At 51.9% G+C, this 57,671-nt stretch carries 59 protein-coding genes and 1 tRNA gene (1 of these 60 running past the window's edge); 8 read left to right on the forward strand and 52 right to left on the reverse strand.

Translation table 11 applies throughout. The features are described 5' to 3' along the window. Positions 1–32: 32 nt before the first annotated feature. Positions 33–668, reverse strand: a complete 636-nt coding sequence (locus KGZ93_04945) for a phosphatase PAP2 family protein (GenBank protein ID MBS3908957.1) — start codon at positions 666–668, stop codon at positions 33–35. A 327-nt stretch (positions 669–995) separates the two neighbouring features. On the opposite strand from KGZ93_04945, the gene KGZ93_04950 reads away from it, so the two are divergent. Further along, on the forward strand, positions 996–1,577 hold the full coding sequence (locus tag KGZ93_04950) for a metal-dependent hydrolase (GenBank protein MBS3908958.1): 582 nt from the start codon (positions 996–998) through the stop codon (positions 1,575–1,577). Position 1,578: 1 nt separating this feature from the next. On the opposite strand, the gene KGZ93_04955 is transcribed toward KGZ93_04950, so the two are convergent. Next, the gene (locus KGZ93_04955; GenBank protein ID MBS3908959.1) at positions 1,579–2,919 is read right to left on the reverse strand and encodes an S-layer homology domain-containing protein; all 1,341 of its coding nucleotides are present in this window, start codon (positions 2,917–2,919) and stop codon (positions 1,579–1,581) included. Between the two features lie 197 nt (positions 2,920–3,116). On the opposite strand from KGZ93_04955, the gene KGZ93_04960 reads away from it, so the two are divergent. After that, a tRNA-Ala gene (locus tag KGZ93_04960) sits at positions 3,117–3,189 on the forward strand. Between the two features lie 435 nt (positions 3,190–3,624). Here the strand turns inward: KGZ93_04960 and KGZ93_04965 are convergent. The 8 genes from KGZ93_04965 to KGZ93_05000 form a co-directional block, all read right to left on the reverse strand. Then, positions 3,625–6,759 carry a hypothetical protein gene (locus KGZ93_04965; GenBank protein MBS3908960.1) on the reverse strand — a complete coding sequence of 1,045 codons (3,135 nt, stop codon included), beginning with the start codon at positions 6,757–6,759 and terminating at the stop codon, positions 3,625–3,627. Further along, on the reverse strand, positions 6,759–7,754 hold the full coding sequence (locus KGZ93_04970) for an SIR2 family protein (protein ID MBS3908961.1): 996 nt from the start codon (positions 7,752–7,754) through the stop codon (positions 6,759–6,761). The genes KGZ93_04965 and KGZ93_04970 overlap by 1 nt, the downstream gene beginning before the upstream one ends. Before the next feature lie 89 nt (positions 7,755–7,843). After that, entirely contained in the window at positions 7,844–8,806 is a 963-nt protein-coding gene (locus KGZ93_04975; GenBank protein MBS3908962.1) for a hypothetical protein, read from the reverse strand. Then, positions 8,803–9,711 (reverse strand): site-specific DNA-methyltransferase, encoded by a 909-nt coding sequence (locus KGZ93_04980; GenBank protein ID MBS3908963.1) that lies wholly within the window; start codon positions 9,709–9,711, stop codon positions 8,803–8,805. Before KGZ93_04980 ends, KGZ93_04975 begins: the two co-directional genes overlap by 4 nt. 599 nt (positions 9,712–10,310) lie before the next feature. Continuing rightward, entirely contained in the window at positions 10,311–10,739 is a 429-nt protein-coding gene (gene vsr, locus KGZ93_04985; GenBank protein ID MBS3908964.1) for a DNA mismatch endonuclease Vsr, read from the reverse strand. Positions 10,740–10,758: 19 nt separating this feature from the next. After that, positions 10,759–12,204 carry a protein kinase gene (locus KGZ93_04990; protein MBS3908965.1) on the reverse strand — a complete coding sequence of 482 codons (1,446 nt, stop codon included), beginning with the start codon at positions 12,202–12,204 and terminating at the stop codon, positions 10,759–10,761. Between the two features lie 3 nt (positions 12,205–12,207). Continuing rightward, positions 12,208–12,993, reverse strand: coding sequence for a protein phosphatase 2C domain-containing protein (locus tag KGZ93_04995; GenBank protein ID MBS3908966.1), 786 nt, complete (start codon positions 12,991–12,993; stop codon positions 12,208–12,210). 15 nt (positions 12,994–13,008) lie between these two features. Further along, positions 13,009–13,701 carry a VWA domain-containing protein gene (locus KGZ93_05000; GenBank protein ID MBS3908967.1) on the reverse strand — a complete coding sequence of 231 codons (693 nt, stop codon included), beginning with the start codon at positions 13,699–13,701 and terminating at the stop codon, positions 13,009–13,011. A gap of 306 nt (positions 13,702–14,007) precedes the next feature. On the opposite strand from KGZ93_05000, the gene KGZ93_05005 reads away from it, so the two are divergent. From KGZ93_05005 to KGZ93_05020, 4 genes are all read left to right on the forward strand, one after another. Beyond that, positions 14,008–14,241, forward strand: a complete 234-nt coding sequence (locus KGZ93_05005) for an NAD(P)H-binding protein (GenBank protein ID MBS3908968.1) — start codon at positions 14,008–14,010, stop codon at positions 14,239–14,241. 84 nt (positions 14,242–14,325) lie between these two features. Continuing rightward, complete coding sequence (locus KGZ93_05010) at positions 14,326–14,571, forward strand: type II toxin-antitoxin system Phd/YefM family antitoxin (GenBank protein ID MBS3908969.1); 246 nt, start codon at positions 14,326–14,328, stop codon at positions 14,569–14,571. Next, the gene (locus tag KGZ93_05015; GenBank protein MBS3908970.1) at positions 14,555–14,971 is read left to right on the forward strand and encodes a type II toxin-antitoxin system VapC family toxin; all 417 of its coding nucleotides are present in this window, start codon (positions 14,555–14,557) and stop codon (positions 14,969–14,971) included. Before KGZ93_05010 ends, KGZ93_05015 begins: the two co-directional genes overlap by 17 nt. A 248-nt stretch (positions 14,972–15,219) precedes the next feature. Then, complete coding sequence (locus tag KGZ93_05020) at positions 15,220–15,672, forward strand: hypothetical protein (protein MBS3908971.1); 453 nt, start codon at positions 15,220–15,222, stop codon at positions 15,670–15,672. Between the two features lie 140 nt (positions 15,673–15,812). Here KGZ93_05020 and KGZ93_05025 read toward each other — a convergent pair whose 3' ends face one another. The 5 genes from KGZ93_05025 to KGZ93_05045 form a co-directional block, all read right to left on the reverse strand. After that, positions 15,813–17,048: a DEAD/DEAH box helicase gene (locus tag KGZ93_05025; protein ID MBS3908972.1), complete on the reverse strand. Its 1,236-nt coding sequence runs from the start codon at positions 17,046–17,048 to the stop codon at positions 15,813–15,815. A 311-nt stretch (positions 17,049–17,359) separates the two neighbouring features. After that, positions 17,360–17,689, reverse strand: a complete 330-nt coding sequence (locus tag KGZ93_05030; GenBank protein ID MBS3908973.1) for an RNA-binding protein — start codon at positions 17,687–17,689, stop codon at positions 17,360–17,362. Positions 17,690–17,803: 114 nt separating this feature from the next. After that, positions 17,804–18,181 carry a cold shock domain-containing protein gene (locus KGZ93_05035; GenBank protein MBS3908974.1) on the reverse strand — a complete coding sequence of 126 codons (378 nt, stop codon included), beginning with the start codon at positions 18,179–18,181 and terminating at the stop codon, positions 17,804–17,806. 284 nt (positions 18,182–18,465) lie between these two features. Further along, entirely contained in the window at positions 18,466–18,654 is a 189-nt protein-coding gene (locus tag KGZ93_05040) for a hypothetical protein (protein ID MBS3908975.1), read from the reverse strand. 251 nt (positions 18,655–18,905) lie between these two features. Beyond that, a complete protein-coding gene (locus KGZ93_05045; protein ID MBS3908976.1) occupies positions 18,906–19,340 on the reverse strand; it encodes a universal stress protein in 435 nt (144 codons plus the stop codon). A gap of 273 nt (positions 19,341–19,613) precedes the next feature. Here KGZ93_05045 and KGZ93_05050 point away from each other — a divergent pair, with 273 nt between their 5' ends. Beyond that, positions 19,614–21,128, forward strand: a complete 1,515-nt coding sequence (locus tag KGZ93_05050; protein MBS3908977.1) for a fused MFS/spermidine synthase — start codon at positions 19,614–19,616, stop codon at positions 21,126–21,128. Positions 21,129–21,142: 14 nt separating this feature from the next. Here KGZ93_05050 and rimM read toward each other — a convergent pair whose 3' ends face one another. From rimM to KGZ93_05200, 30 genes are all read right to left on the reverse strand, one after another. After that, the gene (gene rimM / locus KGZ93_05055) at positions 21,143–21,649 is read right to left on the reverse strand and encodes a 16S rRNA processing protein RimM (GenBank protein MBS3908978.1); all 507 of its coding nucleotides are present in this window, start codon (positions 21,647–21,649) and stop codon (positions 21,143–21,145) included. 18 nt (positions 21,650–21,667) lie between these two features. Then, positions 21,668–21,898: a KH domain-containing protein gene (locus KGZ93_05060; GenBank protein MBS3908979.1), complete on the reverse strand. Its 231-nt coding sequence runs from the start codon at positions 21,896–21,898 to the stop codon at positions 21,668–21,670. 22 nt (positions 21,899–21,920) lie between these two features. Continuing rightward, positions 21,921–22,166, reverse strand: coding sequence for a 30S ribosomal protein S16 (gene rpsP / locus KGZ93_05065; protein MBS3908980.1), 246 nt, complete (start codon positions 22,164–22,166; stop codon positions 21,921–21,923). A gap of 140 nt (positions 22,167–22,306) precedes the next feature. After that, a complete protein-coding gene (gene ffh / locus KGZ93_05070; protein MBS3908981.1) occupies positions 22,307–23,641 on the reverse strand; it encodes a signal recognition particle protein in 1,335 nt (444 codons plus the stop codon). Positions 23,642–23,812: 171 nt separating this feature from the next. After that, on the reverse strand, positions 23,813–24,598 hold the full coding sequence (locus KGZ93_05075) for a hypothetical protein (GenBank protein MBS3908982.1): 786 nt from the start codon (positions 24,596–24,598) through the stop codon (positions 23,813–23,815). Positions 24,599–24,711: 113 nt separating this feature from the next. Beyond that, complete coding sequence (locus tag KGZ93_05080) at positions 24,712–25,629, reverse strand: tetratricopeptide repeat protein (GenBank protein MBS3908983.1); 918 nt, start codon at positions 25,627–25,629, stop codon at positions 24,712–24,714. Positions 25,630–25,791: 162 nt separating this feature from the next. Continuing rightward, positions 25,792–26,892, reverse strand: coding sequence for a signal recognition particle-docking protein FtsY (gene ftsY, locus KGZ93_05085; protein MBS3908984.1), 1,101 nt, complete (start codon positions 26,890–26,892; stop codon positions 25,792–25,794). Positions 26,893–27,152: 260 nt separating this feature from the next. After that, the gene (smc, locus tag KGZ93_05090) at positions 27,153–30,683 is read right to left on the reverse strand and encodes a chromosome segregation protein SMC (GenBank protein MBS3908985.1); all 3,531 of its coding nucleotides are present in this window, start codon (positions 30,681–30,683) and stop codon (positions 27,153–27,155) included. 46 nt (positions 30,684–30,729) lie between these two features. Then, the gene (rnc, locus tag KGZ93_05095) at positions 30,730–31,428 is read right to left on the reverse strand and encodes a ribonuclease III (GenBank protein ID MBS3908986.1); all 699 of its coding nucleotides are present in this window, start codon (positions 31,426–31,428) and stop codon (positions 30,730–30,732) included. A gap of 133 nt (positions 31,429–31,561) precedes the next feature. Further along, positions 31,562–32,803 (reverse strand): beta-ketoacyl-ACP synthase II, encoded by a 1,242-nt coding sequence (gene fabF, locus KGZ93_05100; protein MBS3908987.1) that lies wholly within the window; start codon positions 32,801–32,803, stop codon positions 31,562–31,564. Beyond that, the gene (locus tag KGZ93_05105; protein MBS3908988.1) at positions 32,796–33,773 is read right to left on the reverse strand and encodes a nitronate monooxygenase; all 978 of its coding nucleotides are present in this window, start codon (positions 33,771–33,773) and stop codon (positions 32,796–32,798) included. The genes fabF and KGZ93_05105 overlap by 8 nt, the downstream gene beginning before the upstream one ends. A gap of 135 nt (positions 33,774–33,908) precedes the next feature. Next, on the reverse strand, positions 33,909–34,148 hold the full coding sequence (gene acpP, locus KGZ93_05110) for an acyl carrier protein (protein ID MBS3908989.1): 240 nt from the start codon (positions 34,146–34,148) through the stop codon (positions 33,909–33,911). A 90-nt stretch (positions 34,149–34,238) separates the two neighbouring features. After that, positions 34,239–34,976, reverse strand: a complete 738-nt coding sequence (gene fabG, locus KGZ93_05115; protein ID MBS3908990.1) for a 3-oxoacyl-[acyl-carrier-protein] reductase — start codon at positions 34,974–34,976, stop codon at positions 34,239–34,241. Continuing rightward, complete coding sequence (gene fabD / locus KGZ93_05120) at positions 34,977–35,924, reverse strand: ACP S-malonyltransferase (protein ID MBS3908991.1); 948 nt, start codon at positions 35,922–35,924, stop codon at positions 34,977–34,979. 118 nt (positions 35,925–36,042) lie between these two features. Next, positions 36,043–37,005, reverse strand: coding sequence for an enoyl-[acyl-carrier-protein] reductase FabK (fabK, locus tag KGZ93_05125; protein MBS3908992.1), 963 nt, complete (start codon positions 37,003–37,005; stop codon positions 36,043–36,045). A gap of 13 nt (positions 37,006–37,018) precedes the next feature. Then, positions 37,019–38,005 (reverse strand): ketoacyl-ACP synthase III, encoded by a 987-nt coding sequence (locus KGZ93_05130; protein ID MBS3908993.1) that lies wholly within the window; start codon positions 38,003–38,005, stop codon positions 37,019–37,021. Continuing rightward, a complete protein-coding gene (gene plsX / locus KGZ93_05135; protein ID MBS3908994.1) occupies positions 37,998–39,002 on the reverse strand; it encodes a phosphate acyltransferase PlsX in 1,005 nt (334 codons plus the stop codon). Before plsX ends, KGZ93_05130 begins: the two co-directional genes overlap by 8 nt. Positions 39,003–39,158: 156 nt before the next feature. Then, complete coding sequence (locus KGZ93_05140; GenBank protein ID MBS3908995.1) at positions 39,159–41,894, reverse strand: HAD-IC family P-type ATPase; 2,736 nt, start codon at positions 41,892–41,894, stop codon at positions 39,159–39,161. A gap of 445 nt (positions 41,895–42,339) precedes the next feature. Continuing rightward, positions 42,340–42,519 (reverse strand): 50S ribosomal protein L32, encoded by a 180-nt coding sequence (rpmF, locus tag KGZ93_05145; GenBank protein MBS3908996.1) that lies wholly within the window; start codon positions 42,517–42,519, stop codon positions 42,340–42,342. A 172-nt stretch (positions 42,520–42,691) separates the two neighbouring features. Then, entirely contained in the window at positions 42,692–43,228 is a 537-nt protein-coding gene (locus KGZ93_05150) for a DUF177 domain-containing protein (protein MBS3908997.1), read from the reverse strand. A 160-nt stretch (positions 43,229–43,388) separates the two neighbouring features. Then, on the reverse strand, positions 43,389–43,841 hold the full coding sequence (locus KGZ93_05155; protein ID MBS3908998.1) for an ATPase: 453 nt from the start codon (positions 43,839–43,841) through the stop codon (positions 43,389–43,391). Positions 43,842–43,863: 22 nt separating this feature from the next. Next, positions 43,864–44,340, reverse strand: a complete 477-nt coding sequence (gene coaD, locus KGZ93_05160; protein ID MBS3908999.1) for a pantetheine-phosphate adenylyltransferase — start codon at positions 44,338–44,340, stop codon at positions 43,864–43,866. Then, entirely contained in the window at positions 44,337–44,897 is a 561-nt protein-coding gene (rsmD, locus tag KGZ93_05165) for a 16S rRNA (guanine(966)-N(2))-methyltransferase RsmD (protein ID MBS3909000.1), read from the reverse strand. Before rsmD ends, coaD begins: the two co-directional genes overlap by 4 nt. Positions 44,898–45,012: 115 nt before the next feature. Further along, on the reverse strand, positions 45,013–47,100 hold the full coding sequence (gene recG, locus KGZ93_05170) for an ATP-dependent DNA helicase RecG (GenBank protein ID MBS3909001.1): 2,088 nt from the start codon (positions 47,098–47,100) through the stop codon (positions 45,013–45,015). A 69-nt stretch (positions 47,101–47,169) separates the two neighbouring features. Further along, complete coding sequence (locus KGZ93_05175) at positions 47,170–48,009, reverse strand: DegV family protein (protein ID MBS3909002.1); 840 nt, start codon at positions 48,007–48,009, stop codon at positions 47,170–47,172. A 98-nt stretch (positions 48,010–48,107) separates the two neighbouring features. Continuing rightward, entirely contained in the window at positions 48,108–49,727 is a 1,620-nt protein-coding gene (locus KGZ93_05180) for a DAK2 domain-containing protein (GenBank protein MBS3909003.1), read from the reverse strand. Then, positions 49,717–49,920, reverse strand: a complete 204-nt coding sequence (locus KGZ93_05185) for a DUF1858 domain-containing protein (GenBank protein ID MBS3909004.1) — start codon at positions 49,918–49,920, stop codon at positions 49,717–49,719. The genes KGZ93_05180 and KGZ93_05185 overlap by 11 nt, the downstream gene beginning before the upstream one ends. Before the next feature lie 209 nt (positions 49,921–50,129). After that, positions 50,130–50,381 carry a DUF2442 domain-containing protein gene (locus KGZ93_05190; protein MBS3909005.1) on the reverse strand — a complete coding sequence of 84 codons (252 nt, stop codon included), beginning with the start codon at positions 50,379–50,381 and terminating at the stop codon, positions 50,130–50,132. A 3-nt stretch (positions 50,382–50,384) separates the two neighbouring features. Continuing rightward, on the reverse strand, positions 50,385–50,642 hold the full coding sequence (locus tag KGZ93_05195) for a DUF4160 domain-containing protein (protein MBS3909006.1): 258 nt from the start codon (positions 50,640–50,642) through the stop codon (positions 50,385–50,387). A gap of 50 nt (positions 50,643–50,692) precedes the next feature. Next, complete coding sequence (locus tag KGZ93_05200) at positions 50,693–50,899, reverse strand: hypothetical protein (GenBank protein ID MBS3909007.1); 207 nt, start codon at positions 50,897–50,899, stop codon at positions 50,693–50,695. Between the two features lie 288 nt (positions 50,900–51,187). Between KGZ93_05200 and rpmB the strand changes: the two genes are divergently transcribed. Beyond that, a complete protein-coding gene (gene rpmB / locus KGZ93_05205) occupies positions 51,188–51,379 on the forward strand; it encodes a 50S ribosomal protein L28 (GenBank protein ID MBS3909008.1) in 192 nt (63 codons plus the stop codon). Positions 51,380–51,428: 49 nt separating this feature from the next. Here the strand turns inward: rpmB and yfcE are convergent, their stop codons facing one another. From yfcE to KGZ93_05240, 7 genes are all read right to left on the reverse strand, one after another. Next, positions 51,429–51,983 (reverse strand): phosphodiesterase, encoded by a 555-nt coding sequence (gene yfcE / locus KGZ93_05210; protein ID MBS3909009.1) that lies wholly within the window; start codon positions 51,981–51,983, stop codon positions 51,429–51,431. Further along, entirely contained in the window at positions 51,964–52,830 is an 867-nt protein-coding gene (gene thiD / locus KGZ93_05215; GenBank protein MBS3909010.1) for a bifunctional hydroxymethylpyrimidine kinase/phosphomethylpyrimidine kinase, read from the reverse strand. The genes yfcE and thiD overlap by 20 nt, the downstream gene beginning before the upstream one ends. Before the next feature lie 10 nt (positions 52,831–52,840). Next, on the reverse strand, positions 52,841–53,839 hold the full coding sequence (thiL, locus tag KGZ93_05220; protein MBS3909011.1) for a thiamine-phosphate kinase: 999 nt from the start codon (positions 53,837–53,839) through the stop codon (positions 52,841–52,843). After that, positions 53,839–55,140, reverse strand: coding sequence for a phosphomethylpyrimidine synthase ThiC (thiC, locus tag KGZ93_05225; GenBank protein MBS3909012.1), 1,302 nt, complete (start codon positions 55,138–55,140; stop codon positions 53,839–53,841). The genes thiL and thiC overlap by 1 nt, the downstream gene beginning before the upstream one ends. Positions 55,141–55,147: 7 nt before the next feature. Then, the gene (gene thiE, locus KGZ93_05230) at positions 55,148–55,723 is read right to left on the reverse strand and encodes a thiamine phosphate synthase (GenBank protein MBS3909013.1); all 576 of its coding nucleotides are present in this window, start codon (positions 55,721–55,723) and stop codon (positions 55,148–55,150) included. A gap of 64 nt (positions 55,724–55,787) precedes the next feature. Next, positions 55,788–56,585: a hydroxyethylthiazole kinase gene (gene thiM, locus KGZ93_05235; protein MBS3909014.1), complete on the reverse strand. Its 798-nt coding sequence runs from the start codon at positions 56,583–56,585 to the stop codon at positions 55,788–55,790. Positions 56,586–57,102: 517 nt separating this feature from the next. Further along, positions 57,103–57,671: the 3' portion of a DUF4013 domain-containing protein gene (locus KGZ93_05240; GenBank protein ID MBS3909015.1), read on the reverse strand. Its footprint extends 55 nt past the window's final position; 569 of the gene's 624 nt are visible here — the last part of the coding sequence; the start codon falls outside the window, past its right edge; its stop codon occupies positions 57,103–57,105.

Raw genomic sequence — 57,671 nt, forward strand, 5'->3', positions numbered from 1 at the left:
AAACAGCGTCGGCTCGGATAACATCCGCTTGTTTATTTTGGTCTTCGGCGAGGCCTGAGTGCGTGCCCGTAAGCGCCGACTACCGTCAATATTATAGCACCCGCCAACAGATAGCTACCGACAACGTCGGTGAGCCAGTGCGCCCCCGCATAGACGCGGCCCATGCCGATGACGAGAGGCAAGGCAAAGATGAGCCCCGCCGACAAATATCTCACGACCCTGGCCTTGACGACCGCGAGCACAAAGACGCCGAGAAAGCCGAAGAGCAGCGTATACTCGAGCGTATGCCCTGAGACATAACTATGGCCCGGCGAGTGGTCGAGAAGAGCGGCCACGTCGGGCGTCGGCCGAGCCCTGCCGATAAGCGCTTTTATTGCGAAGGTAAGAAGCTCCGACGCAAGAGACCCCGCGACCAGCACGCTCATTATATAGCGTTTGGCCAATATAAAAGCGAGTGCCGAGACGACATAGATAAGCCTGAAAGCCGGCATCTTCGCCAAGGCGTTGGTCGCTTCCAGTGGTCTTAGCCAAACCTGTGCTTGGACCTCTTTTGTAAAAGCGATGTCAAAACCGTTTAAAGGATTTAGCCAGACAAAGACGGTGAGGCCGACGAAGAGCGTTATCAATACTAACGCTCCCATCCGCAACATCGATTTAGAAAGCGACATCTCCTTGGCCCCGGTCAGTCCTACTCATCCGCATCGGTCTTTTTCTTGGAATCCATCATCTATCACCCACTTAGAAAGTCAGCCTCATATCTATTATACAAAAAAACGCGCCGTGAATAGTGCGTTTTCGATGTCTCTGGGTTGTCCGCATATCATGGCGGCTTCATGGTGCGCGGTTTATCAATGGGGCGTCAGAGCGTTTGCGTTGGGCGTGAGGAATTCCGATGATTGGCGCGTGTTTGACGATAGCGTTGCAGGTTTATGCGCCCAATTGTAGAATACGTATCTAAACGACTGCCCGTATCGGGACGAAGGAACATTCACACCATGCTTGGACGCACACATGAACTAGCCGCCGTAGGCGCTGTAATATCGACCGCCGTTATCTTTCCCGTCGCCGACATGACGCTTGAGACGGCGACGGTCTCGCTGCTCATCGCGCTTGTGGGCGGGTTAACGCCGGACATCGATAAACCCGGCAGCAAATTTTGGTCGCATGTTCCGGCGGGGGGCTGCCTGTCTCGCCTGATAAACCCGTTCTTCGCCGGCGGTCACCGGCATTTGACCCATTCACTGTTGGGGCTGGTGATTTTCGGGGGGCTGATGCGCCTGTTGCTCGGGGTGTTGCCCCTGGGCGAGGCGATAGATACGACAATCGTCTTTATCAGCTTCATGGTCGCTTTTGCCTCGCACATCGCTACGGACATGCTGACCAAAGACGGCGTCCCGCTCCTCTTCCCTTTCCCGCTTCATTTTGGTTTTCCGCCCGTCGAGTTTTTGCGAATGAAGACCAACGGCACCGCCGAAAAGGTAATCGTGGTCCCGGCCATAGTGTTGACAGTCGGCGCGGTCGCCTATTATCACCGCGAAAACGCATTGGCGCTGCTCCGATTGTTCGGCGCAAGCTAGACTAAGGCGCCCCCAGGTATTCGTAGGCATTATATATCATCTTGGCGGCTTCGGCGCGATTCGCCGGCGCGCCGGGCATGAAGAGGTTCCCCGGATAACCACGGACGAAGTCGTATTTGCGTGCGGTCGTGATATATGCTTGCGCCCAATGGCCGCTCTCGACGTCGGTGAAACTCACCGCCGAAGAGTCAAGGCCGATACCGCCCGCGGCCACGAGCATCTTGCATATCTCGGCGCGAGTAATGTTGGCCCCCGGCTTGAAGATACCGCCCGGATAGCCGCCGATTACGCCGCGTGCTTTGGCTGTCTCGATATAACCGTAAGCCCAATGGCCGCTCTCGACGTCGGTGAACGAGCCGGAAGCGGGCCGCGTCTGAGACCACCCGGAAGCTTGGCAGACCATCTTCGCGAACTCCGCCCTGGTGATGTTGTTTTTCGGTTTGAAGGTCCCGTCGCGGTAACCGCCGAGGACCTCGTATTCGACGAGGAAGAGCAGCTCCGGCGCGAACCAATCACCGGGATAGACGTCTTTGAATCCGGCTACCGGCGCTTTCGCACCGGTCCCTAGCACCAGGTCTTTTCCCGTCATCGTCGGGGCGGAACCGGGGATCCACAGGTATTCGTTTCCCTGTTGGTCGAAGACCGAGATCAAACTCAGGGTATAGGTGCCGGTGCTCTGGTCGATTGGGATATAAAGATTTCCCTCAAGCCGGCCGGTCTTCGAGTTGTAGGGCAAGAACGCTAATATGGAATTCCAACCGTTACTCCATAGGACTTGCGCCGAAGCTAATCCCGATTCGGAATCCGCCGCCCTTATCGATAGGCTGACCTTGCCGCCGGGGTTGGTCTGCTTATTTGGGATATCTAAAGAGGTAAATGTGGGGGCGGTGGTGTCGGGGGTCGGGTTGCTGATAGTAATATTGCCGCCGCTGAGGTCGACTTCGCCCCCGGTCGCCGCGAATATGTTTGAAGAGGTGTCGAAGATTTCGATATAGACCGGTTTCCAGACGCCGGGCGCGTCATAGCGGTCGACCGCGAAGCTCCCAACGAGTTTTTCTCCTGTGTGGTCGAGAAAGACATATCGGACGATACCGGTGGCGGGCGACTCGAAGCCGACCACGCCGCCGCTAAGGGCCACATTATCGGTCGCTGTGACAGTGACCGAAATAGCGACGCCCGGGGAGCCGGCGGACGGTGAGACATTTATGGTTTTAAATTTCGGTGCTTCAAGGTCGAGCGCCGCCGCCGGACCTATTATTAACGTGAGCAATATGTTGATTATAAGCGTGAAAACGATACTCCCGCGGACTGTTGCCCCTATTTTAGTCCGTCGCGTGCTCACATATCCCCCCAACTCTGCTACGGGCGCTCGATTACGGCTTAAGAGCGCGCGGTCGTCTTTCCGATTATCGTAACGCATGCGCGCGGTTTTAGCGAGAGTTCGAGTTGGGCTGGTTGAGCTTGCGAGTAAACGGACGCGCCGGCTGTTGTGAAATCCGGTTTATGATAGTATTATGTTTGGTGTCGATAATTGGATATGGGGATATAGCTCAGTTGGGAGAGCGCTGCGTTCGCAATGCAGAGGTCAGGGGTTCGAGTCCCCTTATCTCCACGCCTAAAGGGAAAGCCCTGGTAGCCATGCCGGGGCTTTTTGTTTCGGAAACTAGAACAACTTATTTATTAATGTGCTAGCATTTGAATTAGTAGCTAATTCAAATAGCCCAGAAACCAGGGCAATGCGCGAACGGCAAGTTTCGTCTAGAATTTTTTCGATGAAGGTTTCTTATATGAAAAGTGATAATCGAGTTCTTGGATTAAAATCGTCAGGTTGCAAAAGTGCGGGAGGGCGTCGTCTTCCAAGACGGAATCGAACTTACGAAGTTAATAGGGTCGTGGCTTAGGATGCGATCCACAACATTTGACAATAGCTCCATGTTCGTCGTCCTGACAGGACACTATTCAAACTTAGCTGAGCTGGAGAAACTCTATAAGTATGTCGCTGACCTGCAGTGATACTATACAAGATTATTAGGATTAGTCGAGTGTTTTATTGATTAAACTCCTGATAGAGATCAGTTAGCAAATCTATTCTGTTCTGTGCATATGCATTACAAATTTCATCCGCTAGCGCCTTTACCTCTTCGTTATCTCTTTCGTAAAGGTACCTAACTATAGATCGTATATGCTCACGGTCATAATCTGGGCAGAACGGTATTCTAATTATCTGAGCAAAGATTTGCCCAATATATTTGGCCGATCTAGTTGCATCTCCCCTATCCTTAAGCTGATCTAGAGCTTCTATGAAAAACGCTGAATCATGGTCGGTGTGGATATACTTTGCAGATAGCAAAAGTAGTGCTAAATTCTCGTCCGTTATCTCTTCTAGGTAGACCGCGAGCAATCCTGACTTGGCTATAAGTTTTTTTTCTACATCTGTTAGATCAGTCCTCGAAGCGTATCTACTATAAACCATTTGCCAAAACTTCAAGATTCTATCAATATATTCATCTCGTTTGCCATCTTTATTTTCTTCCAGGCTATTCTGTATACGCCAGAAAAAACTTACTAAATCGTCAATGTCTGTAAGATTCCAATCATCTATTAGCTTTTTATAAGGGCCATCGTCAGACAAGTTATCAATATTCCACAAATATCCTAATCCTATATGGTCTGTTAAGAGATCTTCTGCATGTCTACCTGTTAATTGGTGTGTTAGTGCTTTTTTATAGTTATCCTTCATAAGTTCATAGAACCTTGGATTAAGCGCCACGCCAAAGAGATATCCCTCCATGAATGCATTCCATAGCTCATCATCTTCAAGGGTTTCCATAACTTGAATTCTTTGTTCTGTCCAGGTCTTATCTAGATAAAGAAGATTTGGCATATACTGACCGAGTAAAGTATAAGCATCGTTTACACCATTACTTAAAGCAGACTCAAATCTATTCTTTAAATCATCAGACCATCTTACCTTTTCAATGGCTGGATTTTCTTTAGCTAGCCTAGCAATTCTTAAAGCTATTAAGATTAAGGCGGTTAGAGCTTTGCCTTCTGCAGAATTGAGCGCATGAAATACAGCGTCTTTATTTTCATCTTTGCTGGGACTTATCCTTTCTAATACAATAAACAGGATTTCCTTAGCTAAAGGAATATGTTTTCCGTCAAAAGCCCAGCTATCTTTCCGAGTGCCTTCCTGGATAAGCTCAGAAACCGATCCTGCGACCCACTCATGTGTTGCATGCCAATCATCATCTGCAGCTTTCAATGCATCGCTCCAGAACTCTTCTCGATCAATGTAGGATTTTACAAACGCTAATAAAGCGCCCCAATCAATTGGAGCTTCGTTTTTCCATGCTTCTCTTAAGCCTGCAAGAATGTCATAGACATAGAGATAGCTGGTATTAATGTATGGGCTTAAATCTTCTGTGAACTTGTCTGGATTCTCCTGTACAGTAGACCTTAAAGTATCAGATAAACCGCCAATAGTCGGTCCTTCCCAGAAATTTTCTGTCTTGAATACCGCTAGATAGTCTGCAATTTCTTTATTAGACATTCTAAGTAGTTGTTCATTTGCAAGTGGAGATGGTCCTGACCCCCACTGAGTCATCACTTCCCCAATCGAAGCACTTAATTTAACATTAGCACCTGTATCTTTCTGCAAATTATCATAGCGCTCTTTGAATATTGGAACCGCTGAAAGAGCATCATAACGTTTCTGTTTCCACAATTTTAGATATTCGTTGGGATCGTCTGTAACTAATGGGTATCTGGGTCCGTTCTCAATCAATGCCTGCAACAAGGTTTGCTGCTCAGGGGTCAACTCTTTTAGTTGTTCAAGAATGTGCCTTAATTCATCTCCGAAGAATTCGCCTTCAATTACAAAACTGCCCAACTCACTTGTAAGAAGTGCCCAGAATAGAGCAGAATAAGTTTCGAAATTCCTGCCGATTATGTACATGGCGAGCTTTGGGAAAAAAAAGTAATCTTGACTCATTAGGTTATTTAGTATACTAATTGTCGTGGTGGTATCGGCGTGTGCTTTTGCGTTTAAGACATTCTTTAGCGTATATACAAGAAGGTCTAACGCCGATGAAAAATGCTCTATATGCTTATCTTGGGAATAAAGCGAATGATAAGTCTCACCATTAAATAGATTCCTGTGAGCATTCGAGATTCTTCTTTTAAGCTCAGCCGAATCGACTTTCTTAAATAAAGGGTCTTTTTCTAATTCGCTATATGTATGCTTAATAAATTCATCCCTAGTGCATTTCTTTGTTCTTAATTCTTTAATTAGCGTGCCCTCAATTTTATTCCCTTGTATAAAATCGCCAATTAACTCTTCAGGCTTCTTTGTACTAATATCTAATATTTGAAGTAGACAACTGGTGTCATCCTCTTTTAGAGATAAAAGGATTTGTTGAGAGTCAATCTCTAGATCGATATCGGCATGGCTAACTTTTAAAAGAGCTTCAACCTTGTTAATAAGATTCTCTATCAACTCTCGTGAGCAATGTCTACCGATTGCTTCTTTGCACTGATTGATTGCCTTGAGATACCAATAGCGATCAACGGCTAATTCTTGTTCTTTTGCTCGATCATATTTCGAGCTACCTTTTGCTTCTGAAGCTGGCTTGATAGTTGTAATTAAATCGAATATCATTTCCGCTTTTTTGATATCATCTGGGGTTGGTGACCCCGGCAGAAACTTTGGTAATAATTTTGTGGCAATGTCATGGCTTATAAAATCTGAACCAAATTTTGAGGAAACCCATGCCCTTAAATGATCAAGCGTATCCAAAGGTATTAGCTCGTTGGGTACTTTTAGCAGTATCTTTATAAAGAACCAGAAAGTGCGATAATTGTCTTTTCCTGAGGCCGTAACTTCATTGATGATACCGAGAATCTCTCTAATATATAACTCATAGTCGGGAATTGCTATGTTTTCTGCGACCTTCTCAAGATATGGTAAGACATTCCATTGTGGAACAGAAAAGTAACCTTCCTCTTCAGCAGGAATTACGCCCGGAGCATTGGCGACGGAAAAGTAGCCTTCATTTTTTAAGGGCATAAGCCATTTTATATCCCATTTATCGCCTGAGATTTTATCAAAGAAATAGTTCTCATATGAGATATCTTCTTTAATTAAATTTAGAGCAGCTTGCTCTTTTGGGTTAAGCGCCATTACAAAGCCTCATCAATTATATTTCTTCTGTCTAGGAATTTTTGCGGTTTTGATTTTATGCCGATTATTTTCGCCCATTCTTCAATTACAGCATCTAGATGTTCATGGCCGTTTTGACCAATTGGATACGAAATTAGATTTATGCCTAGCTTTTCATAATATGTTTTGTGAAACCTTAGTAAATTGATTTCTTCTTCAAAAATCGGATAAAGCATATAATGCCTAAGCTCTTGGCTGGCAACCCTGGACTTATTTATCATGAATTCCAATATCTCATACTCTTCAAGACCATATCCGACAAAAAGTACTGTGTAGTTATTAAAAATCTTTGTTAATAAAACAGCTGGGTTCTTATCGGTCTCATATAACCTTAAATAATCATCTACTGTTATGATCAAACTTCTCTCATCAATAGCGCTTCCATGGAGATGAATAACGTTACCATTCGTTAACTCTGAAATTAGAAGCTCCTTTTCTAGATATAGAACTTTGCCTTTAGTCGGCTTTGTTGAGATTGTTGTTGGGTCGATGGATGGGTCAATTTCAGTGCTTACAGGAGTTAACCGGTTTTTAACAAATTCATCTAAGTTCCCGTCATAGTTCGTGGTTACATATATGGCATTCATGTCATATATGTTTTTAAAGATGTTGTATTTGGTCTTTAATCTCGGTTTTGGATCAAGAAAGGCTTTATTATCGGGTGGCCCAATTCCATTCTTTTCAAGGATACTCCGACATATTGAAAGAATTTTTCTTGTATCTAGCTTTTTCAAATTTACGTATTCATGATAGTTAATACATTTCTTCTCATAGACGTATTGCAAGTGTTTCTCTGCAAATTCACGCCAAGAAGGACAACCAATAAGCCTGGACACTCCAGCTCCCACAAAGATGACCAGCCTGCCCCTAGATGCCGCTTTTATAATTTCTTCAGGCACAATAGGAATATCTAGAATATTTGCAATTGAAGTAATCATCTCTTCCGGCTTCTTCATATGCTGACCTCTAAATCAAGAAGATTAGTTTGATTAACGAATATTCTGACTTCTTAGAAATAAATAGCCGCCCGCTATAATGGGAATTATTACTCATCAGCACCGTTTTCTTTAGGTTCAATAGCGATTTCCTCTAGTGTCTGGCCTTTCCTACTAAGGAGATCCCAAAGGTCGGAATAAAAGAAGTGGTCGATGGTCTTAATGTGCTGAGCAAGGAGAGTATCATCAATCATATTAGGGCGGATATCACAGTAATATACACCGTCAAGAGGATTTAACTTAATGGTGTATGCTTTAAAGTGCCCCGGCAAGAATGTCGAACTAATCCCATATTCATTATCAAGTCTAGTCTTTTTGCGTTGTACATCATTTAGAAATATGGCGATATGAGGTAAATCTGTATTGGTAAGCCTGTTGTAAAGAAACTTATCCATGAATACTTTATCAATCCGGTCTTTACTAGATGTTTTCACGGAACCTATAATCTTCAATTCATCGCCAGTACTTAAAAGCAGATCATGTTGATAACTAGATTTAAACAGTACTGCCCCGTTCTTATCTTTAACTGGAACCTGCATTGTTCCCGACACACAATCAACACCCAATGACACGATTAGCAACCTAATCAGTCTTTCGAATAAATCTCCGTTGACCTTTCGGGCTTTGTTTGATTGTCCAGCTGGTAGTGCATCAAGTGTTGCTCCTATGGATTGTTGGACAGTATAAATCGTACGAATGACGTTCTCACGTAGGTCATTAGAGGGTTGCTCGCCATCCTTTATCTGAGACATAGTAAGTTTGAACTGCTCTACTGCATTGGAGAAACTCTCAGCATCATACATCATGTTAGAATTCAGTGGTCTCGTTATGTTAAAGCTACCATCTTTTCGATATTGGAAGAATTGATAATGAAGCTCATTTTGTGAAATAATCCGGGCTTGCAATCCTGTCTCGATAAACTCTAAATACTTAGCACAAAACGATATGTAGTTATCAACAGAACGAAATCGCTCTTTGTTGGTAACATATGTTAGGAGTTGAGTGAGCTTCATCGTATAGATTCCCTTCGTTCTGCGGTTTTTCGGTCAAAAGCTATCCATGCGTCTTTTGTCATACGACGAACATTTTCAAGCCTTTCGATTGCCCATTTATTATACTCTTCATTCATATCACATCCCATCCAACGTCTATTAAGCTGTTCTGCAACAACAAGTGTCGTTCCAGAACCCGAAAACGGGTCAATAATTAGCTCGCCTTCGTTTGACGATGCAAGAACAAACTTACGCAATAGTTCCTCGGGCTTTTGGGTAGGGTGTGGGGTTTTTTCTCCCATGCCATTACAGGTAGTTGGAATATCGATAACGTCTTTAGGTTTAGCGCCTTTCGGATGCGGTATCCAATTATCACGCTTGGTATTTGCACCATTACCATATTGACTCGTTATCGCTTGTGGGTGTGAAGGATATTTAAGCGTATGTGCGCCATAAGGTGTGCGCACATCATCAATATTCAATTTTGTAGCATCAGATTTACGAAAGTGCATGATGCTTTCATGTGATCTACCCCAATCTTTACCTAGGTTAGCTTTATTCTTGTAATGCCAAATAAGCCAACGGCAATGTTTAAAGAATTTGGATGCTGGGTGTCTTAGGTCTGCAAGAATTTCAGAAAACCCACAAATATATAGGGACCCTGTATGTTTTAGCACACGAGATGCTTGGCTAATCCATTGTATAGACCACTCGATATATTGCTCTTGGTTTTCAAAGTTGTCCCAATCCGCTTTCTTGATATTATAGGGTGGATCAGCAAAGACGAGATCGACGCTCGCATCTTCTAAAGATTCGAGCCAATCAATCGAATCACCACGATACAAGCGCCCGTTCGGATGCTCATATTGCAGTTGTACTCCGTTTGGGGTTGACCGTAAGAAAAAACGTTTATCTTTAGCTGACAGTAGCGCTTCATTTGTATCAAAAAGAGTATCTTGGCCTTTCACTAAATATCTTTTTACTCTTTCATGTATTTCTGAAGATATGGCTGGCACCACAATAGAAAGGCTTTCTTCATTTTCAGACAATATTAATTTCGAAGAAAGCTCTTTTTGCTTATCCTCACAACCCTCTATGTACTGATTTTTCTTTTTAGCCATTAATTCTCTCCGCTGGGCTTACGAACTTTTCTTAAACCATTAATCGTAATATTCATTAAGGGTTTATAAAGGCATTATAATTTACTGTACTTATTATACAAGCAATTTTACACTGACAAAATAACATGTTAAGCTGCTATGTTTTAGCCCTTGATTATCTATTAACAACCCGAACTATTGTCAAATGTTGTGGATCGCATCCTAAGCCACGGCCCTTTCTCTTAACTTCGTAAGTTCGATTCCGTCTTGGAAGACAACGTCCTCCCGCACTTCAGTCGTTTGGGGAAAAGTAAATGCTCAAGAATGCCCTACAGCGGATGCCCGTCCGGCAATGGGCATTGCGCTTTGACGTTCAACGGGTGGCGGCATAAATCCACTTCTCTTCCTTTAGCCCTGGATATAACTTAATCGCCTTGGTTCCGCTCGATTCGCTTGAGCATCGACTGGAGTCTTTTGATCCATGATTCCCCTTTGACGTCATGCTCCCAAACACGCATTACATGATAACCTTCTTTGCGCATTTTTCTACGCACCCGGTTGTCTCTTTTTCGGTTAGCTTCGATTTTTTCTGTCCAAAACTCGATTTGTGATTTTGGAATGCGTCCATGGATTGGACAACCATGCCAAAAGCACCCATCGACAAAAAGGGCGAGTTTGCATTTAGCGAAATATATATCCGGCTTACCCGGCTGACTCGCGGGGTGTTTCTCCCAACCGGTTATCTTGTGCTCGTGTAAAGAAGCTTCCACTGCTTGCTCTGTTGATTTAGCACCCATACTTCGCACTTTTGACATCAGTGCCGATCGCTCCGCTTTGGTGAGCGGGTCAAACACGTTTTCTTTCTGATTCATTCTACCAATCATCCGTACCGGAACGTATTATGTGGATTCCAAGCACGAGAAGGAATGCATACGCCATGACTTGGACTAGAAATATTTCAGAATCGTCTATGGACGGGTCGAATTGGTTGAATCCATATACTCCATATTTGTAGAGCATGAAGGCGGCGTATAGGGCTATAATACCCCCGAGCATCTGCGCAAAACCCACCCAAATGTTTCTCGATAGGACGCGGTGCTTCCTTGGGCTTTTTCGAGGTACTCTCGAACGCCCGTATCCTTGCGGCGATGTTTGCGCGGGTCCTGTTGCCGGCGTAAGCGTTTGCGATTGCCCCTGCGCCGATTCCTCCGGCAACTCAGGGACGTATTTTGCCGCGATAAGCTCGATTTGTTGTCCGGCATAAAAAGGCTTCGGAAAGTAATCCTTGCCCAGGCTGAGCAAGGTTTGACACCAGGGGCAATCGTTAAGATGATTGCCATACCAGTGATATTCATTCTGCGAGCATTGTTTTAACTTTACACCCTCGGCTTTTAGCGCGTCGAACCACTCTATTGCCGTCGGTCGCCTTAAAGGGTCTGTGTGACCCTCGACAAAACACCGGTTAAACAAAGCCCTTATAGACGGCGGAATTATGTCGTATGGAAGCGCGTAGCTGGGAGGTTCGATGCCCTTGATGTGCGCGGCATACGGGAAGTACCCCTTCTTTATCTTTTCCTCCGGCGATGGAGCGTCATCGACGAGAGGGCCTCTCGCCTGATAGGGATGGACTCCGTTCGACAAAAACTTGAAGACTACGATAGCCAGGGCAAACAAATCCGAGTAGTATCGGTCATAATCGTTGGTCCTGAAATCGGCACCCATCAGTTCGGGCGGCAAGAATTCACCGCTACCAACCCGGGTATAATATGTAATTCCAGACACACTATCTTTAACTTGGAACGAGTCGCAATCTATTATCGATACCAGGGCACTTGGAGATACGAGAATATTGGTCTCCCTTAAATCCCCGATGCGATGCCCTTTCTCGTGCAGGGCCGCCACCGCGCTCGCCATATTGAACGCCGCGGTAAACAAATGCTGCCAGGTAAAGCTTCCGCCAAACGCTTTTAGCCTATCGGACGGGTCAAAATATTTATGGGTCTCCTGAAATGTCTTTGTGTCTATCAGGGGCATCGTGTAGCCGACAAACCAGCTTCTGCCTGAGTCGCTATAGAGGACATCTTCGGGCCAGCCAATGGAGCGATGCCTCGCGTCGGGAGACGGGTCGTCAGGCGGGTTTTCCACCATGCTCAATACTTTCTGGTGGAGTTCCGCTGTGACTTTTCGCGAGTGATAAATCTTGGCGCAACTGCCGTCGTTGCCGATGATTTCGTAGATAGAGCCCTCGCCGCCGCTCTTGCCGGTGCTTCTTAATCCGATTTTCTCGCCCTTTAGGGTATAGACCGTAAGCGTTGACATCGGCTACGTTCCTTTGGGCAGAATGCCGAGAACTAACGTCTTATCGTCCTCTGAATGTTCGCTTAATTTATCGGACGCGAGTAAATCGCGGATATCCTGATTTGCCGGCTCGAAATCATCGACCTGCGCGGCATACTTAAAGAGCGGTCTGAAAAAGCCTTCGAACGGTGTGTAGCAATTATCGGCTTTTTTCAATCCGGCTCGTTGGCAGCCGTCGGTAAAGAGCGCGATTCCGTTTACGCCCGAGATTATTGGTGTGGTGTTAAGCGATCGCTCCCAATCGATGCTGGTAAGCGGCGTGACCTCGTTGGTATATTCGGATTCCCCCGGTCCCGCGATGAGTTGAAGACCATTATCCGAGTCGGCGACGAGCGCGCCGTCCCCTATATGAACGGCCGCGACCGAATCCCTGAGGGTAACGACGACGAGAAGTGTGCATGCTAAATCGCGGAGGCTATATCCTTCGGTCTTGGCTTTATTCTCCAGCGCTCTCCTAGCAGCCGTTACCGCGTCACGCGCCAGGGTTGCGATATCCACACCTTCCGGCGCTGTCTGTATGGCTTTTTCCGCGTTCATTATTGCGCTTCTTACTGCTAAATCAGCTCCAATATCGGCTTTCGACGCACTGCCAAGCCCATCCGCGACAGCGGCAACCGCGAAATCTTCGTCGATTGTCTTAAAAGCAAATGAATCTTGACACGGCATGTTCAACCGGACGTGAAGCGGGCCTACGACCGACGCGCCAAAAAAATACGGCGTCGTTAATGGCCGAGTTGAATCTTTTTTCAACCATATCCTCCTGCGCTATATTGTTGAGATTTCCGCCCACCCAGCCGGGCTATCGAGCTGGACGTTTTCGCCGACTTTGGATGCCGACACTTTGCCCTGGCTCTTTGATAACCACTCGAACATATCCTTGAACTTGCCGGGCATCAATCTCACAGGCGCTCGGTTTGCGGGCGAGAGCTGCTTCAGCGTATCCATATCCGCAGGCTCGACTCCGACCGTGAAGAATAAGAAGTTTTTGTTGTTTTCTCCGGCATTTATACTTGCGGTTACCTTATCCCAGGTCGCATCGCCTGGTTGCATATCGCTAGGTTCTCCGTCCGTGATTAGAAATATCCACGGGCGGTAATAATCGATGCCCCTGCTCTTGTATTCAAGCTTGCGCTCTTCTACTAAATCGATGGCCCTAATGATAGCCTCACCCATCGGCGTTAAGCCCCCGGCCTGGAGCGTGGGCGGGTCAAATTGTTCGACCGAAGAGAAGTCGTGGGTGATGGTCACACCTTGTCCAAAGGTTATAATCGCTAAATCGACTCGCTTGCTCGCCAGCTCATCGGAGACGACATCCTCTTTGAAGAACCGTAAGCCCTCGTTGAGCTGGTTCAACTTGCCATTGGATATCATCGACCCCGACGTGTCGAGCAACAGGACTGTGGCGCAATGCGGGTGCTGGGGATTGGCGATTTCGATACTCTCTTCAAGCCTTGACATAAATCCTCCTGGATGGTCTCTTCCTATGTGCGATTTGAGCACTTATATAATTAGACAACCTGCTGAGGTGCGGCGGCATATTGTGTGTTTAATTGTTGAGCCGCCACTATTTTGCTCTTGTCCCTGTCCCCTGTATTCTACCATGAATCGAGGTATTTTATGACCAATTTGAAACCTTATTGCCGGCAATTAACATATTGATGCAGCCATTCGATTGCCGCGCATACTATGTTGCTAGTCTTAACGGCCGGTGCATGCTAGAATAGCGAATTACATGCTCAAAGCGCTTACATGGAGGGGTTGTCGGTGAAGGTCTTTGTAACAGGTGCAACCGGATTCATCGGCACTTATGTAGCCGATCTGATCTCGGAAACAGGGCATGCTATACGCTGCCTTGTTAGGAAAACCAGTGACACGAGTAGGCTTAAGAAACTAGGCGCCGAGTTCGTTGTCGGTGATGTCACCGATAAAGACTCTTTAGTAAAGGGCATGACCGATTGCGACTGGGTTGTTAACCCGGCTAATCATTATTCGTTCTGAGAGCCTGATAAAGATTGAATGCGCGGTCTTGACACGATGACCTCTTAGATGTACATTTAGATGTGCGATTAAGGAGGCAATTCTATGAAAACCATTACTTTTACGGATTTTCGCAAAAAGGCATCAGGTTTTATAACCGAGGTCGAACATGGGGAAACGCTTATCCTTATGCGACGCGGCAAACCTGTTGCGGAAATAGTACCATTTTCCGACAAGCCCAAACGGACGCCCTCATGGAAACAGACAGGTCTTCGCTTACAAGTGGAAGGAAGCGACTTGTCTTCGGCTATTTTGGAAGAACGTGAGGCCGAAGATGAGATTGCTGGTTGATTCGTCGGCTCTTGCCAAGAGATATGTCTTAGAAGATGAAAGCGAAAACATCGATCACCTTCTTGGGCGTGCGTCAGAGTTGGCTCTATGCATTATTTTAGTGCCTGAAATAGTTTCCGGGCTTAACCGACGACTGCGAGAAGGGATTTTGACGGCACATGACTACCGTAAGATTAAAAACCAATTACTAAATGACGTTCGCGATGCGACTGTGCTTCAGTTAACTCCTAGTGTTATTGCTCATTCGGTCAAGCTACTGGAGAACAATGCCTTGCGCGCAATGGATGCGCTGCATATTGCATGCGCGTTGGAATGGCACGCGGAGCTTTTTGTCACTGCGGACAGAAGACAACTGACGGCGGCAGACAATGCGGGCCTTAAGACCAAGTACATTGGTTGACAAATCACTACAGCGAATGGCTTACCCGATGCTGATTTTAGAAACGGCGTGTCGTCATGGAAGAACATTAGCGACTCGATGGCTATCGCCAATCATAGAAATATTCTAAGTGTGAACGAAGAATAATGTTAAGTAGTCTTTGAGGATTAAAACGCTTTTGCGGACGCTCAAAGACCGACATAGCCTATTTTTCGCTCTCTCTATCTTCGCGACGCAATCACCGCTATTATTAACTGGGGTGAGATTTATTGAGCGATCTTCAAGATAAGGCTGATTCGAGCTACATAACTAAAGAAGAAATCTGGGCGTTCGAAGAGCAAGCCGAGCAGCTCTGTGAGGAATTGTCGGGCATATATAAACCGCTCTTCGTCGAAGACGACTACGATTTGCTGATCGAGGTCTTCAGAATTGATTTTAACCTCTCAACCAAGAAGGGCATCATCAAAAAGATGTCCAAAGACGACGTTCTCGAACTCGGCTATTACTCGGCAATCGATATTTCGATTTTGGATTCGAGCGGTGCCGTCGTCGATGTCGACCGGCGGGAATTGAAGAGAAACATCACGTTGTGGGGCTGCTATAAAAGATTTTTCAAGGTAAGGCACATCATGAACACCGCGACGAAAGAAGAACTCCGAGCGCTCATCGAAAAAACCATCAACGGTTATGCCAAAACACTCGAGTTGGGGTTGATGGCCTAGAGCCATCTTCAATATCGATAGCTAAAACAGTCAAGCCCCGGCGTTGCTGCCAGGGCTTCCGTGTTTCTTATTATGCTCTCGCTCACTACCGCGTATCCGCCTCCGATGCCTACGGAGACTTTTAAGCGTTCCCGCATCCTTTACCGGCGCTTTGTTCTCCGCTTGATACTGCGCTTCGCTCCTCCGTCATAGGCGAGCTTTGAAGCTACCTGAGCGGGCGCAGCCTTAGCAGACCGGTTCATCCCGGGTAATTGCTGGCTGGCATACTCGAAGCCTTTGAGCTTATCGCGATTGAGCGAAATACCCATCATTCTTTCGATTTCTCGCAAGTCCCCGACCTCTTCGTGCGAGAGCAAACTAATGGCTGTGCCTGTGGCGCTCGCGCGGCCGGTTCTGCCGATACGGTGCACATAGTCTTCAGGTGTCGATGGTATGTCGTAATTTACCACATGCGATATCCCTTCGACATCGATGCCGCGCGCGATGATATCGGTCGCGACGAGTACCTGAAAGCGATTTGCCTTAAAGCCCGCGAGCGCGGCGTTTCTTTGCGCCTGGCTCCGGTCGGAGTGCATTATTGTCGACTGTATGCCTTTGCGGATAAGCACCCGGCTTAAGAAATCGGCGCGTCGCTTGGTGCGGGTAAAGACGACGACCTTGCTGAAATCGCGCTGTTTTAGCAGCTCGATGAGTAAATCCGATTTCTGCATCGCGCTAACCGGATATACCGTCTGTTTGATCGACTCGACCGGCACCTTCTGGTGGCTTACCTCGATGAGCAGCGGATTTGTCAGCGCGTCGTCTATGACTTCCATCACATCGCGCGAGACCGTTGCCGAAAACAACATGTTCTGTCGTTTGTCCGGAACTGCCTTGAGGATACGTTTAATATCCGGCAGAAATCCCATATCTAGCATGCGGTCCGCCTCATCGAGGACGAGGATCTCCACTTTTGAAAGATCTACATCCCCGCGGCGCATCATATCCAGCAGGCGGCCCGGCGTCGCGATGAGCAAATCGATTCCCCGGCTCACCTTGCGTCCCTGCGGAGCGTACGGAACGCCGCCATAGACCGCCATGGCCCTATGCTTGGTATGGCGCGAGCAACTTTGAGCTACTTCCTCTATCTGTGTCGCAAGCTCTCTGGTCGGCGTTACGACTAGCGCTTTGACTACGCCGTCGCTGTTGATACGCTGCAGGATAGGCAGGACAAAGGCCGCCGTCTTTCCTGTGCCCGTCTGTGCGCAACCGATGATGTCGCGGCCATTGAGTGCTTGCGGAATGGCCTTTTTTTGAATCGGGGTGGGCTCGTTAAAGCCCATCGCCTCTGTCCACTCGACTAGCGGCAGAGCGACTCCTAAACGTTTGAATGACATATAATCTCCTTAACGTGCGTCTGTATTGAATCGCACAACTTTATTATTAGACGCAGTTAGTCCGAAGGGTCCTCGGGTTTTCGCGAGGGACAGCTAGCAGTAATAAATGCGACCTTGCTAATTATACCTGTATTTTGTATTTAAATCCAGTTAACCAAAATGCATGATGAATTTGAGGGCCGATGACGACTTTTTGCATACAATTGTTGGATGGCAAGGATATGGGCCGGCTCAGGGCTGAGCGCTTAAAAAATCTAAGCCCCGACATACGAGTCGGGGCTTATGTTCAATCTTTTATGCGTGTCTCAACTCTACCACCTGCGGTTGCCGCCGCCGCCACCGCCGCCGCCCCTGAAGCCGCCGCCACCGCCGCCACGACCGCCGCCGCCCGGACGACGCTCTTGCGGACGCGACTCGCTAACTTTTAGCGTACGATCGTCGACTTGGCTGCCGTTTAGCGCCTCGATAGCCGCTTTAGCCTGGTCATCGTTGGGCATCTCCACAAAAGCGAAACCTTTACTGCGACCGGTCTCCCTGTCTGTGATGACGTTAACGGACTCGACTTCACCATGCGCCTCAAAAGCCTCTTTCAAGGTATCCTCTTCGGTGCTGTACGCCAGATTTCCTACATAAATTTTCATTGCCTGTTAGGCTCCTTCCTCGTTCCACTCGGTATGGCTCAACAAATTATCTACTATTTACCCAGAATATATCGCTTATACAACTTTTGAAAAGAGTTCGCAATACAGTCTTTACTACCTGCGCTTAAGCCTATTAGCCAAATCTTGCTGGTTTTCTTTGCTGGATTTTCTAAGTGCCTTCAACTGGTCTTCGATGCTGCGGTTAAAAGGCTTATTACCATTCGATTGGCCTCTGCCGGTGTGTTCTGTATTCCGTGGGCGCGGTTTTTCACTGCTCGGTTCTGCGCTGCGGGAAATAACTGTGACGTCAGTAGCGGTATCACCTTTGGGTCCCTTAATGACCTCGAATTCAACGACGTCATTCTCCGCCAAGTTTTTAAACCCATCGCCTTTTACGGCGCTATAATGCACGAATAGATCCGGGCCGCTTTCTTGTTCAATAAATCCAAAACCCTTTTGACTATTGAACCATTTTACTTTGCCTTGAACCATGTTCACCTCCAGACGACCGACACAATTATAGTGCGCCTGATTTCATTCCTTCTAATGCAGGCGGGCATGCTATGCCTTTGGACGAGTCGCGATCATCTATGGCTGGCCCGATTACAGGAACATAAACATTATCCATGATTATGGAGACTTTGTACAGCATAAGCGCTTCAAAAGAAAAAGTCGAGAGGTTAAATCAACCGTAGCTAATTAGGGGCAAAGAGCAAGTTTGCGGAGACCCTTTTGCCGGCTCGCGCGCCCAACTATTTAGCGCTCCGCCAATGAGCTTAACTAGCGTTTTTCATGCCGCCAATCGGCCGCCCATCGTTTGCTGTAAAGAGCTGGAACTTGAAACCACAGCATTCCTGACATGCTTCTACTTTTACCGCCAGTTCCGGCGGATATATGACCCTCCAGGTCCTGCCGCATTTTTCACACACATGCTCTCTAGTCAAGGTGAGCCGCTCCTTTGTCATATTATATCATCCCGGCTGCGGTTTTGAATATCGCTAGGCGAGATTATCGAATATTGAGGAATGTCGGGCTAACAAAATATCCGCTAGATTGCCGGTAGAAAGCGCGCCATGATTGTAAGTCCCAACCGGCACTCGGCCCGCCGAGGGGCTGACTGACTTTGTTCGACTGTAGATAAACTCAAATCGAAAAAGCCTCGATTAGCGGCATAGTGATAAACCGCTCAAGGTAACCGCCGTCGAGCTTGATCGACCTACGGTATCCGCACCACAAAAACCGAGCATGGGCAATATCTTACGACTTCGGTGGCAACGCTACCCAGCGGGAACCTGCCGTATTCGCGCAAGCCGCGGCTGCCGACTACGACCAAATCGATACTCTCCTTCTCCGCAAAATCGAGAATCTCTTCGGCTACCGAGTTAGCGGTTACTTTCAAAACACACTCGGGCGAGACATTCTGTGTCTCCATATACGCCCTCGTCTCTTCGAGGAGCGCTTCGCTCCCCTTCAATAAACCCGCCGATATCTCGGTTTTTTGAGCATCCGTAAGCGCGATATCCATATCGACCGTCGATGGCGCGACGGACAAGAGAAAGACCTCTATCGCCTTGGACTTTGCGTAATCGATCGCGATATCGACCGCTTCGGCCGAGTGTCTCGAACCATCTATGGGTACCAGTACTCTCAAGTCAACCTCCTAAAAAGCCTTCTCGCCACGCGAGTTATCGTGAAATAATCTATAGTGCCTGGTAATAAGTTGATTCATTCTAACAAAGTATCTCGAGGCTGTCTATCAGTTGAGCCGGGCATCATCGGCCCTCCGCAGTGAAACGTTCAACTTAGAATGGTCGGAGGCGGTCGCCATCGAGTCAAGAATGACCGGCGCATAGATTAACAGGGATTGGCGATTGTGATATATTGTTCAAAGGACAACCATCTATAACGACGAGGTGGCTTCTGAATGGTCAAAAAACACACAAATAAGAAGGGGCATTCCTCGAACCCGCTCTATCTTTGGATGCTTTATGTTATAGCGGTCGTCTGCGGGGCGGTATTGATGGGTCTTCAGATACTCGGCGGACGCCTGCTCTCGCCTTTTTTCGGCGCCTCGGTCTATGTGTGGGGCAGTGTAATCTCCGTATTTCTAATCGCTCTCAGCACCGGGTATTATGTTGGAGGTATCGTCTCGGACAAAAGGCCTAGCGTGGTCTACCTGGCGGGTTTTATCGCCGCCGCCGGCATGCTCACATTTATAATACCGCCGCTCGCTCCCCCGCTGTCGAGATTCTTTTTCGCGACTGGTCTCGTAAATTACGGAGCGCTGGTCGTATCGATGATTCTATTTTTCTTGCCGAGCGTCGGGCTGGGCATGGTCTCTCCTTATGTCGTCAAGCTAGGTGTCGCCGAGACCGACCGTCTCGGCAATATGGTCGGAAAATTCTACTCGGTTTCGACTTTCGGCAGCATTTTCGGCACGCTCGCCACCACTTTTGTCTTGATACCGTATTTCGGCGTAAACGAAGTGATCTTCACTCTCGGAGCGGTACTTGTAACGCTCGCTTTGGCCGTCTTCGTGTCGCAGCGCCTCTGGCGCCGAACGGCCGGTGTTCTTGTCTCAACGGTCTTGATATTGACAGCCGCGCTTACGTCACCCACACTCGCCGTTTCGATGCGAAATATGGAGACGGTCTTTACGCACGAATCGATGTATAATGATATCTTCGTCGGGGACCAGGGCGATATCAGATATTTGATCTTTACGGAAAAGCTGCTCCAGAGCGGCATGCTCAAAACCTACCCGAATGAGCACCTTTTCAGCTACACCAGGCTCATTGATGAGGCTTCGGCGCATTTCAAGCCCGACGCAGGCGATTTTTTACTTATAGGGCTGGGCGGAGGCTCCATCCCTAAGGCCCTCCTGGCCGGCCGCGAAAATATAACGGTCGACTCGATAGAAATCGACCAAGCGGTCATAGATGTCGCGTATGACTATTTCGATATGCCGAAAAACGACAATTTCCGCACCATCGCCATGGACGGAAGGATGTTCCTGCAGGCAACAGAGAAACAGTATGATGTGATAATGCTCGACGCTTACAACAGCCTCTTTATCCCATATCATTTGACTACTAACGAGTTCTTCGAAGAGTTGGCGGCGGCTCTCAAGCCGGACGGCATCGCGGTGCTGAATATTATCAGTAATCCTGACGGTGAATACAGCAGGTTTTTTAAGAGCTTACTTAAGACCGTAAACGAGACTTTCCCGGAATGGCGCATTTACCTGGCCGAAGACGCAAATCCAAACAGTATCAACAACATAGTGCTGGTCGCGTCGCGCAAAGAACTCGGCTCACCCGGTCCGATCGGAGACTTTATCGAATACCGGGAGCCGCTGGACTTTTCGGAAGCGATGATTCTAACGGATAATTATGCGCCCGTCGAACTCCTCGCCGCCGACCTCATGAAGAAGTTTTAATCACACCGAAAAGCCTACTCCAGTAGGCCGGGAATAGGCTCGATTAGCATCTTATTATCTTCGAGCGAAATCTCTTTGACGACATCGGCGATGGCCGGAATGAGATACTCCCTCCCATTTCGTACCAGATAGACATCGTTGCTGCCCGTTCGCAACACGTCTCTTATCGAACCCAGAAACTCGCCGTCTATCGTGTAGACCTCCAGACCGATGATATCGTGAACCCAGATGTCGCCCTCGGGCAACGGCGCGGCTTCTTCAGCCGGAACTACCAGGCTGCGCTTTCCGATGGCCTCAGCGCCCTCTCGCGAGACCCCCGCAAATTTAATGAGGTATCCGCGTGGCGTCTTCGTTATCCCCTCGATGACCAGTTTCTCAATCGCCGGAATCGGCGGGTTCAAATATAAGACCGCGCCTTCTTTGAAACGGTCTGGAAAATCCGTCAAGGCGGATACCGCTATCTCGCCCGCCAGGCCGTGAGGACGGTGTGTTTCGCCCACAATCAAATATTTCGGTCGCATTCGCAATCCCGGCCTCTCTTAACCGATGATCTCTACGATCGCGCGCTTTCCCTCTTTGACCGCTGACGCTTTTACGATAGTTCGTATCGCCTTAGCGATTCGGCCTTGCTTGCCTATGACCTTTCCAATATCGTCCGGCGCCACATGGAGTTGCAGGATAACAGATACTTCGCCCTCGACCACTGTCACATTGACCTTATCGGGCTCATCAACGACCGCTTTCGCGAGCATCTCAAGCAGTTCTTTCACTAGAACACCTCCCGCGACTACTTTATTCGATAACACCGGCTATTTTCAGCAAATTTCTCGCTTGGTCTGTGGGCTGAGCGCCCTTTTTCAACCATTCAGAGGCCTTCTCATTATTGATTTCAATAAAAGATGGCTCAGTCTGAGGATTATACCGACCGAGAACCTCGATAAATCGACCGTCGCGCGGCGATCTCGAGTCTGCTACTACTACCCTATAATGCGGATTCTTCTTTCCGCCTACTCTCGATAAACGTATTTTAACTGCCAAACCGTCACCTCCTCCACTATTCCAAAGTTGAACATATTTAAAACTAACAGAAGTCTTGGCTGTTTGCTAGTGGCATGGGCCTTAAATCGCTTTATCGCCCGGCCAATCCCCCATCCCGCGAGCCTACAGCTAATAAGTGTTTACCCCAAAAACGGGAACGACCCTTTCGGCATGCGTCCCTTGCCCCGCACGCTCCCGAGCTGTTTTAGCATCTTCTTGGTCTGAGCGAACTGCTTGAGCAATTGGTTTATTTGGTGCGTGTCCGTCCCGCTCCCTTTCGCTATGCGTTCGCGACGGCTGCCGTTTATTATATTGGGTGTTAGCCGTTCTTGGCGTGTCATCGATTGTATTATAGCGCGGATACGCGCCAAGTCTTGGTCGTTGACCGCAATATCTTTAGGCAGTTTACCCATGCCGGGAATCATCTTGATAAGTTGGTTTATCGGTCCCATCTTTTGCATCTGCTCCATCTGGTTGAGAAAATCCTCGAAGGTGAAATCCGCTCTGCGCAGCTTATCTTCCATCTCCCGCGCTTGCTTTTCGTCGATATTGGCCTGCGCTTTTTCAATCAGCGTCAGAATATCGCCCATGCCCAAAATCCTTGAAGCCATGCGATCGGGGTGGAACGGCTCTAGGCTGTCCATCTTCTCGCCGACGCTTACCAGCTTTATCGGTCGCCCGGTCACGGCTTTGATGGAGAGCGCGGCGCCCCCTCGGGCGTCACCGTCGAGTTTTGTCATCACAACGCCGTCGAAGTCGAGGCGTTCGCGGAACGATAGCGCGACATTTACAGCGTCTTGGCCGGTCATCGCATCGACTACGAGCAAAATCTGATGGGGCTTTACTTCTCTTTTGATTTGCTCCAACTCTTGCATCATTTCATCGTCGATATGGAGGCGGCCCGCCGTATCGACGATTATGACGTCCGAGCCTTTCTGGTTGGCGGCCCTGACACCGTCTTTGACTATCGTCAGCGGCGCGGTCGACGGGTCGTCGCTATAAAAGAATATATTGTTTTCTTCGGCAAGGGTTCTCAGCTGGTCGATCGCGGCCGGCCTGTAGACATCGGCGCCGACCAGGAACGGTCGTTTGCCGCTCGACTTCAGGTGGTGCGCGAGCTTAGCCGAGGTCGTCGTCTTACCAGACCCTTGCAGTCCCACCAGCATGATGATGCTCGGCGGTCGCGGGGCGAAACTCAGCTTGCTCTCGGTCGAGCCCATCAACTCGGTCAAACCCTCGTTGACTATCTTTACGACTTGCTGGCCGGGGGTCAGGCTATCTAGGACTTCTCCGCCGATAGCGCGCTCTTTTACTTTGGAAACGAAGTCTTTAACGACCTTATAGTTGACATCGGCTTCGAGCAGCGCAAGGCGAACCTCGCGCATGGCCGCGTCGACATCCTTCTCGGAGAGCTTTCCGCGCGATTTTAGTTTGCCAAATATGTCCTGTAGCCTTGTAGACAGATTATCGAACACTAAAATCCCTACTTTTATAGGAAGTAAATGAAATTCAGCCGGGAAGACTATTCCCAGCCTTGTTCATATTATACCAGGTAGTAAATACTGTCAAGGATTTGGATGGGGGCGCGAAAACATGGATTAAACCGCATCGCAGGTCACGCGGATAATCCCACAGGGTCAGGCGCTTTAATCATTGGAAGGCTGTGCGGCATCCCTCTTGGCGAGAAGTTCGGCCGCATGGGCGGCTCTCAGGCGATGGTAGGCGAAAGTGACGAACAATCCGTCGATTATCGCGGTGCTGACATTGACGAAGGTCAGCACCGGCCAGAAAAGCGACGTCTCTTCCCCGATACCGGCCATGGCAAATGTCGGCGTAACGACTACAAACATGAGAAAAAGGAGTTGTATGAAGTGGCCGCTGACTAACGCGCGGCTTCTTTTGAGTCGCGGCAGTATTCCCTTGGCGCTATCGAAGACGGCGACGGGAGTTATCAGCGAGAACCATACGGAAAACAAGATAGCCGGCACGAGAAAGATAGCGCCGAGCGCATTTGCCGACATGATGAGCAATCCGATAGCGGCCGTGCTGTAGGTTATGATAATGGCGACGAGATTCACGGAGAGCAAACGCGGATAGAGTTTGGCCGCTGCTTTGAAGGCATTGGATAGGCTCGGCGTGGTCGCTCCGGCATCGCCCCCTACGAGGACCGCTATATAGCCGCGAAACCAGACGCCGGCGAGGAAAACGGCTCCGGCTTCAACAAGAATATAGTTTTCGATCTTGATGTCGCCGCCGGTGGCGGCTCGGAGATCGACAGCGCCCATCGGAACGAAGACGCTCAAGAGATAGCTGACGATATCGGCGAGCCCGACCGATAGACATGCTCCCGCGACTATTACAATCCAATGCTTATCGAAGAAGTAAAAAGCATCCTGGAAAATACTGAATAGAATAGGCTGTTTCTTGCTCATGCGGATAATGTACCACAACTATGCAAAATGCTCACCACTTACCGTCGATAGCGGTTCAAAAAAAACGGCGGTACCGCGCCGCCCGGCCGCAAACCGCCGTCGAAGCGAGCACGTTAGATCAGATCTTTGAGCGCTTCGGCCGCTCCCTCGTAACCGCGCTCCAGCGACCTGGCAAAGGCTTGCCCCGCGCGCTTTTTATCATCGAGCCGGATATATGAATACCCGATCCAATAATACGCGTAGGCATTGTTGGTATCGAGGCCCGCCGATATCTCGTGCTCCCGAATCGCTTCGCGATAGAGTTCTTTTTCGAGATAGCATGAGCCCAGGTTGTAGTGTGCGTTGGCATTCATCGGGTCGACCTCGATAATCCTAGCGTAGTGGTGTTGCGCCTCATCAATCAGTCCGCGTTCGAATAATATGGCGGCGAGGCCGAAGCGCGCTTTTATCATCGCGGGGTCTATCTCGACGGCTTTTTCGAAATACTTTGAAGCCCGGTCGAAATCGTATTTCTCGTAATAGATTCGCCCTATCAGGAACCACGCGTCAGAGTTGCTTCGTTCTATGAAGACCGCTTGCTTGAGATTCTTCTGAGCTTTGCCGAATTGCTTCAAGTTGTAGTGGATGACACCGAGCGCGTAGTAGTTGAGCGCATCGTTCGGATTGGCGGCGATTGCCAGCTCGATCTCCTCTTTGGCCATGGCAAAATTACCTTGGCTGACGTGTCTTTGAGCGCGGATTTGCGACTCGTTGACGGTCTCTTCGCTCGAAGCCGCGATTGAATATATGACCGCTCCCGCCGCTAAAAATACCGGTACCGCTACAATGTCACTCGCCTTATGGATGAGGGCGGGCAGCGCTAGAGAGAAGATATCCGCTATCGAGCCGCCGAGAACGACCAAGAGCATTGTTGCGAAGACGGCTGCTCCTATCAGGTACTTCCGTTCGGTTTTCCCGCGGTACTCGCGGATGAGGATTACGATGGACGCGATGATCGAAATATTAACCGCCACTGCAAACGCGAGTTTCATGTTGTATGGCCTCCAAAATTTTTGTGTCGGCTACGGGTTATATGCGGCATCAACACCTGTCGCCTGTGAGCTGCATATATGTTCTATCGGATTAAATTCTGGAATCTTTAGGGACAAAGTCCGCTGCGGGTTGGCGCGGCAATAATCAATTTTAAGGCGCGCTTAAGAGCCGATGAGCGCCTCTATAAACTCGTCCGCGTTGAAGTCTTTGAGGTCGTCCATTCCTTCACCGACACCGACATATCGGATCGGTATGGCCAGTTCGTCGTGGATGGCTAAAATGATTCCGCCCTTGGCGGTGCCGTCGAGCTTTGTCAGCACGATTCCATCGACGTCGAGCGCCTCGTCGAAAAGACGTGCTTGCGCTATACCGTTCTGGCCGGTAGTCGCATCGATTACAAGCAATGTCCGAAGGTCGGCATCGCCTTTTTCGCGCTCGGCGATGCGCTTAATCTTCTTGAGTTCCTCCATGAGGTTGACGTAGGTATGGAGCCGGCCGGCCGTATCGATTAGAAGGACATCGGTGCGCCTCGCGGCGGCGGCATGGATAGCATCGTAGACGACGGCGGCGGGGTCGGCTCCGCGCTCGTGTTTTACGATATCGACACCCATCCGTTTAGCCCAGATATCGAGCTGCTCTACGGCTGCCGCCCTAAACGTATCCGCCGCGCCGAGCAAGACCGATCGCCCCTCTTTGACAAAACTTCGCGCCAATTTCGCGATGGTGGTCGTCTTTCCGGTGCCGTTGACGCCGACTATCAGGTAGATGCGCCGCCCGGCGGCATGGTCGAGAGTTTGCGGGGCTTCAGTCTTCAGAATGCGGGTGAGTTCGCTTTTGAGCAGGCCCATCACCTCTCCCGCGTCGCTGATTCTCTCGCGTTCCACAATGTCGCGCACGCTGTCGATGACCCGCATCGTCGAATGGATTCCAAGGTCGGCCTGGATTAGAATGGATTCAATCTCGTCCCAAAGTTCTTCGTCTATCTTGCCGTGCATCGTCAAGAGCGTGCTGATTTTTCCGACGATATTCTCTCGGCTCTTGCTCAGACCTTTTTTGAGGCGCGCAAACCAGGATACGTCCTCTTGGTCGCTCTCTTCCTCGAAGACATCTTCGGGCTCGACATCGGCTTCTTCGAGCACTTCCGGCTCTATTTCGGCCGCCTCATCAGTCGCCTCTTCCGCGGCCCGCGCAGCCTCATCGACTTCTATAGCCTCAAGCTCTTCCGCTTCACCATGTTTTTCTTGACGCCTAAACCATTTCACTCGATCAGCACCTCAATCGTTTATGTCACTCAATGCGGCTTTTGTCTCAGGGATTTTGCAGCTCATATTTAATCTCCCGTAGCTCAGGGCTTTAGCCCTGATAATCGCATATGCATGGCCGTTATCAGCCCTAAAGGGCTGAGCTACGATCAGTTAAAATCCCTGTGTCTAATCCATGAAAATCCTGCAGGAGATTATTATCATAACATATGGCATTTTGCCTGCACAGACTAGCGACGCCGACGAAGCCGGCTGTGGAGTTAAGCAGTGCCTACGGTGACTTCGCTGAATTTCTGTGAAATCAGACGGGAGACTCCGTCGGCTTGCATGGAGACACCGTAGAGCGAATCGGCTACCTCCATCGTCCGGCGCTGGTGGGTCACGATAAGGATTTGGCTGTCCCTTCGTATTTTGTTGACTAGCGATATAAATCGCCGCAGGTTGATATCGTCGAGCGCCGCCTCGACCTCATCGAGTATATAAAACGGGCTCGGTTTAATCTGGTATATCGCGAACGAAAAGGCCAGTGCGACGAGCGATTTCTCGCCGCCTGAGAGCAAGGAGAGCCTTTGCAGCTTCTTGCCGCCCGGCTGCGCTATGATGTCGACCCCGCTGTTGGCGACGTCATCGGGCTCACTAAGGATAAGTTCGGCCTGGCCGCCCGGAAAGAGCGACTCAAAGACCTTCTGGAAACTCTCGTTTACCAGCTCGAAGGTGTCGACGAACTTAGTCTGCATTTTTTGTTCGATAGCGCTGATGACCCTCATTAATGCGCGCTTACTCCTCTGTAAATCCTGAATCTGGTCGGTAAAGAACGCATATCTCTCCTGAAGTTGCTCGTACTCCTCGACCGCGATAGGATTGACCGGCCCGAGCATCGCTAATTTTCTGCGAACCCCCGACGATTCGGTCTCGGCTTCTTCGCGCGAAATTCCAAGGTCATGCTCGAGCGCTTTTTCGAGGGGCACATCGAATTCGTCGACGACTTTTTGAACCGCGGTCGTCACTTTAAGCTCGAGCTGTGCCTTACCGACTTCCAGTTCGTGTATGCTCTTGACCGTCGCTTCTATACGGTCACTCAGCCTGCTTATGTGGAGTTGGCTCCGGCGCAGGTCTTGGCGGAGATCCTCGAGTGTTCCCTCCTCAAAGGCAACCATCTCCGATATCTGATCGTGCCTGAACGACACCGACTCAACGAGCATCCCATAGGCGGTTTTGAGCGGCAATACTCTTGCCTTAAGCGCTTCGATAAAGCCTAAGAACCGGCGTTCCTGCTCCGTTTGCTCGTCGAAGGTGTGTAGTTCCTTGCTAATATTGTTAAGCCTGCGCGCATGGTTTGCGTCTTTATCTTTTATGGACTCTATGTCCACCTCAAGCTTTCCGAGGTCCAGTCGTAGCTTTGTTTCGTCCTCCAGCCACGCATCGCGCGTCTTCACCGAGTCGTCGAGCTTGAACTGAGTCGAATAGAGCTTATCCCGATGGAGCTTCAATTCCTGCTTGATTTTGAGTATGTCCTCGCGGTCTTGCTTAAGGTTCGTCTCCAGACCGTCGATCTTGGAGCGCATATCTCTTTCGCGACCGGCTATACGCTCAATCTCCGGCTCCATGTCGGCGAGGGATTGCTTCAGTTTAGATTGTTCAACGCGTTTGGCCTGGATAACCGACCAAATATCCGCTTTTTTCGATTCCCGGCTCTTCAGCATATCAACGAGTTCCCGGCGTTTGTCACGGATGTGCGCCATCTTTTGCTCTACCGCGTTCCGCGCGTCTCCCAGCTCCCTAAGCTCCCTCTGGTAGCTGAGTATTCCCACCGCCTCACTCGCGGCGCCAATAATTACCTTGCCGTTAGGGAGAACGACTTCGCCATCGGTCGTGACGATTATCTCGTGGTCGAGTTTCTCCTGTAGCCGTAGGGCCGAATCGATGCCCGAGACGATGTAGACGTGACTCAATAGCGCGCTGATGGCGAATTTGAACTCATCCGGGTACGAGACGACTTCGAGAGCCCATGTCGCTAACGGCAAGGTGTCGTTCGGAAGCTTAAACCGCGCCCGGTCACTGGTGATGAACGATGTTATCCCAGCGGATTCGCGATGTTTTGCGCGTACGATACCTTCTAGGTCCTCGGCGTCTTCGAGGATGACGCAGAATATATCGCCGCCGAGGACCGCCTCGATAGCGCGTTCATACTCCGGTTTTACCGTAATAACATCCTTGACGAGGCCCAACAGGCTCGGTATCTCTATCGAGCCAAGGGATTGCACTATATCATCACCGGTCGGAAAGGAGTCTATGATATCGGCCAGCGCTTGTATTCGCGCCTTTACGCCGGCTTGTTCCTCGCGCAACACGCTCTCCGATTCACGGGCGTCTTCCAGCTCCGCGGACAACCGCTCCGAGTGCATACTGTTTTCGTTGAGCTGAAATTCAAGTCGGGAGAGTTCGATGCCGATCATTTCGATTTCGCGCTTTTTGTCCTCGACACTCTGATACAATTTCGCTTTGTTCTTTTTCGCGTACGAGAATTCCTCCCTCAAGAACTCGAGCTGGTTCTCGGCCGTCTGAATCGCGAGTAGTAAATCACCGATGGAGCGCTGGTAATCTTCGGCTGCGCGCGTCTCGGTCTGCGATTTGACTTTGAGGTTGCTGATGTCGGCCTCCAGATCGCCCCGCTTCTTCTCTAGGGCTTTGACTTTGTCTTCGAGGTCCACAACAGAGGTTTCGTTGGCTTCTAGCGCCGACGCGAGGCCTGCCCGCTCCTTGTCTAACCATCTCTGTTGGTCGTTGAGGCTATGTTTTCGCTGTTCAGCTTGGGATATGTTGTGTCGGATATCGCCAATTCTTTGCTCGATGTTCTTAAACTTCTCCTCCAGAACGATAATACTTGAACGCAGCCGCTCTTCGAATGACTGCAATTTCCTTCGTTTCTCACTTATGTCGCCGGAATAGAAATTCTTCGTTTCGAATTCGAGTTGGAGCTTCTCGGATGTTCCATGTTCGCCCGAGAGTTCCTTTTTGAGCGCACTTAGGTCCCCGCCGAGCAGGGTCTCCTTGGCGATGACCTCTTCCCAGTCCCGCTGCAATTCTTTGAGGTCCATGACGGCGAGGCTTACTTCCAGTGTGCGTAATCGCCGGTTGAGCGCAAAATGTTCATGGGCTTTATTGGCCTGGCTTTGCAACGGTTTGAGCCGGCGCCCGACTTCTTGCGAGATGTCTTTGGCGCGCTGCAGATTTTGCTCCATAGATGAGAGCTTTTTTATGGCGCGCTCCTTTCGCCTCTTATGCTTTAGAATTCCCGCCGCTTCTTCCAGAAGATTTCGCCGCTCCTCCGGTTTGCTGCTGAGAATCTCTTCGAGACGGCCTTGTCCAATGATAGAGTATAGGCCCTTGCCTAAACCCGAGTCGGACAGGAGTTCCTGAATATCGAGGAGCCGACACGGGGAGTTGTTTATGTAGTAGTCGCTCTCTCCCGAGCGATAGAGGCGCCTCGTTATGGTCACTTCACTAAACTCGATCGGCAGCGTACCATCGGTATTGCTGAGCGTAAGGGAGACTTCGGCCATACCCAACGCGGGCCTTGCCGCACTGCCCGCGAATATAACGTCCTCCATCGAGCCGCTCCGCAACGTTCGGGCGCTCTGTTCACCTAAAACCCACATCACAGCATCGCTGATGTTGCTCTTACCGCTCCCGTTGGGCCCGACGATAGCGGTAACACCCGGCTCAAAGCGGAGTATTGTCCGTTCTGCGAAAGACTTAAAGCCACGTACCGTCAACGATTTTAGCTGCAATTGTCGCTCTCCCCATAATGCTATTATTTAGACTTTCCCCACGATATTACCGGTCATGCCTGAGCTTATTTAACGCTTCATTGGCCGCTTCTTGCTCGGCCTTCTTCTTGCTCTTACCGACGCCGCCCCCGTACAACTGGTCGTTCACATAGACTTTTACCATAAAACTTCTATCGTGAATCGGCCCGAATTCTTCGACAGTGCGATATCTCGGTATGTTGCCGTATTTGGCCATAACCAACTCTTGAAGTCTCGTCTTCGGGTCGCCGAAATGCCCTTTCGAGGCCCTATCATCCACCAGGTCGGAGAAGTTTGCAAGAATAAAAGCCTTCGCGGCGTCCATGCCCCGGTCGAGGTAGATAGCGCCGATAATGGCTTCGAGCGCGTCACCCAAAATCGAGACGCGGGTCCTACCCCCGGTCTGCTCGGCGCCTTTGCCCATAAGCAAGCATTCTCCAACATGTAAAGTCTTGGCGACATCGGCCAAAAAATTGGCGTTGACGACGTTCGCGCGAAGCTTCGCTAAATCTCCTTCGTTCAAGTCGGGAAACTCATGATAGATATACTCGGTGACGCTTAAGTTGAGAACGGAGTCTCCTAAAAACTCGAGCTTCTCGTTTGTCTCGGGCAAGTCTTGCTCGAAGCTGTACGACCTGTGCGTCAGCGCCTGGAAGAGTAACCGCTTGTTTTCAAACTCCACATCCAGGTATGTTTCGGCCATGGCGATGTTTTCAGGTAACGACATCTTCTCAACCCCTTTTGCGGGCTGCCCTAAAAACGTATGGCACATAGCTCATAGTTAATAGCACTCGTCATCATCTATGAGCTATTAGCCATTATGTCTCGGCGAAGCCCTAATCGAATAAATTAAATCGCAACTAACGCGTATATTTCTTAATTATCAAGCATGCGTTATGTCCGCCAAACCCAAATGAGTTCGATAACGCCACCGAAATATCCTCGTAGACGGCCGTATTCGGGACATAGTTCAAATCACATTCGGGGTCTGGGCTTTCCAGATTAATCGTCGGCGGCACGGTACCGCGATCAACGGCGAGCGCGCACGCTATAAGCTCCACACCGCCGGCCGCACCGAGCAGGTGCCCCGTCATCGACTTGGTCGAGCTTACCGGCATATTATACGCATGCGCACCAAAGAGACTCTTTATGGCTCTGGTCTCAGCTACATCACCGACCTCTGTCGACGTGCCGTGGGCGTTGATATAGTCTACCTCTTCGGGTTCGATAAGCGCCTCGTCGAGCGCCATCCGCATAGCCCTAATCGCTCCGGAACCGCTCGGGTCCGGCTGGGTTATATGGTAGGCGTCACCCGTCGCACCGTACCCGATTATCTCGGCGTAGATTTTCGCGCCCCTTGCCAGCGCGTGTTCGAGTTCCTCGACGATGAGAATACCGGCGCCCTCCGACATGACAAATCCGTCTCGTTCGCTATCGAACGGCCTGCTCGCCAGCGCAGGCTCGTCGTTTCTCGTTGAAAGGGCCCTGGCGGCGCAGAACGCCGCAAGCCCCAGCGGCGTTATCGATGCCTCGGCGCCGCCGGTTATGATGACGTCCGCGATATCGCGCTTTATCGTCTCGAAGGCTTCGCCGATGGCGTGGCTGCTCGAAGCGCACGCCGACACCGTGCAAAAGTTCGGCCCCTTGGCTCCGAATATGATAGAGATGTGGCCCGCGGCCAAGTCGGTTATCATCATCGGAACCACGAACGGGCTCACCCGTCGCGGACCTTTTTCTCGCAAAATCTGGTATTGCTCTTCCATCGAGCCGAGGCCGCCGATACCCGATCCGACTATGACGCCGGTCCTATCGGCGTTATCCTGGGTTATCGTAAATCGCGCGTCTTCGAGAGCGAGCGCTGTACCTGCGACCGCGAACTGCTGAAACCGGTCCATCCGGCGCGCTTCTTTCGCTTCGACGTAGTCGGTCGGCTGAAAATCGGCGCACTCACCCGCGATTGTCGTCGTATATCCCGCCGTTGAAAATCGCTCGATTTGCTTGATCCCCGATTTCCCGCCGATGATGCTCGACCAGAATTCTTCCAGCCCCACAGCGCCCGAGGTAAGCGGCCCCATCCCTGTGATGACGACCCGTCTACCCATAGGTGCTCACCGGCCTCGTCGCGAGGTCGTACTCCTCGACAAGCCGCCTGAAAATCTCTTTTACCGAGAGTATCTCTTTAATCTCTCCAATGCGCTCACCGCAGAATATCAAGCCGTTCTCGAGGTCGCCTTGTTGCGCTTTGACCAACACATCTATAATGCAGAAGTTCTTCTTACACTCCTTGAGACACTTTTTACATTTGACTTTCTCCTTCGGCGCGTCCTCATCCAGGCCCATCAATTTCTTAACGAACGGACTATTGAGGGCGCGGCCGGGCAATCCGACCGGACTTTGAATTAAAAGAACGTCTTCCGGCTCGGCGGCGATGCACGCTTCCTTCCAGGCCAACGCCGCGTTTGACTCTTCGCTTATCGCGAAACGCGAACCTATCTGCACGCCGCTAGCGCCCATGCCGAGCGCTCTCGCCATGTCGCCGCCGGTTAAAATGCCGCCCGCGGCGATTACCGGTATGTCGACCGCTTCGACTATGCTCGGCAGGACATCCCAGGTAGACTCTAGTGTTCCCAGGTGTCCTCCGGCCTCTTTGCCTTCGAGAATAACCGCGGCGGCTCCCAAGCGTTCGGACATCTTCGCGGCCTTAACCGATGATACTATAGGCACAAATGGTATATTCGCCTCCGCGCACCACTTGAAGGCGTCGCGGGAGAAACCCGCCCCCGCCACCACCAGATCGATTCGCTCTTTGATCGCGGCCTTGACAAGGTTTGCGAATTCCGTAAGCGCTACCATGGCGTTTATACCGATGATGCCTTTGCTCATCTTTTTGGCGGCTCTAATGTTCTCAACTAGCTCGGGCGGCTTCAATCCAGAGGCGGCAATAAGCCCTATGCCGCCCTCATTGGCGACAGCCGCCGCCAACTTGGCCATCGATATGCGAACAGCCATGCCTCCTTGCACAACGGCCTTGGATGCCGTCAAATCACCTATGCGCAGGCTTGGTAGACTCATATAATTCCTTCTTCTTACACATTAATGACTATGATAAACGCGGCGATGATCAACTCGCATCCAACTCCCGAACTCTTTCATAGTCCGCACTTTCGGACTATTCGGCTTACCTAAACCGAGCCCCTGTCACGCGCATTACGTCTTGTTCTCAACATAATCTATCGCGTCCTCAACGGTCGCGATACTCTCCGCATCCTCATCGGGAATCTCGATATCGAACTCTTCTTCCATCGCCATGACAAGCTCGACGATGTCTAAACTGTCCGCACCGAGGTCTTCTACAAATGAAGTCTTTCGTGAAATCTCTTCGGCGTCGACGCCTAATTGCTCGACTATGATGTCTTTAAGCTTCGCAAAAAGCTCCTCGTTTGCCATAAAGACACCTCCTTTCGTCAGATATATATTTACTTGCTTACAAATTGTATATGCTCTCCCCCATGCGGCGCTCGCCGCCGCGCTTATATATTACATCACCATACCGCCGTCTACCACAAGAACTTGCCCGGTAATATAGCTCGCGTCCTCGGACGAGAGAAAAGCGACGGCCGCCGCCACATCGTCCGGCTCTCCGAAACAACCCAGCGGTATTCGGTCCAGATAGTTCTGGCGGACGGCGTCTTTTAAATCGCGCGTCATCTCCGTCTCGATAAATCCGGGGGCTATCGCGTTAACGCGCAGATTGCGGCTTGCGAATTCTTTTGCCAGCGCTTTGGTAAGGCCTATGATACCCGCTTTAGAAGCGGCGTAGTTGGCCTGACCCGCATTTCCGGTCAACCCCACAACGGACGAGATATTAATTATCGACCCCGCTCTTTTCTTCAACATTATCTTGGACGAGGCCTGCGTAACGTTGAAGATACCGGTAAGGTTCGTCTCGATCACCGCGTTCCAGTCGTCCTCTTTGAGCCTGATGAAGAGCGCATCGCGCGCGATTCCGGCGTTGTTTACGACGATATCGAGCGAGCCGAACTTGGCGTTTACTTCCGCGACGACCTCTTCTATTCTCATCCTATCGGTGACGTCGGCCTCGTAAAAGAGAGCCGTGCCATGCCTCGCTAGCGATTTTAACACATTATCGGCCGCGCGGGCGTCGCGACCCGTAAAAGCGATAGACGCCCCGTCTCGCGCCAGCCGCTCGCAAATCGCCGCTCCTATGCCCCGGCTTCCGCCCGTGACCAGCGCAATCTTTCCCTTAAGCTTCATTTATACCTCTTTTAGCCGTGCCATGACTTCGCCCAACAATAAAGGTTTTTCTGTCGCTAATACCTCGACCTGCTTATCGATACGCTTGATTATCTTCGAAAGGACCTGCCCCGGACCTATCTCCACAAAGGTCTTAATACCCAGCCCTATCATCACGCCTATCGATTGCTGCCATTTTACCGGAGACGACATCTGCCCCTCAAGAGCGTTTCGTATTTCGCGCGGGTTTATCGTCGGTTTTGCCGTCGTATTCTGTACGATTGGCGTCCCCGCAGTCAAGAAAATAAAATCATCCAGGTAAGCGTTGAAGCTTTTCTCCGCGTCGAGCATCATTTTAGAGTGAAACGCCCCGCTTACGGGGAGTTCTATTATCTTCTTGGCGCCTACGGCCGAGAGCGCGTCTACCGCCCGGTCGGCCAGGCCTGCCTCTACCGATACGACGATTTGTCCCGGGCAATTATAATTGGCTACCGATATAACGCCGACCTTTGAAATCTCATCGACGACATCATCGACGCCGCGCATGTCCGCGCCTAAGACCGCCAGCATCTTGCCGGAGCGTTTACGCGCTTCGCTGCTCATAAGATGTCCTCTCTTGGCGACTATACGCAATCCGTCCTCGAAATTGAAGCTACCCGAGGCCGCTAACGCGGTGTATTCGCCCAGGCTGTGTCCGGCAATAACCTGCGGCTTGAAGCCTTCGTCTTCGATTATCTTGAATATCGCATAGCTGAGCACATAGAGGCAAGGCTGTGTGTTAACGGTATCGTTAAGCTCCGACTCCGGTCCTTCAATGCTCAGTTTGAGCAAGTCTTTGCCGACGACGTCCGACGCATTCGAAAAGTACTCCTTTATCCCGGGAAAATCGCCCATAAGCTCTTTGCCCATGCCTATGTATTGTGACCCCTGTCCCGGAAACACAAAGGCTATGCCGTCATTGCTCAACATACATTATCCTTCTTGCCCGTATCTCTATTGCCGCGCCGCATGTAAACAGCCGATTCAAATCAAATAAGTGGTCCGTCCTTCTCAAAGCCGAAGAAGGGCCGTGCCGGCTTAGGCTGTGCTAACTTAGCGGCAATGTCTCGCTCATTATACCCTCAAGTCTCAGTATCACCGCTTGGGCGTCTCGGACTATCTCGTTTATGATATCCGCGGCCGGCTCTATCCGCTTTACGAGCGCCGCGCTCTGACCCGCCATCAAGCTGCCGAAATCCACTTCGCCGTCTTTGACGGCGGCGCGCAATTTTCCAATGCCGAGTTCCTCGAGGTCTTCTATTTTAGCGCCTTCCTTCTCGAGCCTTTCAAATTCGCGGCTCAGTTTGTTCTTGAGAACGCGGACCGGGTGGCCGGTCGACCTCGCGGTTACGGTTGTGTCCCTATCCTTGGCCGCCACTATTTTCAGTTTGTAGTTCTCATGCGCCGTGCATTCGGTCGCGCATATAAAGCGCGTCCCCATCTGCGCGCCGCTCGCCCCGAGCGCCAGCGCCGCGACGAGCCCGCGCCCGTCCGCGATGCCGCCCGCCGCTATTACCGGCACCGAGACGGCGTCGACGATTTGCGGCACGAGCACCATCGTCGTAAGCTCGCCGACGTGACCGCCGGCCTCGGTGCCTTCGGCTATGACCGCGTCCGCGCCGACCTTTTCCATCCTCTGAGCCAACGCGACCGTCGGGACGACGGGAATCACTTTGGTTCCCCGGGCCTTGAAACTATTTATAAACGAGCCGGGATTACCCGCTCCGGTTGTGATTACCGGGACACCTTCTTCTAATGTGACCTGTATCAGTTCGTCTATGTGCGGGGTCAAAAGCATAAGGTTTACGCCGAAAGGCTTATCGGTGAGGAGCTTGGTTTTTCTAATCTCGCTTCTTAAAACCTCGGTGGGCATGTGGCCCCCTCCGATGATACCGAGTCCGCCGCCGTTAGAAACGGCGGCCGCAAGCTCCGCAGTCGCGACCCATGCCATACCGCCTTGAATAATCGGATGTTCTATGCCAAGCAAATCGCAAAGTCTCGTGCGAAGCATTTGTGACCCCTCCTTAATACCACTTGACAATATTAGCGCCCCACGTCAAACCCGCGCCGAAGCCTACGAACATCAGGTTGTCGCCCCTCTTAAGACCCGATAGATACAGGTCGTAGAGCGCGAGCGGAATCGATGCCGTCGATGTGTTTCCGTATCTTTCTAAGTTTACAATAATTTTCTTCTTATCAATACCGAGCCTCGCGGCTGCCGAGTCGATTATCCTGATATTCGCCTGATGCGGAACGAGGTAGTCGATTTCGTCAACGAGCATTCCGGCATTTGAGAGCGCGCCGATGGCGGCTTCGTGCAATATGCGCACCGCGAACTTGAAGACCGCGTTTCCGTTCATCTGGACACAATGAAGTTTGTCGCGCACCGTCTCTTCGCTGCCCGGATTGGCGGAACCCCCGGCCGGTATCTTGAGTAAATCGGCACCGCGCCCGTCCGCCGCGAGATAGCTGCCGATGAGGCCGTACCCGGTCTCGACTCTCTTCAAGACCACGGCTCCGGCACCGTCACCGAAGAGAATGCAAGTGTCCCGGTCTTCCCAGTTTATGTGGCGGGTGAAAGCGTCCGCGCCTATTAGCAGAACAGTCTCGTACATCCCGGTCTCGATGAACTGCGAAGCTACCGTCATACCGTAGACGAACCCGGTGCACGCGGCCTGCAAATCGAAGGCCGCGCACCCGTCTATCCCGAGCTTGGTCTGGACAAGGCAGGCGGTCGAAGGAAATATCATGTCGGGAGTGGAGGTCGCGACCAGTATAAGGTCGATATCTTCGGCTTTAATGCCCGCGTCCTCAATGGCGTTTTTCGCCGCTTCCGCGGCGAGGTCGGATGTCGCGGTATCGCCTTCGACTACCCGCCGCTCAACGATACCCGTCCGCACACGTATCCATTCATCGCTGGTGTCGACGATCTTCTCCAGGTCGGCATTGGTCAGTATCTTCTCGGGAACGTATACTCCCATGCCGGCGATTCCGGCGGCGTGCTTAGACATTTAGTTGCGGTTTTCCTTTCAGGTCTTCTTTAATCTTTCCGACGACTCCGCCGCGAACGGCATTTACCGCTTGGAGCACCGCGTTACCGACGGCCTTAGCCGACGAGCTGCCGTGGCATATAATGCAGACACCGTCGACTCCTAAGAGCAAGGTTCCGCCATACTCATCAGGGTCGAGGCGCTCTTTCATCTTCATGAGGCCCGGCTTGAATACCAGGCCGCCTAGCTTGGCAAGTAAGGAACTCGACGCGATGGCCTTAAACTCGGCCAGTACCTGCGACACGAGTCCCTCGGACAACTTTAGCACGATGTTGCCGGTATATCCATCGCAAACGACAATATCGGTAGTGCCGAGCGGTATATCGCGTCCCTCCACGTTTCCGTAAAAGTCCAAATCGGCCCGGTCGATTAAACCATAGGCTTCTTTTACCAGCTCATTGCCTTTGCCGCGTTCCTCGCCGATGCTGAGCAAGCCGACGCTCGGCTTGACGACTTTCATCACTGATTTTAAATAAGAGTTCGCCATGATGGCGAAGTCGAGGAGGTTCTCGGGCCTGCAGTCGGCGTTCGCGCCCGCATCGAGGATGTAAACATCTCGCGCCCGCATCGGAAACTTCACCATTATGGCGGGTCTCGATATTCCTTTTATTCGCCCCATGATAAGCAAGGCACCGGCCATGACGGCTCCCGTGCTTCCGGCGGAGACAAACGCCTGGGCATTGCCGTCTTTGACCAGTCTGTTGCCGATTACGATGCTCGAAGCCGGCTTGTTTCGAATCGCCCACGCCGGCTCCTCGTCCATGGAAATGACATCTAGCGCGTCTTCGATACGTATTGTCGCCGGCGCGTCGAGGCGCGGCAGCTCTTTACTCAAGAGGTCTTTTGGTCCGAGGAGCACGATGTCGATGTGAGGCTCTATGCGGGCTGCGTTAACGCATCCCTGGACGACTTCACCGGGTCCGCTGTCGCCGCCCATCGCATCGACCGCTATGACGATTTTTTCCATAGAGTGTTATGCCTCGTCTCCCGCAATTTCTTCAGTATCGATAACCCATACGGCGTGTTGTAGCAAGCAGTTACTAGATAATAAGATTACAAGATTTTACGACACGGAAGCAATAGCGCGCAACAGCGGTTTTTGATAATAAACATTTTAGGGGGATGCGACACGCCGCTCGCTATGGCGCACTCGCCACTTGTCGAGTTCGCTCGCGGCTAGAACCGTTGAGCCGACCACGACGGCTATCGCGAGTTCTTCGAAAGAGAGAGCGGTCGTTCGGAAGAGCAACCGCATTGTCGGGACATATAGAAGAGATAATTGCGCAACGAGCGCCGCGAGCATGCTAAAGAGAAGAAACTTGTTGTCGGCTAAGTTTTGCTTAAAAGCGGAGAGCCTCTCCGAACGCGAGTTGACTACATGGAAGAATTGCGCGAAGACGATGGTCGTAAGAGCCATCGTGCGCGCATGCTCGAGCGACGCGCCCTCGTTCAAAGTCGAGACAAAGACCGCATAACTCGAAAGACCAACGACTACGCCGAGAAGAGCGAGGCGCAGCAAGAGCGTCCGGTTGAGAACCCCCTCCCTTGGGTCTCGCGGCGGTCTCTCTTCAACGCCCGGCTCTTTCGGGTCGAACGCTAGCGCAACGTCTTGGAGGCCGTTGGTGACAAGGTTCATCCATAAGATTTGCGCCGGCAAAAACATCAAAGGGTATCCCGTCACAATTGCCGCAAGTATCGCGATGAGAATGCCGGCGCCGGTCGTAAGAAGGAAGAAGGTGACTTTTCGTATATTGTCGAACGCGACCCGGCCTTCTATAAGCGCCCGGTAAATACTCGCGAAATTATCGTCGACGATGACCATGTCGCTCGCTTCTTTCGCGACATCGGTCCCGGTGATACCCATCGCGGCGCCTATATGCGCCGCTTTTAACGCGGCGGCATCGTTTACACCGTCGCCGGTGACCGCGACGATTTCGCCATTCGCCTTCAGGGCGTTTACGATTCGCAGTTTATGGTGGGGCGATACGCGCGCGAAAACCGGGACCGTTTTCACGATATCCCGGAGTTGGTCTTCGCTCATATCGTCCAATTCACGACCGGTTACCGCCACATCGGTCTCTCCGGCGATTCCCATCATCCCGCCTATCGAGAGCGCTGTTCGCGCATTGTCACCGGTTATCATGATAACCCGAATCCCCGCTTGCTCCGCCGATTTAATCGCTTCGACGGCTTGAGGCCGCGGCGGGTCCATCATGCCTTGCAGGCCGATAAAGGTGAGGTCGAAAACATCTTTGTGGATTACTTCAGTTGTCGCGGGCGGCACCTCTTTAAGGGCCATGCCCAACACGCGCAAACCCCGATCGGCAAATTCATCGGCTTTTACTAGAATATCCTTCTTATCGATTGGCGCGCCGCCTTCAACACCGGCAACCGTCTTGGAGAGCGAGAGGAGCTTTTCGGGCGCGCCTTTTACGAGAATGAAGACCTTGTCTCTCACTTTATTCAAAGTCGCCATGTACTGAAGCTCCGATTCGAACGGCACCATATCGAGCTGCGGGCATTCGTGTTTTTCGCGCTCCTCATCCATGCCCGCCCTAAACGCGGCGACCATAAGCGACACCTCGGTCGGGTCACCATGGGCGACCCACCGGTCTTCCTTTTTTATGAGTTCCGATTCGCCCGCCAGCAGTCCGATGCGGAGTGTCCACTCGAGGATTTCGTCTTCGCGCAAATCGACCGCCTCTTTCGGTTCCGCGTCATTCTTCGTGACAAGTCCGATTGGCTCGTAGCCGGTTCCCTCGACAGAATACCCGCCGCCGCCGGCCCATATCTTCTGAACCGACATCTCGTTGCGCGTGAGCGTCCCGGTCTTGTCCGACCCGATGACCGTGCTGCTGCCTATCGTTTCAATAGCAGGCAAGTATCGGATAATAGCTTTTTGGCGGGCCATCCGATTTACCGCCACCGCAAGCGCTATCGTCAAAGCCACCGGCAGTCCCTCGGGCACAATGGCGACCGCCATAGCGATCATGGTCAGCAATAGCTGGACGATGTCTTCACCCTGCGCCAGGCCGATACCGAGACCGGCGATGCCGGATCCCGCGACGATGATGATAATAAACTTGCTAAGCGCGTCAATCCTTCCTTGGAGCGGAGTTTTTATGGCTCCGACCGCCCTGACATCCTCTGAGATTTGCCCGAGCTGTGTCGCGCGCCCGGTCGCCACGACTACGCCGGCCGCGCGCCCGGCCGTTACTATGCTCCCCATAAAGACTATGTTGGTTTGTTCGAAAGCCTGGAGGTTTTCTCTCGGTATGGCCTCCGCGGTCTTCGACACCGGAACGGACTCCCCCGTAAACGCCGACTCGTCTATCTGAAACTCTTTTACATGGTAAAGACGGATATCGGCCGGTACCTTCCGCCCCGACTGGAGCGTGACGATGTCGCCGGGGACGATGAATTCGGCATCGATGTCCTGTTCAAAGCCGTCTCTGACGACGAACGCTTTGAGCGCCAATAGTTTTTTCAGCGAGCGAACGGACTCCTCGGCCTTGTACTCTTGGACAAACCCGATGACGGCATTGAGTATGACAACGGTTAAAATCACACCGGCGTCGATATAGTCCCGCAGAAGGATGGTTATAGTCGCGGCGATGAGAAGTATGTATATGAGCGGATTTTTGAACTGGTGGAGAACGGTCCGCCACACCGGCACCCTCTCGTCTTCCACAAGCTTATTCAGCCCGTATCTATCGAGTCTCGCTTTGGCCTCGGCTTGCGACAAGCCGTCGACGCCGGTTCTAAATTGTTCGAAGATGTCATCGATGGGCTTTATATACCACGCTTGCGCGCGCTCATCGCGACCCGACTCTTCTTTTCGTGTGGCCATAGCCCTCCGATTGTCGACACCCAAAAATCGCCGCGCTAAGTCATAGCGGCGATGCGTAAGGAGAAACTCTGCATTTTAATTTTCATACCCAAAGAAGCGATGCCCTAATTCTAAAAGAGCGATTACGCGTGGTCTTGAGCCGGACGGCGAGCGCTTAAGCGACAATATGCCGCGCCGGCAGATGTCCGAGCGAGACCTCGACGACCTTATAGATTATTTGAAAACGCTCGATTAATAGGAGGGATAGAGATGCCGTGTCCATTCTGACCGGGCGGAAACTTCGGCTTCGATGCCGGCAGAACATAAAAAAACCGCGAGGCCGACGATTCTCATTTCGGCCTTCGCTTTTGCTTGGGACCCGCAATGGGACAACAATTCTCGGAGAGCGACCACAACTATCCTAAGCCGTAGTTGCCGTCAATCCGTGTTGGCTCCATGTCGGCTATTACTCTACTTCCAAGACCTGTGTGCGATTATAGTATCCGCAGGTTTTGCAGACGCGGTGGGTCAACTTTACGTCGTGGCACTGCGGGCACTCTACCAGCGAAGGGCCTGAAATCGCACGCCATGTCGCGCGTCTCGAGTCTCTTCTCGCTTTCGAAGTCCTTCTCTTAGGTACAGCCATTTGTCACGCACCTCCCTTAACAAAATAAATATACGCGCGGCGGCTTAAATAAAATCGTCCTCGCGCTCTGCGCGTTTAGCTTCATAATAATCCGCATTAAACCGGCCTCGCCGTGCGGACAACATTATTATTTTACACGCGAAGGCTCCCCATGTCCATAGTGGTTCGCCGGCTAGCCCTCGGCTTTTCCCACACCCTCGTCCTCTCGGCCTTTTAGCAGCTGTCGCAAGACCCCCATCCGCGCGTCGACCTTCTCTTCGTCGTGCGCCTCGTGTTTCTCATCGATGCGCTCGCCGCAGACCGGGCATATGCCGGCGCAGGCGTCGTCGCAGAGCGGCTTCATCGGAACGGCAAGGACAAACGCTTCTTCCGCCGCCGGCCCGAGGTCGACGCGGGTATCATCCATAACATACGTCTCTTCATCGGGCAGCTTTTCCGTCGCGAAGACCTCGTCCGCGCGCCACTCGACCGGAAACCCGAACTCGCCCAGACAGCGGCTGCATTCGAGAATCATCTCGGTCGATACCTTGCCCGTTACGCGCACCCCGCGCCCGGTGTTTTCGAGCTTGATGTCGAAAAGAACCGGTTTGCTAAAGGTGTATTTTGTGGTCTCGGAGACTATGGGATTGAAATCCTGTTCGAACCTATAGCTCTGCTCCAAGCCCACATCACCAAGGATCTCTTTAGCATCGATAATCACTCTGTTCACAGCAATCACGGCCTCTCCAATCCGAGGTCTACAATCTTATTATGACCATAATCGATATCTTCAATCCCTAACGGATCGATTCATAGAAAAAGCCCCTGTGTTAAGCACAAGAACTTCCTTTTAGGAGCACAAAATAATCGTATTAATTATACTTCGCGGGTTATCGCTCCAACCGGCCTTGTAGCCGGTCGCGTCCCCGTTGAACCGCCGTCAGTAATTTGCCTAGGTTTACTTCGAGGTTCGCCAACATCTCATCGGCGTAATCTTCGGCACCGAGCCTTATCTCGCGCTCCCTTGCCTGCGCCGCTTCGATAATGTCGTTCGCCCTCCGCTCCGCCAGCCTTACGATTTCTTTCTCTTTTAGCATCTCTTCGGCTCGCATCCTGGCTTCGTCTATGACCCGTTCGGCTTCTTTGTCGGCCTCATCGATCATTTCTTGCCGTTCTTTCACAATCCAACGCGCGGTTTTGAGTTCCTCGGGAAGGGCGGCGCGAAGTTCGTCGATTATCTCGTACATCCTCTGCTCTTGAAGGACGACCGACCCCGATAAAGGAACCTTACGCCCGTTGGCTATTACATCCTCAAGCCGATCAATAAGGCCCAATATATCCATCTATTCTGCTACCTCCCGTGGCTTATGCCAGCGCTCTGCGTAATGATTCTTCGACATTGGGCGAGACAAGTCCTTTTACGCTGCCATCGTACATCGCAATCTCTTTGATGATGCTCGAGCTGAGATAGGCGTACTCGGGGCTCGCCATCATAAAGACCGTCTCGATTTCCGAGTTCAACCTTCTATTTAATTGAGCCATCTGGAATTCGTGTTCGAAATCCGAGACGGCTCTCAATCCCCTCACAATCACCTTGGCATTGTGCAACTTGACAAAATCGACCAGTAGGCCCGTAAAAGAATCTACGGCTATGGTCGGGTCCCAGGATACCGCATCCTTGACCATTTCCACTCTTTCTTCGAGGCTAAAGAGAGGTTTTTTGCCTGGATTTATGACTACCCCTACGATCACGCGCTCGTATAAATCTTTTGCACGCTTGATGATATCGATGTGGCCTGCCGTTATGGGATCGAAACTCCCCGGCACAACAGCAATCGTCATCTGTCGCCTTTCATATAATAAAACGTGATGGCCGTATCCCCATAAGTCCTGGTCGAGCCGATTCTCAGTCCCGCCGGTTCGCGGGGATTGCTTTTTGCCGAATGCTCCAAGACAAGCAAGCCATCGTCACATAGTAAATCCGATGCAAGCTTACTTAGGATTGCATCTAAAAAGGATACGCTAATTCTATAAGGAGGGTCAAGAAAAATCAAATCAAATCTGACCCCTTGCTTGCCGAGTCGATCTAGAACTCTCTCGGCATCTTGCGTCAGCACGCTCGCCCTAGCCGCTAATTTTGTGAGATCCAAATTTCTTTTGATTAGCTCTGTCGAAATCCGGCTTATATCGACGAAGTAGGCGAATTTCGCACCGCGACTGAGCGATTCTATGCCGAGCGCTCCGGTTCCCGCAAAGAGGTCGAGAACGACGGTGTCGCGCGCGGCGTCGCCGATTATATTGAAAAGCGATTCCTTGACCCGGTCCGCGGTCGGGCGAATATCCAACCCCTTGGGAGCTAGAAGCCTTATTCCTTTCGCGCTTCCCGAAATCACCCGCATTATCTTGCTCACCGCTTATCATTATCGTTGTTATTTTAAGGGCTTTCGCCTTTATTCTCGATCTGGCTTGTCGGCCTAAAGAGCTGAGCTACGAGTTTGCGCACTCGGCACACCTCTAAGCCTGGAACAGCCAGTCCAGGTTGTGCGCGAAGCGAGTCCTTATCTCTTCCCGCAACATCCGGTTCTCGGGCTTCGCGAGCGCCGGGTCGCTTTCGACGATTGAAAACGCCTCGCGCCGGGCATCCGTCAGTATCTCATAATCGCGCGTGAGCTTCGCTATCCGCAAGTCCGGCAAACCCGATTGCCGCGTGCCGAAGAGCTGCCCTTCGCCGCGAATCCGCAGGTCGGCCTCGGCCAGTTTAAATCCGTCCTTGATTGTTCGGATGGCGTTTATCCGCTGTTTGCCCTCATCGGTCGTCGGCTCGCCGAAGAGGATGCAATAAGATTTGAGACCGCTCCTGCCGATGCGCCCCCTTAACTGGTGGAGCTGCGCGAGCCCGAAACGTTCGGCGTCCTCAATCAGCATGACCGTCGCGTTCGCGACATCTATGCCGACCTCGATGACGGTCGTCGATATCAAGATATCCAATTCGCCCCGAGCAAATTGCGCCATTACCTCTTGCTTCTCGCCCGACTTCAACCGGCCGTGAATCAGGCCGACCCTCAAATCGGGAAAGACCTCCGTTTGCAGGCGCTCCGCCTCCCGCATCACCGCCCTTACCTCTATCTTATCCGATTCCTCGATAAGCGGGCAGACGATATATGCCTGGTGCCCGTCGGCTACCTCGCGCCGCACCTTTTCATAGGCCTGCTCGCGCTTGTCGGCGCGGCAGAGCAAGGTGTCGACGTGCGCGCCCGGCTCCCGGCCCCCCGGGAGTTCCTTGATGATGGTGACGTCCAAATCCCCGTAGAGAGTGAGCGAGAGCGTCCTCGGTATCGGGGTCGCGCTCATTATCAGGATGTCGGGGTGGTAGCCCTTTTCTTTGAGGTACATCCGCTGCTGCACGCCGAACCGGTGCTGCTCGTCGATGACGGCGAGCCCCAGCATCTTGAAGTCGACATCGTTCTGGATTATCGCGTGCGTGCCGATTATTAGGTCTATATCGCCCGCCTTGACGCCCTCGCGCAGCACTTCTCGCTCTTTCTGCGACATCGACCCGATAAGCAGCGCGGTACTTACGCCAAGCTTATCGACTATATCCTTTATCTTCCCGTAATGCTGGACGGCTAAGACCTCGGTCGGCGCCATCATCGTCGCCTGATAGCCGCCCTGAATCGCCGCCAGCAGGGCAAATAGGGCGACGATGGTCTTGCCTGAACCGACCTCGCCCTGGAGCAGCCGATTCATCGGGCTGTTGCGCTCCATGTCATCCTGAATCTCACCAATCGCGCTCGTCTGGTCACCGGTAAGCTCGAACGGCAGGCTTCGCAAAAGCCCGTCCGTAAGCACGCCGTCGCGTTTGTGTGCGACGCCCTTTAAGTCGCTTTCGATTCGTCTCTTGCGCGCCGCCAGCCCCGCCTGCATCAGGAAGAGTTCCTCGAAGATAAGGCGGTGCCGAGCCTGAAGAAGGAGTTCGCGTTCGGTCGGGAAGTGTATTTCGCGCAAAGCTTCGGCCCGAGGCGGCAAACCTTTCTTTGCGATAAGCGCTTGCGGCAAGGTCTCGGCGATATCCCCGTATTCATCGAGCGCGTTTTTGAGTATCCGCCTCATAATATTGGGGGTGACGTTTTTTGTCGCCGGGTGTACCGGCACGATGCGCCCCGAGTGAATCGGCTCGCCGGCGGCCTCGCCGACAATATCATACATGGGGTTATCCATCTGATACCGGTTGAACTTATAATTCACCTTCCCGCTAAAAGAGACTTGCATCCCTTCTTTAAGACGGGTCGCGACATAGTCTTGGTTGAACCAAACGCCCTTTATGTAGCCCGTCCCGTCGAAAAGCGCCACTTCGACTATGCGCAGCCCGGTCCTGACGCGCTTCTTGCCGACCTCGCGCACCTCTCCGACAATCGTGACATGCTCGCCGCCGCGGACCTCGTTTATCTTCTTCATCTTCGAGAGGTCGAGGTATTTGTGGGGGAAATGGAACAGGAGGTCGCCGACGGTCTCAATGCCCAGCTTCTTGAGGCTCTGGGCAATCGCGGAACCGACGAATTTCACATTTATAACGGGCAAATCCAGCGACGGATTCCGGCTCATTATTAGACAATCCTTTAGTCTGGTTAAACGGAGTGCGGAAGTCGCACGGCCCTGGCTTATGCGCGGGCCTTAGCCGTGAGGGTGGTACATTATGCCGAAGGCGCCGGGTCCGACGTAAGTCCCTATTACGCTGCCGATCTGCGTCGCTAGGACTAGGTCGTATGCTATTCCCGCGTCCTTTATGTGCTCCTCGAGTTCGCGCGCGGCCTCGGGAGTATCCGCGTGGATGATCCCGATAGTGAGGCGCTCGGCGCTCTGGGCGCTAAGAAGCTCGACTATTTCCTTAAATATCTTCTTGCGTCCTTTGACCTTTTTAAACGGCACGACCATGCCGTCCTCGAGTGTGAGTATCGGTTTGATGTTAAGAATGGAGCCCGCCAACGCCTGCGCTTTGCCGATTCGCCCGCCCAACTCCAGATATTTAAGGGTGTCGACACAGAACAGCAACCGCGTATCCCTGACGAGCGCGTCTATCAAAGCGGTCATCTCGGCCACGTTTTGGCCCGCGTTACGCGCCTTTATGGCTTCGTTTACTATAAAAGCCGTGCCTACGCTCGCCAGCTTGCTGTCTACGACCGTCACCGGAACGTTGACGTTTTGGCGTGCTATGTCCGCCGATTGAATCGTTCCGCTAAGATGCCCGGATAGGTGAATCGAGAAGATGTGGTCGTACGACTCGTACTTCGAGTACGCCTCAATAAACTCCTGAACCGTCGGCTGAGAGGTCTTGGGGAGTATGTCCGACGAACGCAACATCGGGTAGAATTTCTCGGGCGGCATCTCTATCCAATCCTTGTAGGCCTCTTCCCCGAAACGGACCATAAGCGGGACCATCGTCACATCATTTTCGTCATAGTAAGTGAGCGCCATATCGGCAGTGCTATCCGTAACAATCGCAATCTTAGCCATCGACAACCTCGCACTTCAACTTATGCCTACATTAATAAGAATATCCCTACTTGGTAAGATTTTAGCCGGTCTACTTATTCTACGCCGCCGTTGCGGGCCTATTCTATACCGATTAGAAAATAGTATACGGGCTGGCCGCCGTAGTGCATATCCAGCTCGATATCGGGAAACCGCTCCTCGAACATCGCCGAAAGTTCGTCTATTTGGTCGGCGTCTATCGTGTCGCCCGCCAAAATCGTCACCACTTCGCTCTCATCGTCCACCATCGTCTCGAGGAGCTTCATCGTCGTCGCAAGCACGTCGCCGCCGGAGGCCTTGATCTCGCCGGCGTAAAGCCCTATGGTCTCCCCTTTCTTGACCTCTCCGTTCTTCGTGTCTCGCATGGCGTATGTGACCTCACCCGTCTTTACCTGGTCGCATTCGATGGTCATCGCTTCGATGTTTTGCTCCAGCGAAGCATCTTCGTCAAAGGCCAACATAACCCCGAACGCCTCGGGTACCGAGGTCGTTGCGACGACGCCGACCGTTTTATCGGTCAATCCGTCGACCTGTTGGGCCGCCATGATAATGTTTTTGTTGTTGGGAAGAATTATGACTTCGTCGCGTCGCAGTTTATTTACCGCGGCGACAAGGTCGGCCGTGCTCGGATTCATGCTTTGCCCACCATCGACAATCGCATGAACGCCGAGGTTAGACAGTATCTCTTTGACGCCTTCGCCGCCGGCGACCGCGATGATACCTATCCCCCGCTCCCGGTGGAGAGCGTCCTCTTCTTTCAAAGATTCGGTACGCAACTTCGACTGTTCGATGATGTTGTTTATCTGAACCTCGGATATCGTCCCGAGCCCGGTCGCGACTTGCACGACCGCTCCGGGGTCGTTGGTGTGAACGTGTATCTTCGTCAACTCCGGCGTGCCGACTACCAGCACCGAGTCTCCGTACTTCTCCATCTCGATTTCAACCTCGTCTAAATCGATGCCCTCGCTCTTTAAAATGAATTCGGTGCAATACGCGAACTCGATGCTCTCGTCTACTATCGTAAGCCGGTCGTTGTCGTCGACGATACCGTTCTCGAGTTTGACGCCTTTCTGAGCGGACAGGATTCCCTTGGCCATGATGAGAAGTCCATAGCCGCCGGCATCGACAACACCCGATTCTTTAAGTATGGGCAGCAACTCGGGTGTGCGCTCGACCGACCGCTTGCCCTCTTCGATAATGTACGAAAACAGGTCGGCCGGGTGAAGATTCTTGCCGACAAGACGCATGCCCGCGTTCGCCATATCCCTTACGACCGTCAACATCGTGCCCTCGACCGGTTTTTTTACGGCCTCGTATGCCGCCGTTGCGCCGCTGTCGAGCGCTTCGATTATGGCGTCCGCGTCGAGTTCTTCATGCTCGGCCAAGCTCTCGCAGATGCCCCGTATTATCTGGGAGAGGATTACTCCCGAATTTCCGCGCGCGCCCATTAACGACCCATGGGTTATCACTTTAGCCAGCTCCGCGATGGACGCGTCGCCGGCTTTTACGGTTTCATCCCGGACGGTTTTCATGGTGAGCACCATGTTCGTGCCCGTATCCCCATCGGGAACCGGGAAGACATTGAGGCGGTTTATTTCATCCTGGTATCTGATGAGGGCCGCTAACGAAGCGTTTACGAGAGTGGCGATATCGCTTTTTGTGATGGTTTCCGGTAATTGGTCTCGCAGGCTAGCCTTCATCTACGACCAATCCATTGAGTTCCGCGACAAGGTCTTCGATGCTTACATTGTGCATATTAGCGCCGTTTTCGAGGCTCTCCACAGATGACGCCAAGCAACCGACGCAGACCATGTCGTATTTTAAAAATATATCCATTGCTTTGGGGTGAGCCGTCAGCGCATCTTCGATGAGCATGTCTTTTGAAAACCGCATATCTCCTCCCAGTGAAGAAAGCCTTCCACTCGCCGCGTCACGGCTTAGGCTAATATTATCTGCAGATTATAACATAATTTCTCTCCCTGTTTACCGAACTCCTGCGCATGCGTCGCACTTTGACCTTCCGCTCATTTAGTTAAGTGGTGACACCGGATTTTATTGTTAAATCAGCGGAGGCTGCTTTTACCACCTGTTGGACTTGTTTGTTAGGCGGTTTCTTGTTTTGTTTGGATTATTTTTTCTCGCAAGAATTCCGGCGCGAAATCGGCGCCGTTTTTCCAAGCTAGCGTGTGGCCGATAATCTTAAAATTTTTGAAAAAAGAGACGTCCCTTAACGGTTCAAAAATCTCGCCTTCTAGTTCTGTTGAGAGATCAACTTCACCTTCAGCGCCATCGTTAAAAGCAAGCCACACTCTATGGTCTTTAATATATTTTGCCTTGATTACCCACGGCACCATTTCTTACTCCAAAGGCTCGATTTTATTCAAAGGTTTCCTTATTAGAGCTAACTCCCAGTTGTTCATTAATTCATCTTTATGCACAGTGTACCATTCGAGAACTGCGCTAAGCGCCCTTCTTGGAAACTTTCCCTGGACAACACCGGATTCAATTTCTACGATAACCGTATAGCCGCCATACTCAGCATGAAAATGTGCCGGAGAGTGTTCTCTGTAATACATGTAAATTATGATTCCAAGAAATCGACTTATTTCCGGCATAGCCTATTTTAGCATAATTACCGAGCTTGAGGGTATCTCCGCAGAGCCCTTTATCTCACCACCACATACCCAAGCGCCGATATGTACGCCGCTAACACATCGTTCTCATACCGATGTGGATGCGTAATCTTCGCGATCTTCTCGTCTTCCATGATCTTTGCAGCATGACGTCCGCTAAGGCGGTCTCTGAAGCGAATCTCGATGAAGCGGACGTATTCTGTCGGCAGCGCTTCCAGTGCTTCTTTGGTGTCCTTCATGCGCGCCCTCAGGTGTAAACCGCACCCCTTTGCATGCTTCTAGAAAGGCTTCTATATCGCTATAATTGCGGTGGTATAGGTTATCCATATTGATACGCACAATTATCCAGCATGAACCCTACACCGCTTTTGTTTCAATCGCCCTCAAAGTCTTTTCAGGCTCATCTTGTATTAGAACGAAAGGTCCATTTCAGGCTCATCTTGTATTGGACAACACTGATATTGCCATTACCGGGAATAAATGATAATATTGGTTTTTGTTTAATCTATTCTGAAGAGGAGATAGACATGGCCAGGAAATGTGTGATATGCGGTAAGGGGCCCATGAGCGGTAATAACATAAGCCATTCGCACCGCGTTACAAAGCGCCGGTTTAACGCTAACGTCCAAAAGGTGCGCGCAGTCATCGATGGTTCGCCAAAGAACGTCTATGTCTGCACCAAGTGCGTGAAAGCCAATAAGGTGGTTCGCGCGGTTTAGCGGGCTAAAAATGCCGTCCCGGTCTTAAAGAAGGCCGGGTTTTTTTGTTTTATCCGATAGCGAGCGACCTGACTTCCGAACCATCTGTCAGCGAAACGATTTTAACCAACCCGTCCTCGAACAGTCCTACCGTTGGAAAATCCTCGTCCCCTTTGGGAAGCGCCGCGCTCCCGGGATTTACGATTAGCAAACCGCCTCGCTTCTCCAGGCGAATCACATGCGTATGGCCGAGCGCAACGATATCCAGATTGTATTTACCGCCAAGTTCGAGCAGGTCGGCTTCGCGGTGCGTGTGGCCGTGCGTGGCCATCAGTGAAAGGCCGCCGACATAGACTAGAGCATAAGGCGCCTGTATCGGGTAGTCGAGAGCGTTGGTGTCGACTTGCGCGTCGCAATTGCCCCGCGCGAAGACCATTGGATATGGCGCGCTGTTCAACGCATGCGCGAGCTTCATCGGATTGTATTCTTCGTAGCGCGGGTTGAAGGGCCCGCTCCCCAGGATATCGCCCATATGTATCACGAGGTCGGCGCCGTCGAAGACCATTTCGGCCTTTTCCCATGCGTCGATGTAGCCGTGCGTGTCGCTAATCAGCCCTATCTTCAAGGTCGTCACTCCTTCTAACCGAATCGTCCCTCGCCGCTTCCATGTCGCGCTTCGACGCTTCCGATATGGGCAAAGGCACAGCCTGAAGGCTCCCTTTGCCCAGTAACGCCGCGCCCTTGATCTTTTTTAGCACATAGGCTTTAGCCCTGTCCACAGCGTCATATGCCTCCAGCCCGTGCGCCAGATACGCGCATATCGCCGAAGCGGTCATGCAGCCGGTACCTCGGACATTGCCCTTCTCTACCCTTAACGCCTCGTAATAGTATTCGTCCGTTCCATTATATAGCAGGTCGCCCGAGACCGGTCCCGAGAGATGCCCGCCTTTGATGAGAACCCATCCGACCCCGGTATCTTTTATTATCGCAGCCGCCTTCTTAAGGTCGGCTTCGTTCTTGATGGATACGCCTGCGAGTAGCGCCGCCTCATCTATGTTGGGGGTCACCATAAACGCTTTCGGCAGAAGTCTTTTTTTGAATACCGCCGTCGCGGCCTCCGAGGTCAAAAGCCTGCCGTCGGTCGCACGGATGACGGGGTCGATGACCGATTTTACACCGGGGTTCTCGCTGATTATTCGCGCGGCCTCCATGATGTTCTCGGAGCTGCCGAGCATCCCGGTCTTTATCCCGTCGATACTCGTATCCGCGAATATGGCGTCTACTTGAGAGCGGACGATTCTCGAGCAGAGCACTTCGAAAGCGACCACGCCGGTGCTGTTTTGGGCGGTAACGGCGGTTATCGCCGTATACGGATAGGTCGCGCACTCCGTCAGCGCAAGCATGTCGGCTTGAATGCCGGCGCCTCCGCTCGGGTCGGAGCCCCCGATAGCTAAAACCTTCTTTATCTCCATCGTGACCATCCTAGAAGTGGGTGTACCCTGATTGCTTCATCGGGCTTTCACTGCCGGCCCAATCTATAACGGTTATACCGTGCGCACTCTCTACGACCTCGCCCACCACCGTCACCTTTAGGCAGGCTTCGGCAAACGCGCTTTCCGCCGCCCCTTGAAGTTGCGGTGATAATGTGAAGACCAGGCCGTAGTCCTCGCCTCCGCCCAACGCCAAATCGATGGCGCGCTCACCGGTGAGCGCCGCCACGCTGTCGACGCCCGCCGCTATCGGAACCTTATCCAGGCGGATGCGCGCCCCCACTCCGCCGGCCTCGCAGATATGCGCGACCTCGCTCGCCAGCCCGTCGCTGATGTCCTCCATCGCGTTGACCCCGAGCGAGGAGAGAATCCGTCCCGCCTTTACCTGCGGCTCGGGCTGAAAATGCGCCTTTTTTAGCGCGGCGGCGTTCTTGACCTTCGGCTCGATATCCGGATGGAGAACCAGGCGCAAGCCCGCGGCCGAGGCGCCAAGCTCTCCGGTGACCATTATTATGTCGCCGACCTCCGCGTCGCTCCTACGGCTCAAATTCTCCTCTTCGACCTCACCCATCAAGGCGACGTTTATAATCAACTTCTCCGACCTGGTTACATCGCCGCCGACGATACGGACGCCGTTGGCCTGCGATATTTCGGCCATGCCGCGATAGAGGTTCTCGACGTAGGCCACCTCGGTTTCGGGAGGCAACGCTAGGGATACGACCGCGTAACACGGAAGCCCTCCCATCGCGGCGATATCGCTGATATTTACCGCGATCGATTTATATCCCAACTGATGGGGAGTTATCGACTTCAAGATGAAATGGACGTCTTCGACCATAAGGTCGGTGGTCAAAAGCGCGTAATCGAGTTCGGTCTTCTTGACCACGGCCGTGTCGTCGCCAATGGTCAAAATGACCCGCTCGTCCGCCTGCTCGACTATCCGCGCGATACGCTCGATGAGCGCGAACTCACCGATATCCTCTACTTTCATCAACAAGACTCGCTTCGCGTCCCGAGGTGTTCCGCAACGATCTTCATCGCGCAAAAATCACCGCACATGGTGCAGCCTTCGATGTCGGCCGCTTTGCGCTCTCCGTGGGCCCGCGCCGCTTTGCCGGGGTCGATGGCGAGCCTGATTTGCTCGTTCCAATCGAGCGCTTTGCGCGCTTTGGCCATCGACAAATCCCAATCCGCCGCGCCTTTAACGCCTTTGACAATGTCGGCGGCGTGCGCGGCGATGCGCGACGCGATTACGCCCTCGTGGACATCTTGCGTGGTGGGTAAACCGAGATGCTCTCTCGGTGTGACATAGCATAAGAAATCGGCCCCCGAGACGGCCGCCATCGTCCCGCCGATAGCCGCCGTTATGTGGTCGTAACCCGGAGCGACATCGGTGACGAGCGGCCCGAGCACGTAGAACGGCGCCCCTTTACAAATCTCTTTTTCAAGCCTCATGTTGGCGGCAATCTGGTCGAAAGGCATGTGTCCCGGCCCTTCGACCATCACCTGCACATTTACAGCCCGTGCGCGGTCGACCAGCTCACCTAGGACCAGCAGCTCTTGGATTTGCGCCCTGTCCGACGCGTCCGCGAGGCAACCGGGCCTCAGCCCGTCCCCGAGGCTGAGGGTCACGTCATGTTCGCGGGCGATTTCGAGAAGCCGGTCGTACATCTCGTATAAGGGGTTTTCCTTCTGGTTGTGAATCATCCAGCCGACCGTCAACGCGCCGCCGCGACTTACGATATCGGTGACTCTTCCTTGCCGCTCCAAAGCATCGAGACTCTTCCAGGTTATTCCCGAGTGGACCGTCATAAAGTCGACGCCTTCGCGGGCTTGTTCTTCTATGACCTCGAAGATATCTTCGGCGGTCATATCGACAATCGTGCCGCGCCTTTCCTTCGCCAGAACCGCCGCCTGATAGATGGGGACCGTCCCGACTGGAAGAGGGCACCTCTCGATGATGGCCCTGCGTATCTCGACGAGCGGCCCGCCCGTGCTCAAATCCATGACCGCGTCGGCGCCCGCGTTTATCGCCGCCGACAGCTTCTCAAGCTCTTCGTCTAAGTGCGGGTACTCTTCGGATGTGCCGATATTGGCGTTTACCTTGGTGCGAAGGCCGTCGCCGACGGCGACGACCTTGGCGTTTCGCCGATTGACATTTAGCGGTATCACCACGGTGCCCTTAAGAAGCCTCTCCACCAACAGCTCTTGAGCCACGCCTTCCTCTTTTGCGACCGCCGCCGCCGCATCAGAAACTCGCCCCGCTTTCAAATCATCTATAATCGTCGCCATACAAACCTCAAATCACATGTTTTTTCTTATATCGCCCTATCATATCGTTCAGGAGCGCGGTCTCGTTCTCCATATCGGCGGCGCCCGCTATCGCCGAAATCATCGCTATTCCGTCGGCGCCAGCCTCTAATACTCCTCCAATATTATCAGCGGTAAGCCCTCCAATAGCAACTACCGGCACGCTCACAGCCGCCACAACCTTCACCAGTCCTTCTATACCCATAGCCGGGGCTGCATCATCCTTGCTCATCGTGGGATATATGGGGCCGAGCCCGATATAGTCGGCGCCGTCGTGGGCGGCCTCGACGGCTTCGCTAAAGTTCGTCGCCGATACGCCTATTATATATCCATCGCCCATCAACTTGCGCGCGGCCCGGCAGGGCATGTCGTCTTGGCCGAGATGGACCCCGTCGGCATTGACCGCGAGAGCTATATCGACCCGGTCGTTGATGATAAGGAGCGCTCCCGAAGCCGCCGTTACGGCGCGCAACCTAGTCGCCGCCTCCAGCATCACGCGACTCGAGGCCTTCTTCTCACGGTACTGTATTATGCGGGCGCCGCCGGCCACCGCCGCCTTCGCCATCCCGATATGGGTTCGCTCTCGATAGTCGGCGGTAACCACGTATAGGCCTACCCGCTCTTTGAGGCTAAACGGGAAGCTCAATCCGGAGGTTCGCCTCCCTTATAATCGCGTCCGAATCGAGCGCATATACCGCGTCGTAGAGAGCGGCGTGGAAGCTGCCCGGTTTTCCCTGGGTAGAGGCCGCCGCCCTTTCCCCCGCGATGCCGAAGACCGCCAATGCCCCTGTCGCCGCCGTGAAATAGTCGTTTTGAACGGCCGCGAAGCCGGCGGTAATCGTCGTCGACATACAGCCGGTGCCGGTAATCGTCGCCATCATGGCGTCGCCGTTTCGCACAAATGCTATTCTTTCGCCGTCGGTGATGGTGTCCTCCGCGCCCGTAACGCTTACGACACAGCCTTCGCTCTTGGCTAGAGACCGCGCCGCATCGACGATATGCTCATTCTTTCCAATGGCCTCGACGCCCTTTATCTCACCGCCGGCGCCGGCCAAAATGCCGATTTCGGCGCTATTGCCCCTAATGACCGCCATCTTCACATCTTTCAGTAATGACTTCACAGCCTCGGTCCTGAGTGTCGTCGCCCCGGCTCCGACCGGGTCGAGAACGACCGGCACGCCGAGCGCATTAGCTTTCTTTCCGGCTATTATCATAGACTCGATCAGCTCCGGGACGAGCGTGCCGATATTGAGCAGAAGCGCCCCCGCGAACCCGACCATCTCCTCGACCTCCTCGCGCGCGTGCGCCATCACCGGCAAAGCGCCGAGGCACAGCGTCATGTTCGCCGTCTCGTTCATCACGACGAAATTCGTGATATGGTGGACCAGCGGCTTCCGCTCCCTTATTTTGACCAAGTCGTCCGCGATTTCTTTTACGAATGTCTCCATCATCTTCCTCCTATTGTTAAAAACTAGTACCGCGTCACCTTAATTTCTTTGTCATTCTGAGCGAAGCGAAGAATCTCAACTGTTGCATTATGCCATAGTCTGAGATTCTTCGCCTCCGCTATCGCTACGGCTCAGAATGACAAACATAAGGATTAACGTGTTCCGGTGCTCGTATTGTTGAAAACACAATAAAATAGAAGCCGCACCAACAGGGGTACGGCTTCAAGCCTATCATGCTATCCCTTCGCCGGCATTATCCAGAAACGACCCCGCCTCAACTTTTCGGCCGTTTTTCAGGTTCTAACGGTCGTGAAGTCTCTCTTCACCTCTCAGCCGCCGATAAGCAGCTCCCGCCTCACATTATGCAATTATTTAACAGATATCATAACCAAAAGCGCGTCGACGAGCAATACTTTCGCACACGGGACGGCAACGTTGGACGGCTCGACTCCCGCCGGCGGCTGCCGCAATACTCTTCCCCATGCGGGACGCCCAACTATGCCCGCGGTGACGTCGTCGACACGTTCTCGGACGGAGCGTCCCCGCCATAGAGACGCAGATATTGCCCGAAGATACCCGCGTTTACCAGCAACGCATAGAAGAGCGTAAACGCCGCACCTATCAACAGGCCTATCAGGCCAACCATCGCTAGAAGGGATGCCGCGAACGCGAGCAAGACCGAGACGACATAGTCACTCGGGTTTGCTTTGGCGAGCTCTATCATTTGGTTGAACTTGAACGCGTCGCCAATCTCCTCGTTTCTGGAAAACCGCATGAATACGACCGGGATCACGAAGTAATAGAGAATGTTAAAAATGCTGCCCAGCGCCGAACTTACGCTCTGGATGATTCCTACGATGATGCCTATGACCAGCCCATAGGCCAGCGCCACTATCAAAGCCTTGATGCCGGTCGTAAAGAAACCATTCCAGTCATCCCACTCCGGCAAAACCGGGTCGACGCCTCCGGCCACGTTTTGCAGAACTCGCACATAGTATCCCATTAGCGGGACAATAGGAATAAGCAGAAACGAAAAGAGTGTCAATAAGCCTCCGATGAGGACTT

The organism is Actinomycetota bacterium (assembly GCA_018333515.1).
In the GTDB taxonomy this organism is placed as follows: Bacteria; Actinomycetota; Aquicultoria; order Aquicultorales; family Aquicultoraceae; genus Aquicultor.

Excerpts from the sequence above, each read along its gene's own strand:
- KGZ93_04990 (MBS3908965.1), bottom strand. The coding sequence starts at position 12,204 with ATGTCAACGCTTACGGTCTATACCCTAAAGGGCGAGAAAATCGGATTA.
- thiE (MBS3909013.1), bottom strand. The coding sequence starts at position 55,723 with ATGGCGAAGGCGGCGGTGGCCGGCGGCGCCCGCATAATACAGTACCGT.
- thiD (MBS3909010.1), bottom strand. The coding sequence starts at position 52,830 with ATGGAGATAAAGAAGGTTTTAGCTATCGGGGGCTCCGACCCGAGCGGA.
- fabK (MBS3908992.1), bottom strand. The coding sequence starts at position 37,005 with ATGCTTCGCACGAGACTTTGCGATTTGCTTGGCATAGAACATCCGATT.
- KGZ93_05035 (MBS3908974.1), bottom strand. The coding sequence starts at position 18,181 with ATGGTTCAAGGCAAAGTAAAATGGTTCAATAGTCAAAAGGGTTTTGGA.
- KGZ93_05030 (MBS3908973.1), bottom strand. The coding sequence starts at position 17,689 with ATGAAAATTTATGTAGGAAATCTGGCGTACAGCACCGAAGAGGATACC.
- KGZ93_04945 (MBS3908957.1), bottom strand. The coding sequence starts at position 668 with ATGTCGCTTTCTAAATCGATGTTGCGGATGGGAGCGTTAGTATTGATA.
- KGZ93_04970 (MBS3908961.1), bottom strand. The coding sequence starts at position 7,754 with ATGAAGAAGCCGGAAGAGATGATTACTTCAATTGCAAATATTCTAGAT.
- KGZ93_05185 (MBS3909004.1), bottom strand. The coding sequence starts at position 49,920 with ATGCGGTTTTCAAAAGACATGCTCATCGAAGATGCGCTGACGGCTCAC.
- KGZ93_05130 (MBS3908993.1), bottom strand. The coding sequence starts at position 38,005 with ATGTCTAAGCACGCCGCCGGAATCGCCGGCATGGGAGTATACGTTCCC.
- KGZ93_05180 (MBS3909003.1), bottom strand. The coding sequence starts at position 49,727 with ATGAAGGCTAGCCTGCGAGACCAATTACCGGAAACCATCACAAAAAGC.
- fabG (MBS3908990.1), bottom strand. The coding sequence starts at position 34,976 with ATGAAGCTTAAGGGAAAGATTGCGCTGGTCACGGGCGGAAGCCGGGGC.
- rpmF (MBS3908996.1), bottom strand. The coding sequence starts at position 42,519 with ATGGCTGTACCTAAGAGAAGGACTTCGAAAGCGAGAAGAGACTCGAGA.
- rpmB (MBS3909008.1), top strand. The coding sequence starts at position 51,188 with ATGGCCAGGAAATGTGTGATATGCGGTAAGGGGCCCATGAGCGGTAAT.
- KGZ93_04975 (MBS3908962.1), bottom strand. The coding sequence starts at position 8,806 with ATGAAGCTCACTCAACTCCTAACATATGTTACCAACAAAGAGCGATTT.
- thiC (MBS3909012.1), bottom strand. The coding sequence starts at position 55,140 with ATGGCGACGATTATAGATGATTTGAAAGCGGGGCGAGTTTCTGATGCG.
- KGZ93_05015 (MBS3908970.1), top strand. The coding sequence starts at position 14,555 with ATGAGATTGCTGGTTGATTCGTCGGCTCTTGCCAAGAGATATGTCTTA.
- KGZ93_05190 (MBS3909005.1), bottom strand. The coding sequence starts at position 50,381 with ATGGTGCCGTGGGTAATCAAGGCAAAATATATTAAAGACCATAGAGTG.
- recG (MBS3909001.1), bottom strand. The coding sequence starts at position 47,100 with ATGAGCCGGAATCCGTCGCTGGATTTGCCCGTTATAAATGTGAAATTC.
- KGZ93_05155 (MBS3908998.1), bottom strand. The coding sequence starts at position 43,841 with ATGGATATATTGGGCCTTATTGATCGGCTTGAGGATGTAATAGCCAAC.
- KGZ93_05040 (MBS3908975.1), bottom strand. The coding sequence starts at position 18,654 with ATGACAAAGGAGCGGCTCACCTTGACTAGAGAGCATGTGTGTGAAAAA.
- KGZ93_05050 (MBS3908977.1), top strand. The coding sequence starts at position 19,614 with ATGGTCAAAAAACACACAAATAAGAAGGGGCATTCCTCGAACCCGCTC.
- KGZ93_05000 (MBS3908967.1), bottom strand. The coding sequence starts at position 13,701 with ATGTCAAGGCTTGAAGAGAGTATCGAAATCGCCAATCCCCAGCACCCG.
- rnc (MBS3908986.1), bottom strand. The coding sequence starts at position 31,428 with ATGTCGTTACCTGAAAACATCGCCATGGCCGAAACATACCTGGATGTG.
- rsmD (MBS3909000.1), bottom strand. The coding sequence starts at position 44,897 with ATGCGGGTGATTTCGGGAAGCGCGAAAGGAATAAGGCTTCTAGCTCCC.
- KGZ93_05080 (MBS3908983.1), bottom strand. The coding sequence starts at position 25,629 with ATGAAACTCGCGTTTGCAGTGGCGGTTAATATTTCGATCATCGCGTCC.
- fabD (MBS3908991.1), bottom strand. The coding sequence starts at position 35,924 with ATGTTGAGCAATGACGGCATAGCCTTTGTGTTTCCGGGACAGGGGTCA.
- KGZ93_05195 (MBS3909006.1), bottom strand. The coding sequence starts at position 50,642 with ATGCCGGAAATAAGTCGATTTCTTGGAATCATAATTTACATGTATTAC.
- KGZ93_05140 (MBS3908995.1), bottom strand. The coding sequence starts at position 41,894 with ATGGCCACACGAAAAGAAGAGTCGGGTCGCGATGAGCGCGCGCAAGCG.
- KGZ93_04965 (MBS3908960.1), bottom strand. The coding sequence starts at position 6,759 with ATGGCGCTTAACCCAAAAGAGCAAGCTGCTCTAAATTTAATTAAAGAA.
- acpP (MBS3908989.1), bottom strand. The coding sequence starts at position 34,148 with ATGGCAAACGAGGAGCTTTTTGCGAAGCTTAAAGACATCATAGTCGAG.
- KGZ93_05200 (MBS3909007.1), bottom strand. The coding sequence starts at position 50,899 with ATGAAGGACACCAAAGAAGCACTGGAAGCGCTGCCGACAGAATACGTC.
- KGZ93_05075 (MBS3908982.1), bottom strand. The coding sequence starts at position 24,598 with ATGAGCAAGAAACAGCCTATTCTATTCAGTATTTTCCAGGATGCTTTT.
- KGZ93_05175 (MBS3909002.1), bottom strand. The coding sequence starts at position 48,009 with ATGGCTAAGATTGCGATTGTTACGGATAGCACTGCCGATATGGCGCTC.
- thiL (MBS3909011.1), bottom strand. The coding sequence starts at position 53,839 with ATGAAAGTAGAGGATATCGGTGAGTTCGCGCTCATCGAGCGTATCGCG.
- rimM (MBS3908978.1), bottom strand. The coding sequence starts at position 21,649 with ATGCGACCGAAATATTTGATTGTGGGCGAAACACACCGTCCTCACGGC.
- fabF (MBS3908987.1), bottom strand. The coding sequence starts at position 32,803 with ATGGGTAGACGGGTCGTCATCACAGGGATGGGGCCGCTTACCTCGGGC.
- KGZ93_05105 (MBS3908988.1), bottom strand. The coding sequence starts at position 33,773 with ATGAGTCTACCAAGCCTGCGCATAGGTGATTTGACGGCATCCAAGGCC.
- coaD (MBS3908999.1), bottom strand. The coding sequence starts at position 44,340 with ATGACGATTGCTGTTGTGCCGGGGAGTTTCGATCCCATAACGGCAGGC.
- KGZ93_05025 (MBS3908972.1), bottom strand. The coding sequence starts at position 17,048 with ATGTCATTCAAACGTTTAGGAGTCGCTCTGCCGCTAGTCGAGTGGACA.
- KGZ93_04950 (MBS3908958.1), top strand. The coding sequence starts at position 996 with ATGCTTGGACGCACACATGAACTAGCCGCCGTAGGCGCTGTAATATCG.
- KGZ93_05010 (MBS3908969.1), top strand. The coding sequence starts at position 14,326 with ATGAAAACCATTACTTTTACGGATTTTCGCAAAAAGGCATCAGGTTTT.